General features: G+C 38.9%; 52 protein-coding genes, 3 tRNA genes and 2 pseudogenes. 31 read left to right on the top strand and 26 right to left on the bottom strand.

Features of this window, described 5'->3' with window-relative positions; all coding sequences use genetic code 11:
- Nucleotide 1: 1 nt before the first annotated feature.
- The 23 genes and pseudogenes from J1E28_RS01245 to J1E28_RS01135 all read left to right on the top strand — a co-directional run bounded on the left by J1E28_RS01245 (nt 2) and on the right by J1E28_RS01135 (nt 22,793).
- On the top strand, nt 2–796 hold the full coding sequence (locus J1E28_RS01245) for an ATP-binding protein (RefSeq protein WP_291026120.1): 795 nt from the start codon (nt 2–4) through the stop codon (nt 794–796).
- Nucleotides 797–866: 70 nt separating this feature from the next.
- Entirely contained in the window at nt 867–1,133 is a 267-nt protein-coding gene (locus J1E28_RS01240) for a hypothetical protein (protein WP_291026119.1), read from the top strand.
- Nucleotides 1,115–1,435, top strand: coding sequence for a hypothetical protein (locus tag J1E28_RS01235; RefSeq protein ID WP_291026118.1), 321 nt, complete (start codon nt 1,115–1,117; stop codon nt 1,433–1,435). The genes J1E28_RS01240 and J1E28_RS01235 overlap by 19 nt, the downstream gene beginning before the upstream one ends.
- A 360-nt stretch (nt 1,436–1,795) precedes the next feature.
- On the top strand, nt 1,796–2,476 hold the full coding sequence (locus J1E28_RS01230) for a response regulator transcription factor (protein ID WP_291026117.1): 681 nt from the start codon (nt 1,796–1,798) through the stop codon (nt 2,474–2,476).
- Nucleotides 2,477–2,493: 17 nt separating this feature from the next.
- Entirely contained in the window at nt 2,494–3,762 is a 1,269-nt protein-coding gene (locus J1E28_RS01225; RefSeq protein WP_291026116.1) for an ArsS family sensor histidine kinase, read from the top strand.
- 9 nt (nt 3,763–3,771) lie between these two features.
- On the top strand, nt 3,772–4,740 hold the full coding sequence (gene hemB / locus J1E28_RS01220) for a porphobilinogen synthase (protein WP_291026115.1): 969 nt from the start codon (nt 3,772–3,774) through the stop codon (nt 4,738–4,740).
- Nucleotides 4,741–4,873: 133 nt separating this feature from the next.
- On the top strand, nt 4,874–5,590 hold the full coding sequence (locus J1E28_RS01215) for a YebC/PmpR family DNA-binding transcriptional regulator (RefSeq protein WP_291026114.1): 717 nt from the start codon (nt 4,874–4,876) through the stop codon (nt 5,588–5,590).
- Between the two features lie 135 nt (nt 5,591–5,725).
- Nucleotides 5,726–6,129, top strand: a pseudogene (locus tag J1E28_RS01210) (NAD(P)H-quinone oxidoreductase subunit 3).
- Nucleotides 6,111–6,620, top strand: a complete 510-nt coding sequence (locus J1E28_RS01205; RefSeq protein ID WP_291026113.1) for an NADH-quinone oxidoreductase subunit B — start codon at nt 6,111–6,113, stop codon at nt 6,618–6,620. The pseudogene J1E28_RS01210 and the gene J1E28_RS01205 overlap by 19 nt, the downstream one beginning before the upstream one ends.
- A gap of 17 nt (nt 6,621–6,637) precedes the next feature.
- Nucleotides 6,638–7,381 (top strand): NADH-quinone oxidoreductase subunit C, encoded by a 744-nt coding sequence (locus J1E28_RS01200; protein WP_291026112.1) that lies wholly within the window; start codon nt 6,638–6,640, stop codon nt 7,379–7,381.
- Nucleotides 7,378–8,607 carry an NADH dehydrogenase (quinone) subunit D gene (gene nuoD / locus J1E28_RS01195; RefSeq protein ID WP_291026111.1) on the top strand — a complete coding sequence of 410 codons (1,230 nt, stop codon included), beginning with the start codon at nt 7,378–7,380 and terminating at the stop codon, nt 8,605–8,607. The genes J1E28_RS01200 and nuoD overlap by 4 nt, the downstream gene beginning before the upstream one ends.
- Nucleotides 8,608–8,616: 9 nt before the next feature.
- On the top strand, nt 8,617–8,844 hold the full coding sequence (locus J1E28_RS01190; protein ID WP_291026110.1) for an NADH-ubiquinone oxidoreductase subunit E family protein: 228 nt from the start codon (nt 8,617–8,619) through the stop codon (nt 8,842–8,844).
- Nucleotides 8,844–9,650: a hypothetical protein gene (locus J1E28_RS01185; RefSeq protein WP_291026109.1), complete on the top strand. Its 807-nt coding sequence runs from the start codon at nt 8,844–8,846 to the stop codon at nt 9,648–9,650. The genes J1E28_RS01190 and J1E28_RS01185 overlap by 1 nt, the downstream gene beginning before the upstream one ends.
- Nucleotides 9,647–12,175 (top strand): NADH-quinone oxidoreductase subunit G, encoded by a 2,529-nt coding sequence (locus J1E28_RS01180; protein ID WP_291026108.1) that lies wholly within the window; start codon nt 9,647–9,649, stop codon nt 12,173–12,175. Before J1E28_RS01185 ends, J1E28_RS01180 begins: the two co-directional genes overlap by 4 nt.
- Nucleotides 12,172–13,170, top strand: coding sequence for an NADH-quinone oxidoreductase subunit NuoH (gene nuoH / locus J1E28_RS01175; RefSeq protein WP_291026107.1), 999 nt, complete (start codon nt 12,172–12,174; stop codon nt 13,168–13,170). The genes J1E28_RS01180 and nuoH overlap by 4 nt, the downstream gene beginning before the upstream one ends.
- Nucleotides 13,171–13,179: 9 nt before the next feature.
- Nucleotides 13,180–13,863: an NADH-quinone oxidoreductase subunit NuoI gene (nuoI, locus tag J1E28_RS01170; RefSeq protein WP_291026106.1), complete on the top strand. Its 684-nt coding sequence runs from the start codon at nt 13,180–13,182 to the stop codon at nt 13,861–13,863.
- On the top strand, nt 13,856–14,386 hold the full coding sequence (locus J1E28_RS01165) for an NADH-quinone oxidoreductase subunit J (protein WP_291026105.1): 531 nt from the start codon (nt 13,856–13,858) through the stop codon (nt 14,384–14,386). The genes nuoI and J1E28_RS01165 overlap by 8 nt, the downstream gene beginning before the upstream one ends.
- A complete protein-coding gene (nuoK, locus tag J1E28_RS01160; RefSeq protein WP_291026104.1) occupies nt 14,373–14,675 on the top strand; it encodes an NADH-quinone oxidoreductase subunit NuoK in 303 nt (100 codons plus the stop codon). The genes J1E28_RS01165 and nuoK overlap by 14 nt, the downstream gene beginning before the upstream one ends.
- Nucleotides 14,676–14,678: 3 nt before the next feature.
- Nucleotides 14,679–16,556 carry an NADH-quinone oxidoreductase subunit L gene (gene nuoL / locus J1E28_RS01155; protein ID WP_291026103.1) on the top strand — a complete coding sequence of 626 codons (1,878 nt, stop codon included), beginning with the start codon at nt 14,679–14,681 and terminating at the stop codon, nt 16,554–16,556.
- Nucleotides 16,553–18,115 (top strand): NADH-quinone oxidoreductase subunit M, encoded by a 1,563-nt coding sequence (locus J1E28_RS01150; RefSeq protein WP_291026102.1) that lies wholly within the window; start codon nt 16,553–16,555, stop codon nt 18,113–18,115. Before nuoL ends, J1E28_RS01150 begins: the two co-directional genes overlap by 4 nt.
- Nucleotide 18,116: 1 nt before the next feature.
- The gene (gene nuoN / locus J1E28_RS01145) at nt 18,117–19,586 is read left to right on the top strand and encodes an NADH-quinone oxidoreductase subunit NuoN (protein ID WP_291026101.1); all 1,470 of its coding nucleotides are present in this window, start codon (nt 18,117–18,119) and stop codon (nt 19,584–19,586) included.
- A 31-nt stretch (nt 19,587–19,617) separates the two neighbouring features.
- A complete protein-coding gene (locus tag J1E28_RS01140; RefSeq protein ID WP_291026100.1) occupies nt 19,618–21,990 on the top strand; it encodes a tetratricopeptide repeat protein in 2,373 nt (790 codons plus the stop codon).
- Entirely contained in the window at nt 21,990–22,793 is an 804-nt protein-coding gene (locus J1E28_RS01135) for a HesA/MoeB/ThiF family protein (RefSeq protein WP_291026122.1), read from the top strand. The genes J1E28_RS01140 and J1E28_RS01135 overlap by 1 nt, the downstream gene beginning before the upstream one ends.
- Before the next feature lie 87 nt (nt 22,794–22,880).
- Here J1E28_RS01135 and J1E28_RS01130 read toward each other — a convergent pair whose 3' ends face one another.
- Nucleotides 22,881–23,936, bottom strand: a complete 1,056-nt coding sequence (locus J1E28_RS01130) for a bifunctional 3,4-dihydroxy-2-butanone 4-phosphate synthase/GTP cyclohydrolase II (RefSeq protein WP_291026099.1) — start codon at nt 23,934–23,936, stop codon at nt 22,881–22,883.
- A gap of 216 nt (nt 23,937–24,152) precedes the next feature.
- Complete coding sequence (locus tag J1E28_RS01125) at nt 24,153–24,590, bottom strand: DNA starvation/stationary phase protection protein (protein WP_291026098.1); 438 nt, start codon at nt 24,588–24,590, stop codon at nt 24,153–24,155.
- 197 nt (nt 24,591–24,787) lie between these two features.
- On the opposite strand from J1E28_RS01125, the gene J1E28_RS01120 reads away from it, so the two are divergent.
- From J1E28_RS01120 to J1E28_RS01110, 3 genes are all read left to right on the top strand, one after another.
- Nucleotides 24,788–24,862: transfer RNA gene (locus tag J1E28_RS01120), tRNA-Gln, on the top strand.
- A 72-nt stretch (nt 24,863–24,934) separates the two neighbouring features.
- Nucleotides 24,935–25,011: transfer RNA gene (locus J1E28_RS01115), tRNA-Met, on the top strand.
- 39 nt (nt 25,012–25,050) lie between these two features.
- Nucleotides 25,051–25,127, top strand: a tRNA-Arg gene (locus tag J1E28_RS01110).
- 177 nt (nt 25,128–25,304) lie between these two features.
- On the opposite strand, the gene J1E28_RS01105 is transcribed toward J1E28_RS01110, so the two are convergent.
- On the bottom strand, nt 25,305–26,129 hold the full coding sequence (locus tag J1E28_RS01105; protein ID WP_291026097.1) for a polyphenol oxidase family protein: 825 nt from the start codon (nt 26,127–26,129) through the stop codon (nt 25,305–25,307).
- Between the two features lie 120 nt (nt 26,130–26,249).
- Between J1E28_RS01105 and nrfH the strand changes: the two genes are divergently transcribed.
- The 4 genes from nrfH (at nt 26,250) to J1E28_RS01085 (ending at nt 30,194) form a co-directional block, all read left to right on the top strand.
- Nucleotides 26,250–26,759 carry a cytochrome c nitrite reductase small subunit gene (gene nrfH / locus J1E28_RS01100; RefSeq protein WP_291026096.1) on the top strand — a complete coding sequence of 170 codons (510 nt, stop codon included), beginning with the start codon at nt 26,250–26,252 and terminating at the stop codon, nt 26,757–26,759.
- Nucleotides 26,760–26,789: 30 nt separating this feature from the next.
- A complete protein-coding gene (locus J1E28_RS01095) occupies nt 26,790–28,640 on the top strand; it encodes an ammonia-forming cytochrome c nitrite reductase subunit c552 (RefSeq protein ID WP_291026095.1) in 1,851 nt (616 codons plus the stop codon).
- Between the two features lie 142 nt (nt 28,641–28,782).
- A complete protein-coding gene (locus J1E28_RS01090; RefSeq protein WP_291026094.1) occupies nt 28,783–29,781 on the top strand; it encodes a hypothetical protein in 999 nt (332 codons plus the stop codon).
- A gap of 17 nt (nt 29,782–29,798) precedes the next feature.
- Nucleotides 29,799–30,194 (top strand): diacylglycerol kinase, encoded by a 396-nt coding sequence (locus J1E28_RS01085; RefSeq protein WP_291026093.1) that lies wholly within the window; start codon nt 29,799–29,801, stop codon nt 30,192–30,194.
- A gap of 202 nt (nt 30,195–30,396) precedes the next feature.
- Here the strand turns inward: J1E28_RS01085 and J1E28_RS01080 are convergent, their stop codons facing one another.
- From J1E28_RS01080 to J1E28_RS01015, 14 genes are all read right to left on the bottom strand, one after another.
- Nucleotides 30,397–31,167, bottom strand: a complete 771-nt coding sequence (locus J1E28_RS01080; RefSeq protein WP_291026092.1) for a M15 family metallopeptidase — start codon at nt 31,165–31,167, stop codon at nt 30,397–30,399.
- 71 nt (nt 31,168–31,238) lie between these two features.
- Nucleotides 31,239–34,307: an efflux RND transporter permease subunit gene (locus tag J1E28_RS01075; protein ID WP_291026091.1), complete on the bottom strand. Its 3,069-nt coding sequence runs from the start codon at nt 34,305–34,307 to the stop codon at nt 31,239–31,241.
- Nucleotides 34,307–35,002 (bottom strand): efflux RND transporter periplasmic adaptor subunit, encoded by a 696-nt coding sequence (locus J1E28_RS01070; RefSeq protein ID WP_291026090.1) that lies wholly within the window; start codon nt 35,000–35,002, stop codon nt 34,307–34,309. Before J1E28_RS01070 ends, J1E28_RS01075 begins: the two co-directional genes overlap by 1 nt.
- A 15-nt stretch (nt 35,003–35,017) precedes the next feature.
- On the bottom strand, nt 35,018–36,409 hold the full coding sequence (locus J1E28_RS01065; RefSeq protein WP_291026089.1) for a TolC family protein: 1,392 nt from the start codon (nt 36,407–36,409) through the stop codon (nt 35,018–35,020).
- A 103-nt stretch (nt 36,410–36,512) separates the two neighbouring features.
- Complete coding sequence (fdhD, locus tag J1E28_RS01060) at nt 36,513–37,292, bottom strand: formate dehydrogenase accessory sulfurtransferase FdhD (protein WP_291026088.1); 780 nt, start codon at nt 37,290–37,292, stop codon at nt 36,513–36,515.
- A 14-nt stretch (nt 37,293–37,306) separates the two neighbouring features.
- Complete coding sequence (locus J1E28_RS01055) at nt 37,307–38,281, bottom strand: formate dehydrogenase subunit gamma (RefSeq protein ID WP_291026121.1); 975 nt, start codon at nt 38,279–38,281, stop codon at nt 37,307–37,309.
- Between the two features lie 12 nt (nt 38,282–38,293).
- Nucleotides 38,294–38,923 carry a formate dehydrogenase FDH3 subunit beta gene (fdh3B, locus tag J1E28_RS01050; protein ID WP_291026087.1) on the bottom strand — a complete coding sequence of 210 codons (630 nt, stop codon included), beginning with the start codon at nt 38,921–38,923 and terminating at the stop codon, nt 38,294–38,296.
- A gap of 10 nt (nt 38,924–38,933) precedes the next feature.
- Nucleotides 38,934–41,768, bottom strand: a complete 2,835-nt coding sequence (locus J1E28_RS01045; protein WP_291026086.1) for a molybdopterin-dependent oxidoreductase — start codon at nt 41,766–41,768, stop codon at nt 38,934–38,936.
- Nucleotides 41,769–41,786: 18 nt separating this feature from the next.
- Complete coding sequence (locus tag J1E28_RS01040) at nt 41,787–42,002, bottom strand: twin-arginine translocation signal domain-containing protein (RefSeq protein WP_291026085.1); 216 nt, start codon at nt 42,000–42,002, stop codon at nt 41,787–41,789.
- 78 nt (nt 42,003–42,080) lie between these two features.
- Complete coding sequence (locus J1E28_RS01035) at nt 42,081–42,746, bottom strand: molecular chaperone TorD family protein (RefSeq protein ID WP_291026084.1); 666 nt, start codon at nt 42,744–42,746, stop codon at nt 42,081–42,083.
- Nucleotides 42,747–44,273, bottom strand: coding sequence for a 4Fe-4S binding protein (locus tag J1E28_RS01030; protein WP_291026083.1), 1,527 nt, complete (start codon nt 44,271–44,273; stop codon nt 42,747–42,749).
- Between the two features lie 268 nt (nt 44,274–44,541).
- On the bottom strand, nt 44,542–45,111 hold the full coding sequence (locus J1E28_RS01025; RefSeq protein WP_291026082.1) for a hypothetical protein: 570 nt from the start codon (nt 45,109–45,111) through the stop codon (nt 44,542–44,544).
- A 19-nt stretch (nt 45,112–45,130) separates the two neighbouring features.
- The gene (locus J1E28_RS01020; RefSeq protein ID WP_291026081.1) at nt 45,131–45,481 is read right to left on the bottom strand and encodes a TM2 domain-containing protein; all 351 of its coding nucleotides are present in this window, start codon (nt 45,479–45,481) and stop codon (nt 45,131–45,133) included.
- Between the two features lie 14 nt (nt 45,482–45,495).
- A complete protein-coding gene (locus J1E28_RS01015; protein ID WP_291026080.1) occupies nt 45,496–45,927 on the bottom strand; it encodes a hypothetical protein in 432 nt (143 codons plus the stop codon).
- Between the two features lie 155 nt (nt 45,928–46,082).
- On the opposite strand from J1E28_RS01015, the gene J1E28_RS01010 reads away from it, so the two are divergent.
- Nucleotides 46,083–46,292, top strand: a complete 210-nt coding sequence (locus J1E28_RS01010; protein ID WP_291026079.1) for a hypothetical protein — start codon at nt 46,083–46,085, stop codon at nt 46,290–46,292.
- Nucleotides 46,293–46,922: 630 nt separating this feature from the next.
- On the opposite strand, the gene rplQ is transcribed toward J1E28_RS01010, so the two are convergent.
- The 9 genes and pseudogenes from rplQ to J1E28_RS00965 all read right to left on the bottom strand — a co-directional run.
- The gene (gene rplQ, locus J1E28_RS01005; RefSeq protein WP_291026078.1) at nt 46,923–47,273 is read right to left on the bottom strand and encodes a 50S ribosomal protein L17; all 351 of its coding nucleotides are present in this window, start codon (nt 47,271–47,273) and stop codon (nt 46,923–46,925) included.
- Nucleotides 47,274–47,288: 15 nt separating this feature from the next.
- On the bottom strand, nt 47,289–48,293 hold the full coding sequence (locus tag J1E28_RS01000) for a DNA-directed RNA polymerase subunit alpha (protein WP_291026077.1): 1,005 nt from the start codon (nt 48,291–48,293) through the stop codon (nt 47,289–47,291).
- 16 nt (nt 48,294–48,309) lie between these two features.
- Complete coding sequence (gene rpsD, locus J1E28_RS00995) at nt 48,310–48,936, bottom strand: 30S ribosomal protein S4 (protein ID WP_291026076.1); 627 nt, start codon at nt 48,934–48,936, stop codon at nt 48,310–48,312.
- A gap of 11 nt (nt 48,937–48,947) precedes the next feature.
- Nucleotides 48,948–49,340, bottom strand: coding sequence for a 30S ribosomal protein S11 (rpsK, locus tag J1E28_RS00990; RefSeq protein WP_291026075.1), 393 nt, complete (start codon nt 49,338–49,340; stop codon nt 48,948–48,950).
- A 12-nt stretch (nt 49,341–49,352) separates the two neighbouring features.
- Complete coding sequence (gene rpsM / locus J1E28_RS00985) at nt 49,353–49,715, bottom strand: 30S ribosomal protein S13 (protein WP_002956267.1); 363 nt, start codon at nt 49,713–49,715, stop codon at nt 49,353–49,355.
- A 3-nt stretch (nt 49,716–49,718) separates the two neighbouring features.
- Complete coding sequence (rpmJ, locus tag J1E28_RS00980) at nt 49,719–49,832, bottom strand: 50S ribosomal protein L36 (protein WP_002956266.1); 114 nt, start codon at nt 49,830–49,832, stop codon at nt 49,719–49,721.
- 85 nt (nt 49,833–49,917) lie between these two features.
- Nucleotides 49,918–50,136: a translation initiation factor IF-1 gene (infA, locus tag J1E28_RS00975; RefSeq protein ID WP_291026074.1), complete on the bottom strand. Its 219-nt coding sequence runs from the start codon at nt 50,134–50,136 to the stop codon at nt 49,918–49,920.
- Nucleotides 50,137–50,898 (bottom strand): type I methionyl aminopeptidase, encoded by a 762-nt coding sequence (map, locus tag J1E28_RS00970; protein ID WP_291026073.1) that lies wholly within the window; start codon nt 50,896–50,898, stop codon nt 50,137–50,139.
- A 1-nt stretch (nt 50,899) separates the two neighbouring features.
- Nucleotides 50,900–51,048: pseudogene (locus J1E28_RS00965) on the bottom strand (preprotein translocase subunit SecY); the annotation flags it as partial.

Here is a 51,048-nt window from a genome sequence, read left to right as displayed (position 1 = left end):
TATGCAAAATGCTCATACCCCCTCCTCGCATACAAAAGAACCTACAATAAGCAAAAAAATCCTGCGCCTTGTGGGAAAAACAAATGCCCAATATGGGCTTATTACAGAGGGAGATAGAATCTTGCTTGGCTTAAGCGGAGGTAAAGATTCTATACTCTTAGCAACAATTCTTGCTTATATGCACAAACACGCCCCTTTTAAGTTTGATTTTAAAGCCATTACGATTGATTATGGCAGAGGTGGGGAATATGAATATATTTTTGAATATTGTGAGAATCTTGGCATTACCTATGAGCTTTATCGCACAGATATTTATGAGATTTTAGAGCAACATAAGCGTGAAGGCACGATATATTGTAGTTTTTGTTCGCGTATGAGGCGAGGGGCGTTGTATAGCAAGGCATTAGAGGGAGGGTTTAATAAACTTGCCCTCGCCCATCATCTTGATGATGCGGCAGAGAGTTTTTTTATGAATCTCACCTATAATGGCGCTATGCGCTCTATGCCACCTATTTATCGTGCAGAAAATGGCTTAGAAGTTATTCGCCCATTGATTTTTGTGCGTGAGCGACAAATTATTGACTTCATCGCGCATAATCACATCTATATCGCACCTGATTGTAATTGCCCCATAAACTGGCTAGATTCTGATAAAAGACCCTATGCGCGTGAGGCAACAAAGCAATTTCTTAAAAATATAGAGGAGCAAAATCCTCTCTTTTTTAAATCACTTAAAAATGCTTTTGGCAATATTCACGCGGAGAGTTTTTGTGATTCGCGTTATTTCAAGCATTAATGATACTTTAAAGTATTTACAAACAAAAACATTATAGAATCTATTCTCTTTAAGTATAAAGGACACATATATGGCACAGAGCATTAAAACACTTGCCCTTGCGCAAATTTATGAAATGCAAGGATTAAAAGAAGATGCGCTTAAGATTTATCGCGAAATTCTTTTAGAATCCCCTGAAAGCAAAGAAGCACAAAGGGCAATTAAACGTCTAATGCTTGTGCAAAAAACATTTCCACCGCTCAATCAAGAGCAAAAAGAACTTTTTGTTAATCCAAAATCCCCAGAGGATTTAATCCAATTTCAAAGGTGGCTACTCCAATGGAAATCAAAGATTTAATACTTCAAACACTTGATGAGTTCTCCCAACCTAGCGAAGATACCCAACCCACACATCAAAATATCTCTATACAAACAACTCCTACTCCTGCTTTAACAAATCCTTTTGGGCAAGGACAAAGTGAGCGTTTGCGCGAAGAATGTGAATTTTTAGAAATGCTCCAAGAACGACTTTTGGTGCTTTTTGAGGGCTTAAATGCAGAGCATAATCAAGAGCTACAAACAAGGCTTAATCTCACTATAAACTTCCTTGAATATGAATTAAGCGTGATTGCTGAACGATTAAACGACATAAAAAGATAGCCTCTGTTAAATTTACATTTAACAATCCTCCCTACAATTCTCCCTAGCCTTTGACCTGAATGAGATAGGGCGAGGTAATGGATTGACCCATATGTGAGTATCATCTCAAAAAGGGAGGTTATCCCCCTCCAACTTCCTCCTTTAGCTAAGATACTCGCACTATATAATTAAACCTGTATTGAGCCGTCTAAGACCCCACTTGGGCGGCATCTTTTACTTTTCTTAAATCCCTTTTTAAATTATAGAATCAAAAAAGCTTTCTTTTATTCCTCCACGCAATAAAGCGCATTACTTAAGCTACACAAAAAGTATTTTATTATACAATCGCACACTTTTATTTACACAAAAAAAGGTTTGGAAATGTTAGAAGTGTTAATGATTGAAGATGATGTGGAGTTAGCAGAGATTATTACAAGCTATCTCAAGCAATATGATATGAATGTTACAAATTATGATGAGCCATATACCGGTATGAGTGCTGTAAATGCGAAACATTTTGATGTTTTATTGCTTGATTTGACATTACCTAATCTTGATGGTTTAGAAGTATGCAAGAGAGTGGCAAAGCAAAATAGTGTGCCTATTATTGTCTCATCTGCAAGAAGTGCGGTTGATGATAAAGTTGAAGCTCTTAAATCCGGCGCTGATGATTATATCTCAAAGCCCTATGACCCTAAAGAGCTTGTAGCGAGAATCCAATCTCTCCTTAGGCGCTACCATAAAAAAAGTGTAAAAGAACAAGATAAAGAAAAAGATAGTGTATTTAGAATCGACAAATATAGTCGCCAAGTATTTTTTAAAGACAAAAAACTCGAACTCACTCGTGCAGAGTATGAGATTCTCACTTTACTCATTAGCAAAAAGGGGCACGTCTTCTCACGCGAAGCCATTGCTATTGAATCTGAATCTATTAACCCTGAAAGCTCAAATAAAAGTATTGATGTGATTATTGGGCGATTGCGCTCCAAAATTGAAGAAAATCCAAAAAACCCACAATACATTATTTCTGTGCGTGGCGTGGGCTACAAACTCGAGACATAAAAATGCAAAGATAGTGTATGTTTAGCTTTCGACACTCTATTTTTTTTAAGATTGTCATCTTATTTTTGTGTGCCTTATTTGGTTTCTTTGCGCTCTCTTATTATTTTATTCAAGATCATATCAAAAATGAGGACTCTCTCTCTCAACTGCGCTATGAGCAATTCACAACTACGATTAATGAAATTATGCAGTTTGGGGGGAATCTCCCCACAATCAAACAATACCTTAAAAACATACAATTTGCCCCTGTGGAAGAAGAGGAAATTAAGCGCGTGCTGCAAGAGACAAACAAAATCCCCCATAATTTTGATGGCATATTTGCTAAGGCAATTAATACGCAAAATGGTATTTATATCCTCCTTGAAACAAGCGATGAAACAACGCTCTATAAAGATAATTCTCGCAAATCCTATGAAAATTTTTACATCATCACGCTTATTGGGTTTATGCTCTTTACTTTTGTCTTTTTTATTGTGATACGAAGCCTTATGCCTATAAAGATTCTTAAAAAACAAATCAAACAATTTGCAGAGGGCAATTTTGGCGCATATCATAATCAAAATGCAAAAGATGAAATTGCTGAGCTTTATAACGAATTTTACAAAGCCTCCAATAAAATCAAATCCCTCAATGAATCACGAAGTTTGCTCTTACGCTCAATTATGCACGAGCTTAAAACACCTATTACCAAAGGGCGTATTGTCGCTGAAATGGTGCAAGATTCCACCCAAAAGCAACAACTTTGCTCAAGTTTTACACGCTTAAATGAGCTTATTAATGAATTTGCAAAGCTTGAGCAAATCAACTCCCAAAACTATCATATCAATAAACAAGAATTCCTTCTTGTGGATTTAATGAGTCATACCGAAGATATGCTTCTTATTGATAAATCAAATGAATCTAGCCCTATCACATTTTCATCGCCCAATGCCCTCATCAAAGCAGATTTTGATTTATTTGTGATTGCGCTTAAAAATTTACTTGATAATGCCATCAAATATAGCACTGATGGCAAAGTGAGCGTATATGTAAAAAATGATCGTCTCTGCACAAGCTCTAAGGGTGAGCCTTTAGCCTATCCTTTAGAAGATTATTTTAAGCCCTATTTTAAAAATGCCAAAAATCCCTCCTCTCAAGGATTTGGACTTGGTATGTATATCATCAAAAACACACTTGATAATCAAGGTTTTGATTTAAGCTATAAACACGAGAATGGTTGCAATATTTTTATTATTCATCACTGCGTGGTAGAGGACTACTGCCCTCTTGATGATAAACCAACATAAAGGAATATGATGTTTAGACGATTAAAACGCACACGTCTCAAAGCTCCTATGAGAGCATTAGTGAAAGAAACACGCCTGAACAAGGAAGATTTTATCTATCCACTTTTTGTGATAGAAGGAGAAGGAATAAAAAATGAAATTCCCTCAATGCCTCAAGTGTATCAATTAAGCATTGATAATGTCCTCAAAGAATGCGAGGAGCTTTTAAAACTTGGCATCTATCATATTATTCTTTTTGGCTTGCCAACACATAAAGATGCTTGTGGAAGCGAGGCTTTAAGCGATAGAAGCATTGTAGCCCAAGCCACAAAAGCGATTAAAAAGCATTTCCCTCAAATGATTGTTACGCTTGATTTATGCTTTTGTGAATACACAGACCACGGGCATTGTGGCATACTTGATGAAAAACTTAATAGCGTAGATAATGATGCCACCCTTGAGATTCTAGGGCAACAAGCAGTAGTGCTTGCAAGTTGCGGGGGAGATATGATAGCTCCAAGTGCAATGATGGACGGAATGGTAAGTGTGATTCGTCAATATTTAGACAAGAGCGGATTCTCGCATATACCTATTATGAGTTATTCAACAAAGTTTGCAAGTGCATATTATGGACCTTTTCGCGATGCGGCAAATTCTGCTCCAAGCTTTGGCGATAGACACTCCTATCAGCAAGATTGCGCTAATCGCAGAGAAGCGATACTAGAAAGCCTTACTGATGAGGCAGAAGGGGCAGATATTCTTATGGTAAAACCTGCTCTTGCCTATTTAGATATTGTGCGCGATATACGCGAACACACCTTACTCCCTTTGGCAGTTTATAATGTCAGTGGCGAGTATGCAATGCTTAAAATGGCACAAAAGGCTAAACTTATTGATTATGAACGCGTATTGCTTGAGACATTAACAAGCTTTAAACGCGCAGGAGCAGATATTATCATTAGTTATCACACAAAAGAAGTAGCTACACTTTTAAAATAATCCAATAAAGGCATCTGTGCCTTGATAGAGAGTAAGTTTTGCAATCAGTGATTCTAAAGATTGTCTTAGAATCTTTGGGTTATAATGTGCTCCTTTAAAAGACAAGCTACATCTTAGATTCTAAAGGAACACTATGGGACGAGCATTTGAATACCGCCGCGCCGCCAAAGAGAAGCGTTGGGATAAAATGAGCAAAATTTTCCCAAAACTTGCAAAAGCCATTACTTATGCTGCCAAAGAAGGCGGGAGCGACCCAACAATGAATGCAAAACTCCGCACCGCTATTGCAAATGCTAAGGCACAAAATATGCCAAAAGATAATATTGACGCTGCCATAAAACGCGCAAGTGGCAAAGATGGTATTTTTAGCGAAATCACTTATGAGGGTAAAGCGGCTTATGGAGTGCTTATATTTATCGAATGCACCACTGATAATCCCACGCGCACTATTGCAAATATCAAAAGCTACTTTAACAAAACGCCAAATGCAAGTATTCTTACAAATGGTTCAGTTGATTTTATGTTTGCACGCAAGAGTGTGTTTGAGTTTCGCACACAAGAAAATATCGCCGATTTAGAATTAGCCCTTATTGATTATGGACTAGAGGAGCTAGAGAGTATCGAAGATGAGGAGGGAAGCTATTACATCGCCTATGGAGATTATAAAGACTTTGGCACACTCAATGAAGGCTTTGAATCTCTACAGATTCCTATCCTTAAAGCGACATTGCAGAGAATCCCAACCTCACCTATTACCCTTAATGAAAGCCAAATGCAAGAGATTGAAAAACTCTTAGATAAAATTGAGGAAGATGATGATGTGCAAGCAGTTTATACAAATATTCAATAAAATAGAATAAGAGAGGACAGAAAGCAAAAAAGTAACTTAATTTTTTGTATTTGTAAAGTATTTTTTTACTCAATAAGCTTTTTATTAGAATCAGCACATTACAATCATACAATCCAAACAACACAAAGGAATACAATGAATCATTCTACCTTTGAGCACCCCTATTTTGGTGTATTTATACTATTTGTGCTAACTTGTGTTGCTTTTACTCTTACACTTGCTTTGCAGCGCAGAATCTCAAGAAAACTTGCTAAAAAAGACAGAGAGAAACTTAAAGTCTCTATTTATGAATGTGGGCTTACGCCAATAAAACAGCAAAATAGAATCTCTACGCATTTTTTTATCCTCGCATTACTCTTTATCCTTTTTGATATTGAAGTGATTTTTATGCTCCCTTGGGCGATTGATTTTAAAATATTCACCTATATGGGGCTTGGCAACTTTGTGTTTTTTGAAATGTTAAGCTTTATTATCCTTTTGGTAATAGGCTTTATTTATGCGTGGAAAAAGGAGCATTATCGTGGCAAGACATCAAGTAAATTACACTCAAAGTGCGGGATTACCCATTGCCCTTACTAGCGTAGATAAGCTCATAAATTGGGGACGTAGCAATTCATTATGGGGGCTGACTTATGGTTTGGCGTGCTGTGCTATTGAGATGATGGCAGCAGCTGATAGTCGCTTTGACCTTGACCGATTTGGCTCAATCGTTCGTGCCTCTCCCCGACAATCAGACTTAATGATTATATCTGGCACGCTTACTAAAAAACACGCCGAGTTTGCCCGCAGGCTTTATGACCAAATGCCAGAACCAAGATGGGTGATTTCTATGGGCAGTTGTGCAAATACAGGCGGAATGTTTAATACCTACTCCACCGTGCAAGGCGTAGATAGAGTCATACCTGTGGATATTTATTTGCCCGGTTGCGCTCCTCGCCCAGAGACTTTACAATATGCCATTATGGTTTTGCAACAAAAGATTCGCAAGCAAAAAGCTGCGCCACAAATCACGCCAAAGCGGCTTGTGTAGAATCATAAGGAGACAAGATGATACGACGAAATCCCCCTAAGGCAAACGCGCAAAAGTCAGTGTATTACACACATCGCTTTGATATTGCTCCTACATCGCCTAGACTCCCGCTTGTTGGTTTTGATTCTGAACTCAAAGCCATTTGCACTCCCTTTATAGAAAGCTACATAGAAAATGATCTTGCAACTTTTTGGGTAGAATCTACACATCTTTTTGCACTTATTTCCGAACTTCATACTTTAGGCTATCACACACTTACTGAAATGAGTGCTATTGATAAAATCGAAGAGAGTAATGAATTTGAGTTATTTTATCTCCTTTTGCGCTTCGGGGATAGCTCATCAAAACGTTTAAAAATTAAAACCAAAATCAAAAAAGGAGAGCATATCGCCTCACTCACCCCACTCTTTAAAAGCGCAAATTGGAGTGAGCGTGAATGCTATGATATGTTTGGTATTATCTTTGAAGGACACCCTTGTTTGCAACGTTTACTTATGCCGCTTGATTGGGTGGGACACCCATTGCTTAAATCTTATCCCTTGCAAGGCGATGAATATGCCGCGTGGTATGAGATAGATAGGATTTTTGGCAAGGAATATCGTGAGGTTGTCGGTGCAGAGCAACGCGATAGCGCAAGGATTGATAGAGAAAATAGCAAAGACTTTGCAGAAATTAATTTTAATCTCACTTTCCAAGAAGAAAAAACACCTTTTCTTATTAAATCCCTCAAAAAAAGCACAAAGCTAAAGGCGAGACGATGAAGCAAAACTACACAAGACTAAAGCCTAATTTTGAAAATATCTTTTTTGAGCAAGAAAATGACAAAATGGTGCTTAATTTTGGACCACAGCACCCCTCTGCACACGGGCAATTACGGCTTATTTTAGAGCTTGATAATGAAAAGATTGTCAAGGCAACCCCTGATATTGGCTATTTGCATCGAGGCATTGAAAAAATGGCTGAAAATATGATTTATAACGAGTTTATGCCTACAACCGATAGGCTTGATTATATCGCTGCTACGAGCAATAACCACGCCTTTGCATTGAGTGTAGAAAAACTCATCGGTGTAGAAGTGCCACTTAGAGCGCAAGTTATACGCACAATGCTTGCAGAGATTAATCGCATTATTTCTCATATTTTCTTCCTTGGCATACAGGGAATGGATGTGGGCGCACTCTCTATCTTTTTGTATTGTTTTATTGAGCGTGAGTATGGCTTAGATTTGATGGAGGATTATTGTGGAGCAAGACTTACTCACAATGCCATTCGTATCGGTGGTGTGCCACTTGATTTGCCTCATAATTTTTTAGAAAATGTGCAAAAATGGATACAAAGCGTATCAAAAACGCTTGATTTAGTGCGTGGCTTACTTGATAAAAACAGAATCTGGCGCATACGATTAGAAAATGTCGGTGTTGTCTCACAAGATTTTGTGAAGCAATGGAATTTAAGCGGTATTATGGCGCGAGGAAGCGGAATCAAATGGGATATTCGCAAACATAACCCCTATGAGCTTTATCCGCAGCTTGACTTTGAAGTGCCTGTGGCAAATGAAGGGGATTGCTATGCAAGATATCAGCTCTATATCGAAGAAGTATATCAATCACTCAAGATTCTTAAACAGCTCATTACTCTCTACCCTAGTACTCCACCAGAGCTTAAGGCAAAAGATGCGCGTTATATCTCTGCACCTAAAGAGGATATTATGAGCCAAAATTACTCTTTGATGCAGCACTTTGTGCTTGTAACTCAAGGTATGCGCCCACCTGTAGGTGAAGTATATGTGCCTACTGAATCGCCTAAGGGTGAGCTTGGATTCTTTATTCATTCTCTTGGTGCACCCTCTCCTCATCGTCTCAAAATCCGTACTCCAAGCTTTCATCATACAGGTGCATTGCAAGAGCTTTTAGTAGGGCATTATCTTGCCGATGTGCCAACAATTCTTGCCTCGACAAATGTTGTCTTTGGTGAAGTCGATAGGTAAAGGATTTTTATGAAACGATATGACTTGCGACATTTGGCAAATAATTTTGAAAAGCGCTTAGATGAGCTATGCGAGAGCTTAGAAAATGGTGAGGTTGGGATTTTTCTCTTTGAAGTGCGTGATTTTGCAAATGTGCAAAAAGCTATTGATTGTGTGCTACATCGAGGCGATGAACTTTTAAATAGTCTGCGCTTTAATGAAGTGGATTGGAGCATTGTTGTGAGGAGAAAAAAGTGATGAAAGCCTTTGCCACCCTCATTGAACATATTTCCCAAAAGCCTATTAAAAGGGATTTTACGCCCTATGATACACTCCTTAGCTTTGGCTATTTTTGGCATACTCTCCCCTCTTGTGAGCGACTTTTTATCTTGCATCCGCTTTTTGTAAATGAGAATAAAACTCTGCAATCGTTGCGATATGAGGTTGGCACAGAATTTGGTGTTGCTTGGCTTTTAGCCCATACGCTTTCGCATTTGCTTAATGCCCAAACTCCGCTTACTCAAGAACTTCAGGCAAAATTACAGCATATTGATGTAGGCTACCTCTCTTCAGAATCTAATCTTGCCGAAGAGGAATTAGAATCTATTACACAATATACTAAAAGTATAAAAAAACCTTTGGGTATCGTGCTTGGCAGCGAGTTAGCCCTCCACCAAAATGCTCAAGATATTGCATTAATATGTGGCATACTTGCAAGGAGTAGCCAAATTGATGTGATTATGCCTGAATTAGCAGATTCTATTCATTCTTATGCAGAGTGTGAGCCTCATTTGCAAATATGTGAGGACTTACCTGAATCTAATGGGCATTTTGTATATATTTTACCCACTCACACTCCTACAAATACACTTAAGATTCCACCGCTTTTTGCTCCTATGCTTGGGCTAAAAGATAAGCAACACATCACACTTTGCTTTGAATCTCAACGCATTGAAGCCATTTGTGAGCGCGATAGCACCAAAAAAGGCACCATCGCTTTGCTGTGCCTCCCTACAACAAACGACATAGGCTATCCTTATAAAAAAGTCGAGGTGATATTATGAGTAAAATTACTATCACAATCAATGGACAAACAATTTCTTGCACTGAAGGCGAAAGTATTTTACAAATCGCGCGCAAAGAGGGTATAGAAATCCCTACGATTTGCTATCTCTCTGGCTGCTCCCCTACAATGGCTTGTAAGCTCTGTATGGTAGATATTGATGGCAAACGCAACTATTCTTGTAACAGCAAAGCAAAAGATGGTATGAATATCCAAACACATACTCCCGAAATTAATAAAGAGCGCAATGCCATTATGCAAAGCTATGATATCAATCACCCCTTGCAATGCGGTGTATGCGATAAAAGTGGAGAATGTGAATTGCAAAACTTCACATTGAAGATGAATGTAACCACACAAGAATATCATATTAAAGAAAGTGATAAACCTCATAAATCGTGGGCAAAAGCAGTCTATGATCCAAATTTATGTATTATGTGCGAACGTTGCGCAACAACCTGCAAAGATAATCTTGGCGAAGCCAAACTCAAAGCTCAAAAAGCTGATTTAGAGCCACTTGATATGGCACTTTGGAAAGATTCTATGCCAAAAGACGCATTGAGCGTATGGGCGCGCAAACAAAAGGCATTGATTGATTTTGTAAGTGATACACCTTGTTTTGATTGCGGGGAATGTATTAGTGTATGTCCTGTGGGAGCTTTAAGCACAAATGACTTTAAGTATAAAGCCAACGCGTGGGAGCTTAAAAAAATAGAATCTACTTGTATCCACTGCCCTATGGGTTGCAAGATTATCTATGAAGTGCGCCACAATGATACGCTTGGCACTCCACATATTTATCGCATAAAAAATGATTTTTATTTTAACCCCATTTGCGGCGCAGGGCGATATGGCTATGATATAAGCTCAAGTGTGAATCCACCTCAAAATCTTCAGGTAGCCATTGATGCTTTCAAAAAAGCTACAAGCATTAATGTAGGCAATCAAACTACCAACGAAGAGGCTTTTGTACTCAATCATCTCGCTAAAATTCATAACTGCTCTTTACATAATGAGGAAGCTTTAAATTTCAAGTATTTTATTAATGCTTTCCTCACTTATGCGCACAAAACAGCTCTCAATCATCTCTCCTACTTTAAAGAATCCCAAAATGTGATTTTGCTTGGGAGTGCAATCAATTACGAAGTGCCAACATTACGTTATATGCTAAACAATAAACTTAAGCTTATGAAAGGCTCACAAGCAGTCTATATGCACCCGCTTAATGAAAATCTCATACCAAGCCTAAGCAAGAATCTTACAAGCATACATTACCACCCAGATGCGCTTAGCGTAGCGCTAGGGAGCTTAGCCCTTGCATATATTCATACAAATCCAAGTGAAGATGCACAGATTCAAACGCTCAAAGAGCTTATTAAACCTCTCCTTGAGAGCAAAACTACCATAAAAGTGCCCGTGCAAAAAGAAGTGAAAAAAACAATCACTTCAACCAATGAAAATGGCGAGGAAGTAAGCACAGAAGTAACTGAAAGTATTGAAGAAATACAAGAAGAAGCAGTCTATCAAGCTTTACTTGATGCGCAAATAAGCAAAGAAGATTTTGTAACTCTTAGCACGATATGCCAAAATAAACCTATCCTTGTGCTTGGCGCTGATGTGTATGCCAATCCTCAAGCACAGCTCCTTGCTCAACTACTTGGAATCCTAGAGCATAAAGAAATTCTCCAAGTCATTCTCGTGCCTCCATTTGCAAATGCGCTAGGACTTGCGATGATTTGTGATTTAAGCCCCATAGAACAAAACCAAAAAAAGGAGAATAGCTTTAGCATTGGTTATCGCACTCGGGGAGATTTTGTATGTGAATCTAATTTTATCAGCATAGATTGCGCAGATTTTGCCAATAAAGATTCTCAAGCTACTCAAAATACTACAATAGGATTAGCACACCATACGCCAGATTTTATCCTCCCTGCTATCAATCAACTTGAAGGACCTTACACAAGTATTGATTGTAGAATCTTACCTCTTAAACCCGCCCTACCTTTTGAGGGCTATGATTTGAGTGATATTGCCAAAGCCTTTGATATGAAAGGCGATTATCTTATTGATTACACAAGTCTTATCTGTGGCTGTGATTTTGATGATTTTGACAATAGATTCTTAAATGATGGCACAGATATGCGTGGCTATCGCTTTAAAAATCTGCCTCTTGCACCTCTTGCGCCTCTTGAATCACAAAACCTCACATTACCTTCTTATCAACAATATAATGCGTATATGCTCAATTCTCCCTCACAATTTAATGCCTACACAGCAAGAAGTGTGCATTTACAAAATAAAGTTGGCATTTATGTCAGTGCAGCATTTTTAGAGGAGCTTGGACTAAAAGAGGGCAATTATATTACTCTTGCAAATGCCACACATCAAGTCAAAGGGGCAGTGTTTATTGATTATCATCTTAATATGCCCTGCTTTCTTGTTAGTCCTTTGCTTGAAGGTGCAGAGCATATTTTTGCTTCAAATGCTTGGGCAAATTTGCATATCTCACACAAGGAATCAGTATGAGTGATTTAACAGGCGGCATTATTGAAACCATATTAAAAATCATCGTTGTATTGCTTATTTTTTCTGCACTTGCGGGTTTTGGCACATATTTAGAACGCAAAATGCTAGGCTTTTTTCAAAAACGCATAGGTCCAAATTATGTAGGACCTTATGGTTTATTGCAAGTGCTTGCTGATGGTATTAAGCTCTTTGCAAAAGAGGATATTATCCCTCAAAATGCGATTAAGCCTATTTTTATTCTTGCACCCTCACTTGCTACTATCACTGCATTTATCGCGATGGCACCTATACCCTTTTTTCCTCAATTTGAGCTTTTTGGATACACCATTACGCCTATTATTTCTGATATTAATGTAGGGATTCTCTTTGTCTTAGCCGTGAGTTCTTGTGGTATTTACGCACCACTCCTTGCAGGATTAAGCTCGGGGAATAAATGGTCGCTCATTGGTGGGGCAAGAGCGGCTTTGCAATTTTTGAGCTTTGAAGTTATTACTTTTCTCTCACTCCTTGCACCCCTAATGCTCGTTGGCTCTCTCTCACTTGTGGATATTAATAGCTATCAGCAAGGAAGTATGCTAGATTGGCTCATTTTTAAGCAACCTCTTGCTTTTATACTCTTTATCATTGCTGCCTATGTTGAGCTTAACCGCACTCCCTTTGATTTACTTGAACACGAATCCGAAATTGTTGCAGGATTTGCGAGTGAATATAGCGGTTTAAAATGGGGAATGTTCTTTGTTGGCGAATATGCAAATATGTTTGCTACCGCTTTTATCCTAAGCCTTATATTTTGCGGTGGATTCAATGATTGGGGCTTTATACCCGGTGGTATTGCTATTTTGCTTAAAGTGTGCTTCTTTATCTTTTTGTTTATGTGGGTAAGGGCAACTTTTCCACACGTTCGCCCGGATCAACTTATGCGTATGTGTTGGAAGATTTTGCTTCCTCTTGGATTACTCAATGTGCTTATTACAGGTAGTATTTTATTATTGTAGGAGGATTGAATGAAAACAGATTATTATGTCTTAACACCTCGCAAAAAGCGTGAAAATCAAGCCTTTCTCACACGCGTAGGAATGAGCATTAAAACAAGCATAAGCCTTGATTTGTTTGCGGGATTAAAGAAATCTTTAGGAGCATTTTTTGCACCAAAAGTAACGATTCACTATCCCCTAGAAATAGCCCCATTAAGCCCAAGATACCGCGCCATACATAAGCTCCAACGACTTTTAGAATCCGAAAATGAGCGATGTATTGGTTGCGGGCTATGTGAAAAAATCTGCACAAGCAATTGCATACGCATCATTACCGATAGAGGCGAAGATGGGCGCAAAAAGATTCTCGATTATAGTATTAATTTTGGACGCTGTATTTATTGTGGCTTATGTGCTGAAGTCTGCCCAGAGCTTGCTATCGTGCATAGCGCTCAATTTGAAAGTGCAAGCACGCAGCGATCACTTTTTGGTTTTAAAAGCATACTTTTAGAATCTGCCTCCTCACTATTAGAATTTGATGGCTATGGCTCGGTTTCACCCAATGCTGATGCGCGTATGAAGCAAACTCCGCTTAGTTACATCATACAAAAACAAGCAGAAAGCACAGAAACAACACAATCCAATGAGGCAAATATAGAATCAAATGCGCAAAAAGACACACAATCTCCCGCGCAGGAGGGTAAAAATGTTTGAAAGCATTGCTTTTTATCTCTTTAGCACATTGTGCATTGTGAGCTTTCTTATTGTTATCAGCACATCACAGATTCTCTATGCAATGACAGCCCTTGCAAGCGGAATGATTTTTATCTCGGGCATCTTTTTTGTGCTTGATGCGGAGTTCTTGGGTGCGGTGCAAATTGTTGTTTATGGAGGTTCTGTGGTTGCACTCTATGCCTTTGCGATGATGTTTTTTGATACTTCAAAGCAAGTGATAGAATCTCAAAAAAACGAATGGGTAGTCTGTGTGCTTTGCGTTGGCATTGCTATCGTGCTTGTAGGAGCATTTGGTATGCCGCTTGTGGGAGACAATCTTGAGATTATTGCAGATTCTCAAAAACTTATTGATATTGCTGAAATGAATAATATCCAAATGATTGGCTATGTGCTTTTTACAAAATATCTCATTCCCTTTGAAATTGCTGCCTTTATGCTCCTTGTGGCTATGGTGGCAGGTATTGTATTAAGCGTGAAAAGGAGAGAAAATGGTCAGTCTTAATCATTATTTAGCTTTAGCTGCTATATGCTTTTGCATAGGGCTTTTTGGCGTATTAAGAAGACGTAATATCCTTATGTTGTTTTTTTCAACTGAAATCTTGCTCAATAGCATTAATATCGGCTTTGTCGCTATCGCCTCATATCTTAATGACTTACAGGGAGAGATTTTCGCGCTTTTTATTATCGCTATCGCTGCTGCAGAAATCGCTGTGGGCTTAGGACTTGTAGTGATTTGGTATAGAAAACATCGCACACTTGATGTGAGCTCATTAGAGAATCTGAAAGGATAATATATGATACCCACAAGTGAAACACTCGTTCAAATGGTATATATCGCGCTTTTTGCCCCACTTGTTGGTGCAATTTTTGCCGCCTTTTTTGGACATAAACAAAAATGTATCATCGCAGGTATTGTCCCCACAATCTTGCTGTGCGCCTCTTTTATCGCTTCAGCTTTGCTCTTTATTGCCATATACGAAATCGATATGGTGATATATATTGATTTTTTGGATTGGATTGAAGCGGGGGGCTTTTATAGCTCATTTGGTTTTATGGTGGATAGTGTAAGTGTAAGTATGATGCTTGTAGTGAGCTTTATTTCCACAATGGTGCATATCTATTCTATTGGCTATATGAAGCACGATAAGGGATTTAACCGCTATTTTAGCTATCTAAGTGCATTTGTTTTTTCTATGATGTTGCTTGTAATGAGTGATAATTTATTGGGACTTTTTGCAGGTTGGGAAGGCGTGGGGTTATGCTCTTATTTACTTGTTGGCTTTTGGTATGAAAGAGCAAGTGCGAATTTTGCCTCAATCGAAGCTTTTGTAATGAATCGAATTGCAGATTTGGCTCTTATTATGGGCATTTTTCTTATTGTGTATCATTGCGGAAGCCTTAAATATGAAGAAATCTTTGCCTCATTGTTAGTAGAACAATTTGACACAAGTTTGCTGATGTGGATTGGCGCATTGCTTTTTATAGGAGCTATGGGTAAATCCGCGCAATTTCCTTTCCACACTTGGCTTGCTGATGCAATGGAGGGTCCTACTCCCGTATCTGCGCTTATCCACGCAGCAACTATGGTAACTGCGGGTGTATATTTACTTGTGCGCACTTATCCACTCTATCAAATGATTCCTGATGTGGGCTTTTTTATTGCCTCACTCGGCGCATTTGTGGCAATTTTTGGAGCAAGTATGGCACTTGTGAATAAAGACTTAAAACGTATTATTGCTTATTCTACACTCTCGCAGCTTGGTTATATGTTTGTTGCTGCAGGATTTGGAGCATATTGGATAGCGCTCTTTCACCTCATTACCCACGCATTCTTCAAATCTCTCCTTTTCTTAGGCGCAGGGAATGTAATGCACGCAATGGACGATAAGCTTGATATTAGTAAAATGGGTGGTTTGCATAAGCCATTACGCTATACAATGATTATGATGTGTATTGCTTCTGTGGCTCTTGCTGGAATCTATCCTTTTGCTGGATTTTTCTCCAAAGATCTAATTTTAGAAGTTGCCTTTTCTCAACATATTATCATTTGGGCTATTTTATTGCTTACTGCCATCTTTACTGCATTTTATAGCTTTAGATTGCTGATGCTTGTCTTTTTTGTGCCAAAATCCCACGCTCAACACCCACACGAAGCGTATCCATATATGCTTCTTGCAATGCTACCTTTGGCTATTCTCTCTATCATTGCTGGACTTGGAGAGATACTCGAAGACTTCTTAAGTGCGCACTTGCCATATACTCTCCCTGAATTGCCCTCACAAACGCACCTACTTCTTATTGGTGCTACACTCACGCTTGTGTGCCTCACTGCCCTCTTTAGTATCATAAAATACGCCAAGGGTGGCTTTGGAAGCTTTTGGGAACATACCTTTATCTATAAGATTCTAAGCAATCATTATTATATTCCTAAGCTTTATGAGAATCTTTTCATAAAACCCTATCAAAAATGCGCCTACTTCCTTTGGCAAAAGGTAGAGTTAGGCGGTATTGATTGCTTTGTGGATTCGCTCGCACACTATACAAAAGCGCTAGGTGGCAAACTCTCACGCGTGCAAAATGGCTCACTCGCGCGTATGCTCACACTTATGATTGCAGGCTTATGTATTTTACTCTGTGCGTGTGTGTGTTATTTTATGTGGAGGCAATTATGAATTATCTTTTAAATATTATTATCTTTTTCCCAGCATTTGCCGCAGTAGTTTTGTATGTGCTAAGGGGCGAAAAAAGTCGCATATTTGCAATTATCGTTGCTGCACTTGAGCTACTTTTTGTATTGCTTTTATGGAGTGAATTTAATGTCAATTATGGGGGGATTCAGTTTTATAGCCACACAGATATTATCCATTCTTATGGTGTGGGCTATTCTGTGGGGATTGATGGCATATCGCTTTTTCTTATCGCGCTCAATGCACTTGTAACGCTTCTTGCGCTCTCCCTCTTTAAATACATCAAAACCTCCACAGTCATTGCTATTTTATTCCTTGAAAGCATTATTATGGGCGTATTTAGCGCACTTGATGTAATGCTTTTTTACATTTTTTGGGAATTTTCACTCTTACCTGTGCTATATATACTCGGTATATGCGGGGGAGAGAGAAGAATCTATGCTGCCATTAAATACTTTATCTATACCTTTAGTGGCTCAATCATTATGCTTGTGGGTATTTTATATTTTGCCTATCAATACAAGCTCATTAGCGGGGCTTGGAGTTTTAATCTCCTTGATTGGTATCAAATCTCCCTTGACTCGCAAGTCCAAAAATGGCTCTTTATTGCATTTTTTATCGGTATGGCGGTGAAGATTCCACTTTTTCCACTGCATTCGTGGCAACCTTATGCTTATACACAAGCCCCCTTTATCGGCTCTGCGCTTCTATCAGGTGTAGTTAGCAAAATGGGGACTTATGGGCTTTTGCGCTTTGTCTTGCCACTTTTCCCTGAAACAAGTAGCCTTGCCACTCTTATCATTAGCATTATCTGTGTGTTTATGGTTATTTATGGCGCAATGTTGAGCCTCGTGCAAAAAGACATTAAAACGCTCCTTGCTTATGGCTCTCTCTCACATATGGGTATCATTGTGCTAGGTATTTTCTCACTCAATGCAGAGGGATTAAGCGGAGCTGTATTTTTTATGGTATCACACGGACTCGTAGTAGCTGCCCTCTTTTTTCTTGTAGGCTCTATATATGAGCGGATACAAACCCAGCAAATAGCGCAGATTCAGGGCTTGGCTCATAGTATGCCAAACTTGAGTAGCACCTTTGGCATAGTAATGATGTGTTCTCTTGGACTACCTCTTACTATGGGCTTTGTAGGCGAAGTGCTTTGTTTGTATGGATTCTTCAAAATTAACCCCATTATGGCATTTTTAGCCGGAAGTAGCTTTTTTGTTGGGGCAATTTATATGCTTGTTTTATTTAAAAGGGTTTTCTTAGGCACAATATCCCCCCAACATAGCACTCTTAAAGATTTTAATTTAAGGGAAAAAATCGTATTTGCGCCTATTTTGGCGATTATTATTTATTTTGGTATATATCCTAAACCTTTGCTTAATCCTATCAACACAAGCGTCCAAACACTCGCCGAAATCATTGAGGTAAAAGGTTTGAATAATAAGATAGAGACGGAAAATCCAATCTATCCTCTTGCGCCTATACCTAATGATTTTGATGATGAAGGGGTGCTTATTATCCCAAACATAGGAGATTGATATGCCAGAATCTATGAATTTTTCATTTGCACAGCTTAATGTAACGCTCCTTATTCCTATGTGTATTTCACTGCTTGGTGGCATTATCTTACTCGGTGTGGGGATATTTAATAAAACCAAATCACGCGAACTTTACATCGCTATTAGCATACTTTTTGTGATTTTGAATCTTGGCTTTTTGCTCCTTGAGGGGAATCCTACGCGTCAATTTGGGTTTTTTAATCTTCTGCTTGTTGATGGCATTTCGCTTCTTGCGCAGATTCTTATCCTCATTTCTACTTTTGTGATTTTGCTCTTTTTGATGCACAAAAATACAAAAGAAGAAACGCAAGGGGCAGAATTTTATGCACTCATCTTGTTTGCTATTGCTGGTTTTGGCTTTATGGTATCAAGCAAGAATCTCATTCTTATTCTTTTAGGCTTAGAATGCGCCTCTTTAAGCATTTACACACTCATTGCACTTCATAATAAAACACAAGCCTTTGAGGCAGCTATTAAGTATTTTGTAATGGGTGCATTAGCTACGGCTTTGTATGCCTTTGGCGCATTGCTTTTATATGCAGCCACAGGCAGTATAGATATTTATCATATCGCAGATTTTTTGTATGAGTATTCTTATGAACCCTCTCTTTTAGCTTTGGCAGGTTTTGTATTTTTTCTCTGTGCATTGGGCTTTAAAATCTCCGCTGTGCCTTTTCATACTTGGGTGCCTGATGTATATGAAGGTTCAAATGCGCTTGTTGCAGCATTTATTGCTATTGTGCCAAAGATTGCAGCACTTGGAGTGATTATTCGAATCTTTGGCGTTTTTATCCACTCTCATAACCCATTTATAGAATACACACTCTATGCGCTTGTGATACTCACAATGACAATACCAAATCTTATTGCCCTTGTGCAAAAAGATGTTAAGCGTATGCTTGCATATAGCTCTATCTCGCATTCTGGCTTTGTGCTTGGCGCGGTGCTTATCGATGCTCCTGCAATTGTATTTTTGTATTGGTTTTTATTCCTTTTTGCCAATTTAGGCGCATTTGGTATTTTATGGTTAAGCATAGATTGCAAGGGAAGAGGGGATTCTCATCACAGCCTTGAGGCAATTAGTGGTATGATAAAAACAAACCCATCTCTTGCTATTTTGCTCTCACTCTTTATGCTTGCACTTGGAGGCATTCCACCTTTTAGCGTATTTTGGGGCAAGATGTATCTTATGCAAAGTGTGCTGAATGTCGATTATATTGCCCTTGCACTCATTATGGCATTTAATAGCACACTTGCCGCGTTTTATTATCTCAAAGTCGTTATTTATGCCTTAGCAAAAGAGCCTAAAGTCGCACCTCATCACACTACCCTTGAAACTTCAAGCATCTTTGCTCTTGCTATTACTGCCATTATGAGCTTAGGCTGTATATTTATGGTCCAAGATTTGCTTAATATTGTTGCAACTTACATTGGAAGTGGTGGTTTTTAAGTTTTACTTTTAAGCCACCTTAGGAGTATATGTGCAAAAATTCGTGGTGGCTTTTATATGCCTTTTACCTTTCTATGCCTATGGACTTGATGTAACAATCAACTATGGCAAGGAATCAAAAGAGCATTTTTCTGTGCTCAATATCGCTCATAGCGAGGCATTAGAATGCGTAGAAAATCGTAATACCCAAGATGAAGTAACATATATTGTCTGCACCCTTGATCGCACGCCTCTTGCTAGTTTCTCTCCTACTCAAACACTCTTTTTTCGCTTTTGGAGTCGTGTAGTTGATGGGAGATTTTATTTTTATGTCGAACCAAAGCATAAAATGAAGCTTTTTGCAACTCCAAAAGATTTAAAAAACTCCCACACCCTTATCACCAAAGAACAGCCACGCAAAAGTCAATCGTGGCAAATTATTGGCTATAAAGATGAGATTCCTTTTCTTAATGACTATGCACATCAAGATAAACCAAGTGGGCTTAATTTTCCTATCAAAATTATTCGCAATAATGAATTATTTTTTAATGATCTTGATATTAATAGAGGACCCCTGCATTATGATGAAAGCGCGGACTTTGCCACATATAGCCAAATCAAAACCCTAATGAATAATCACGCCCACATAGAAGCTGTAAAACTTATTGATGAAACGCTCATTGCCTATCCTAAAACGATTTTTGCAAAAGACTTACTCCTCTTTCGTTTGCGTGCATTAGAGCATTTTGATTCTGTGGAAAATAGCGATATGATTGCTGATATGGGAACAAAATGGATTAAAAAATACCCCACAGATGCAGCTATCCCCGAAGTGCTCTACTACCTTGGCAATGCCTATGCCGAAATGAAGATTCCAGATGAAGCAAAATATTATCTTGAGCGCATCATTAGTGAATATCCACAATCATCTTATATGCCACTTGCCAAAATGGCTCTTGCGAAGTATTTTCACGATGGACCTGATGCAAATGCTGCAGCCAAGCTTTTTTCTCAAGCCTATCAAGAGGCAAAAGATTTGGATAGCGCAAGTGCAATAGCTATTGAGTGGAGTAAATTTTATCTTATCAACAAGGACAAAGCCCAAGCACAAAAACTCCTTGAAACAATGCTCAAAGTCAATCCTAGCTATATTACCAAATATCCTGTGAAAAATTATGAATTTTTAAAACTCCTTGCCGAAGAAGAGCTTTATCCTATTGCTGCAAAGCTTGGCGAATACCTTTATGAGCATCTTGTAGGCGATGATGTGGATAAGGAAGATTTACTCAATAATGTAAGCTTATGGTATCAAGCCGCTAATGAGGTGCAAGATGCGCATAGAATCAATAAAATTTTTATACAAGAATTTGGGGATCGCCCTTTAGTAGAAGAAGTCAAAGATAGGGACGATAAGCTTCTTTTTGATCTTGTTGCTAACGAAAGTGCGGATGAAAAAATCAAAAATTATGACTATATTATCGAGCATTATGCAGATTCACCCGAGCAAGAAAAAGCCTTTATGCTTAAAGCCCAAACGCTTTTTGATGAGGGCAAATATACAGAAGTGCTTGCTCTTAAAGAACATATCAAAAATAGTCCGCTCATAGAGCAAAGCTATGCTGCCTTACTTAATCTCGCCATTGATGATAAAGACTGCAGGAGGGCGGCTGATATTTACTTAGAATATCCAAATGTGAGCTTAAGTGAAAGTGAAAAAATGCCTCTTTTTGACTGCCTCTATGCTCTAGCACTCAATAAAGAAGCAGCAAAAGTATCGCTTGATATGGCGGCAAACGCTCAAACTCTCTCTCAAAAGCTCGAATGGCTCTACCGCGATACTCTTAATTTCTCCAAACTTGGCGATAGCAAAAGCACCGCTAGGGCAGGAAGAGACGCGCTAGAGCTTGCTAGAAGTCTGCAAAGGACGCAGTATTATGATGTAGGATTCGTGCTTTTTGACGCCCTCACACAGCTTAATGACAAAGAGGGCGCATTGCAAACCTATGATTTCTTAAAACAAACTCAAGCAGACAATCCCCAAATGCTTCGCGTAAATCTTGCGCTCCTTAAAGACGCAGAGAATCAAAAAGATGAAATGGGGATTGAGATTTATGCCAAAGATATTTTGCGTTTGCAAGATGTAATTAATGATAGGGCAGATTCTCCATATGTGGATTTTGCCCTCGCGCAAAGCTATATTCGCACACAGCGCACAGATGATGCGATTAGCACACTTGATATGCTTCTTAATAAAGACATAAGTGATGATGATAAGCAAAAGGCACTTTATCTTAAGGGTTCGCTCCTTAAAACGCAGGGCAAAAACGCACAGGCAACCTTTGAGCAATGCAATCTCATCAAACATAATGGCGCGTGGAAAAGTCTCTGCGGACAAGCCCTAGATATTCTTAAAGGCAATCAATGATATACAATTTTAGCGATGAGCAACTCCGCCGATACGCGCGGCATTTTCGTTTAAAAGAATGCGGATTCAAAGGACAGGGTAAGATTTTAGAATCAAGTGTGCTTATTGTCGGTGCAGGCGGACTTGGCTCACCTGTGGCGCTCTATCTTGCCGCGGCAGGAGTGGGACATATAGGTATTATCGATGAGGACAATGTGGATTTAAGCAATCTGCAGCGACAGATTCTCCATACTACCGTAGAAATAGGCACACCCAAGATAGAATCTGCCAAATCAAAACTTCTTGCGCTCAATCCGCATATTGATGTAACAACTTACCCTTTTATGCTTAATACCCAAAATGCGCTTGAGGTTTTTGCACCCTATGATGTAATTGTCGATGGAAGCGATAATTTTGCAACAAAATTTTTGATTAATGATACGTGTGTGCTACTTGATAAACCTTATTCTTATGGAGGAATCTTGCGCTTTAGTGGGCAAAGTATGAGTATCAAACCAAAGCAAAGCGCGTGCTATGCGTGTATTTTTGATAGCCCACCAAGTGAGGGGAGTGTGCCAAATTGCGCGAGTGCTGGTGTCTTTGGGAGTATCGCTGGAATCTTAGGTAGCATTCAAGCCACTGAAGTGCTAAAAATCATCACGCATATCGGTGAACCTCTCTATAATCAACTCCTTAGCCTTGATGCCCTCACGATGAATTTTCGCAAAATTAAACTTAAACGTAATCCACAATGCCGAGTCTGTGGTAAAAAGGGCATCACACATTTGCAAGAATATGCCAATACACAATGCGAGATTCACTAAGCTAAGTTTATATTTTAAATTTCACTTGCATCACAAAGATTCACTTTATATGCTACACAAGAATTTTTAGCTTAAAAACTGATATATTTAAACCTCAATTGTCTCTACCAGATGCAAATTAAAGCCACTTAGGGCATTATACTCGCCCCTATTTGTTCCACAGGAACTAAGAAGTGAAAAATCCTCAACCCCTAGCCTTTTAAGAATCTGCGCACCAATGCCAAAATCTTTCATATCACCACAAATCCTAGCCGCACTAGCAGATAAAGCCTGTGTATTTAAAACAATCAAATATCCACCCTTTTGTGTTAAATATTCCACGCTCCTAGAAAGCGCGTTCCATTCCTCTGCATTTTGCAGTAATTCCACATCGCTACGCACATTATGAAAACGAACAAGCGGTTTGTTTTGGGAGGAGACAGTAAAGCTAAAAGCAGTATGCTCACGTTCCAAATGGTCGATAAAAGTAATCTTCTCGCACTTTTTCCCCATAAACACCGCTTTTTCACGCGAACGCTCGCTTAAAAGATTCTCAAAATTCAAACGATATTGGATAATATCTGACACATACAGAATCTTCATATCGTGCGCCTTAGCAAAATCAAGCAAAAACTTATCGCCCCGACCCGCCATTGTGCCATCTTTTTTCATAATCTCACAAATCACACTAATAGGAGCCACGCCGGCTAGCTTGCATATATCCACGCTCGCTTCAGTATGCCCTGTGCGCACAAGCACCCCACCCTCTTTAGCAATGAGTGGAAAAATATGTCCGGGGCGCACAAAATCACTCGGCTTTGTATTACTATCACACATTAGACGAATTGTCAAATCACGCTCATAGGCTGAAATGCCTGTTTTTGCCTCTTTTGCGTCAATAGAAATCGTAAAAGCTGTCTCGTGATTGCTGTCATTTTTTTGCACCATTGGGGGCAAATCAAGCTTTTTAGCAATATCTTGGGTGATAGAGACGCAGATAAGCCCACGCGCTTCTTGCGCCATAAAATTGATTTTTTGTGGGCTAGAGAAGATTCCAGCCATTACCAAATCGCCCTCATTCTCCCTATCCTCATCGTCCATTATGATAATCATTTCACCCTTTTTGATTGCCTCTATGGCTTCTTTTACGCGTTGTTGATACATTACAAACCTTTTAAAATAAATAGAATCTAGCAATCCCTTAAAACCGCGCCATTATATAGAAATAAAATAAATTAGAAATCCCTAGCCTAAGAGTGCCAAGTTTTCTGTAGCAATGACAAAAAGAATAAATAAACATAAAGGCGGTAAGATAAAAGAAGTTAAAGAAGAAAGCTAGAGAATCTAAAAGTATGGATTCCCTAGCATCAAGGTTAAAGATTAAGCAAGTTGAGCCTTAACCATCCAAACAGCTTTTTGCAAATGCGCTATTTGCTCATCAGCATACGCTGCACTTACCTTATCTCCTGCTTTGTCTGCCTCATTTGAGAGTTTTTCAAAGAGTTTGATGAAATACTCATAATCTTTTAAAACAGCGTTTAAAACATCTTTTGAGCGAAAATCGCTTTTACTCTCTTCTTTAATTTTTGCAACCTTAAGCATTCCAGCTAAAGTTACATAAGGCACACCACCAAGTTGCAATATGCGCTCTGCTACATCATCAAATACATCTGCAAATTCTTCATAGATTTCCTCTGTGGCTTTATGGACAGCGTGAAAATCTAATCCTTTTACATTCCAGTGAAAATTATGTGTTTTGACAAAAAACACTGCCGCATCAGCCTGAATCTGCTTCAAAGTTTCTACGACTTTACTCATAAGTTATCCTTTATATGGTATTTTCCTTAAGCTACCCTTAATCATAGTAATTATGGCACACTTTGTAGGAATAAGTGCATTGTAAAATATGCAAGTAACTTCTAAGCAAATAAGCCTTTATTTCCCTCACACATTTGCCTCCCTTGACAAACACGCACAAACTCACTATAATCACATCTTTAAATTTTTTTGGTTATTGGGGTATCGCCAAGCGGTAAGGCACCTGGTTTTGGTCCAGGCATTCAGAGGTTCGAATCCTTTTACCCCAGCCACTTCTTTAAGTCTTTAAGGTTCTTTCTTACATCTAATGCTCTCTATAAGTTGCATACAAGTTTTAAGCATATCGCGGGATAGAGCAGTCCGGTAGCTCATTGGGCTCATAACCCAAAGGTCGGGGGTTCAAATCCCTCTCCCGCAACCAACCCTAAAGTAAATCTTTTGATTCTTTATTTTTTTAAATGCGCTCATAGCTCAGCTGGATAGAGCAACGGCCTTCTAAGCCGTAGGTCAGAGGTTCAAATCCTCTTGGGCGTACCATAACCAACAACTTACATAAAAGAACATTATCAAATAAAGCGGGGATTTTGGGTAAACATTGCATAAAGATTCCGCCAAATGCTTTTGGGCACACAGCGGTGGCTATTTATACGCTCGCATAATCGCATCAATAGCACCTACAAAATCTTGTAGAATCTTTAAATAGAATCTAGCAATTCACACAAGCATAGCTAAAAGCCCAAATCTCCCCGTAACGCCCTCTCTTCGGTAAGAATAAAGCTCATTGTTACAACAAGAGCAATGAGGGTTCACCTCAATACACTCTTTTTTGATGCCTAGATTCTCACATTGTGCGTAAATGCAATGGAGCATATCAAGTTTGCTGCCTTTCATTGCCCTATCACCAAAACCAAGTGCAAGAAGCTCCTTATATACCTCTTGCCCTACTTCATAGCAGCACGAGCGAATAGAAGCCCCCACATAGAGCAAACAATCCTGTGCCTGTGTGCCGTAGAGGGTATTCATTTGCATAAAAGTATGTGGCAATATACCATAAAATACGCCCTTGCGCCCCGCGTGTATGACTGCCATTGCACGATTTTTTGTATCATAGAGCAAAAGTGGATTGCAGTCTGCCACAAGAGCAAGGCAGATTCTCAAAGGAAGCTGCGTAATGATTGCATCAGCTTTGCCAAGACAAATCGAGTGAGGCTTATCTATCGCATCTTCTCCTTTTAAAGACGACTCTAAAGCCAAATGGGATTCTAGGTTTTCATTTAAAATAATGCTTTGTGTGCTATGAATCTGCTCCATATAATAAAGCGGTTTTCTGCGATGCTCTGCAATATGAAATTCATCATAAAATCGTATCGTTACGCTTTGATGATTATGTGCTACATTTTCTAGCTCATCACCCACTAAATAGCCAAGATTAAGCGCATCAAATGCTCCATTGCTTACCCCACCAAAGCGATGAGTAAGAGCAAAGCGCACATTTTGCGTTTTAAAAAGCTGACTTTGCAAACTTGTGTGTAAAAACATTTTTCTTTTTCTCCTTAATATTTTGAGATAGGTTAAACCATTTTTATGGCAATAATAATAATATTCCGCCAAGCGTTTCTTTAGAGATTCTGCTCGACAACACACATTAAGGAGGGTTTATTGAGACAAGGCACACAGAAAAAGTCGTCCTCTCTCATATCGAGTGTTTTTATCATTCTTCTTGTCGTTGTTGTAATCCTTGCGTGTTATACCTTTTATAATGCCAAAGGATTCTCATATTTTAGCAACGACTCTGAAGCGTGCAATAATTGCCACATTATGAATGAGGTTTTTAACGACTATCTTAGTGCTCCTCACTCCCAAAAAACCGCAGGACAGCCTAGAGCAACTTGTAATGACTGCCACTTGCCGCACGATTTCGTCTCAAAATGGATTGCAAAAGCACAAAGCGGGGTAGGACACGCTTATGCTTTTACATTTAAGCTTGATGATTTGCCTACGAATCTAAGCGCGAATAAATCAAGCAAACAAATGGTGCAGGATAATTGTGTGCGCTGCCATATTGAGTATGCTCAAAACGCAGTCAATGCGACAACCATACCCGGACATAATGACGCTTTAAACTGCGTTTCCTGCCACGAGAGTGTAGGACACAAAAGAGGATTTTAAACCAAAAGTAAAGATTGAAGGAGGAAAGAAATGCAAAAAAATAGAGGAATGCTACCCATACTTATTGTTGTAGCTGTTGTCGTTGTTGTTGGGCTTTTATGGCTCAATTCAGATATTTCATCAAAACAAGCAGGAAATACAGGTGTTGTCTCAAAACAGCTCGTAGAGCTCACTGATGAGAATCCAACTTTTGATTTTTGGGGTAAAAATTTCCCTGAATACCTTGATATGTATCTCAAGGTGGAAACTGAAGCGCCAAAATATACAAACTTTGGTGGAAACTTGTCATATTCAAAACTTATCCGCTATCCACAACTCACAATTTTGTGGGCAGGATATCCATTTAGCATTGATGCGAATGAAGAAAGAGGACACTTTTGGATACAAGTAGATCAAATGGAAACAGCCCGAAATAATAAAGACTTCCTTAACGCACACGGATTTGCGAAATTTGGCGGACAACCTGCAGCGTGTATGAACTGCCATAGCGGTTGGACTCCTTGGCTCATTAAAAATGTAGCAAATAACGATTTTGTTGCATTTAATAGCACAAAATATTGGACAATGATTAAAAATGTTCCTGCTCGTAATGGTATCCAAGAAGGCTCTGAAGAACACGGAGGACCACACGGAGGCAAAAGAATGGGTGTAACTTGTGCAGACTGCCACAATCCTGATGATATGAGTTTAAGAATCGTGCGCCCTGCTCTTATTAATGCACTTGTTGATAGAGGTTACCAAAAAGATGCTACACAAGGCGTCAAGGCAGATAGAAAAGAAATGCGAACACTTGTGTGCGCTCAATGCCACGTTGAATACTACTTTAAGCCTACAGGCGAGAAAGTCAAAGTAATGGGCGAATCTATCGCTACTGATGAAAGCAAAAAATGGTGGAACGGCACACAAAAGACTTATGATGAGTATGAGCACTGGAGAGATGGCAATAAGGCGACTGAAATTGAAGTTGATGGTATCAACCTCACATTCCCTTGGAGTGCTTGGAAAAAAGGTGAAAAATTTAGAATCGAAATGTTTGATGCGCATTATGATGCAGTGCGCCCAATCTTCAAAGAAGACTGGACACATAAAGAGACTAAGGCTCCTATGATTAAGATTCAGCACCCTGAAACCGAGCTTTTTAGCGGTGGTGTTCACGCAGCAAATGGTGTGAGCTGTGCAGATTGCCATATGCCTTATATTAAGGGTGCAGGTGGTAAGAAAATTACACAACACAATATTACTTCACCACTCTTTGATGTGAATTCTGCGTGTAAAACTTGCCATACACAGCCAGAAGAATATCTTAAAAATCAAATCGCAGATATTCAAAAATCTGTGGCATACGATTTAAGAAGTGCAGAATATGCAACTGTGAGCCTTATCTTTGATATTAAGAAATTGCGTGCAGAGCTTGGCAAACTCCCTACATATCAAACTGATGGTCAGCCTGATGATGCAAAAATCTCTAAAGCGCTCCAAGAGCCACTTGAGCTTCACCGCAAGGGACAAATGAGAGGTGATTTCGTGGGTGCTGAAAACTCAACAGGATTCCATAATCCACGCGAAGCAAGCCGTATGCTCCTTCAAGCTGTAGAAATGGCGAGAATGGGACAAGCTAAACTTGTTGAAATTGCAAGTGCAAATGGCATTAAGGATTTCAAAACCTCAGATCTTGGATTTGATGAGATTCAGAAGTTTAATCCCGGCGAAATTGTGTATAAGATTGATATGAATGGACACACTGCAGGCGAACGTTACTACAAAGACCCTGAAGTAAATGGTGAAGCACCACAAGAACTTTTAGACCTTGATAAAAACACTAGACCTTACAATTTTAGTGTGGTTGATCAAATTTCTGCAAGTGCAACAACCACAAAATAATGCTTCTTAATCCCCCTGCCTCCTTTGGGGGATTTTTTCTTTAAACTTTTTTCTTATTAGTAAAAATAGATGAGCGCCCATTATTCGCTTTTTTATTGTGATTATGCTACAATCCCACAATTACACCTTAAGGGAGATAATTATGAATAAAAAGTTGATTGGCGCTGTTTTAATTCTTGGTGCAGTTATTGCCATAGGTTTAGGCGTGATGCTCTCATTTAAAACAAAAGAGCTTAAAGCACATTTGCAACAAACCCTCAATGAAAAATTTGAATCCTTTACTCAAGGGAGTGATTTAATCTCTAGCTGGGAATCTTTTTCTTGTAGTGGATTCACAAGTGTAAGCTGTTATAGTCCAAAAATCGTAGTAGGCGATGAATATACAAAATTTATTTTTAAAAATGTAGGTTTTGATGTTGATTCTGTAGATGAATCTTCGCTTCGGGCATCGTTTAATATCAAAGAGATTAAAATGGAAGTTGAGCTTGATGAGGCTAATTATGAGCAAGAAAAAGAAAATCTTGTGCTTTTTTCGCGCTTTCTCCCTCATAAAACAAAATGCGATATTTTACTTAAACGCAATGAAGACAAGCTCTCCGAAAGCCTCCAATGCGCAATCAATGCAGATAATGCAACCTACACTTTGCAAGTTGATGATATATATCAATACGAGGACTTCAAAACACAAAATATTGCACAAATCCTTGAAAGTTTTTACTCCAATATCTTTGTTGAAGAAGAAGATTTTTCTACTTTAGATAAATATAAATACGCACTCAATAATCTTTTATTCAAAGTCAAGGAAAATGGTTTTAGCAAAGATATATATAAATATTATGAACTACAAAGTAAGGAGCAAGGTGGAAGCGCGAGCGAAGAGGGATTCACACAATATGCAAGTAATGTCAATATGATTATAACAATTGCTTTGGGACTTGTAATGGGAGATGCTTATAGCGATGGGATTATGTCCCTTAGTAATGCTGCCCAATCTTTTATACTTGGACAGAATAAGGAGTTTGGCTTTACTTTTAAACTTAAAGATGGCAAACAAGAGGAATTTATCCCTCTTGGGGAATTTTCACAAGATCCTTTCTTGTTTCTTGCAGAAAATTTCACTTTTGAAGCGCTCTCCAAATAAACGCACAGGTAGGCACAATGGATAATACAGAGCACCAACGCAACGACAAAAAAGGCAAAACAGGCATAAAAAGGCTTTATAATGCTTTCTTTTTCTCGCTTGATGGCATTAAAGCTGCGTGGAAAGACGAAGAGGGCTTTAGGCAAGTATTTTGCATAGGCATTATTCTAAGTATCATAGCTTGTTTTATCGCGCAGAGTTGGCAAGAGCTAGTGCTACTCATACTCCCTTGTGTCCTTTCTATCATCGTTGAGCTCATTAACTCTGCAATTGAAAACGCTATTGACTTTACAAGCCTTGAGATTCACCCACTTGCTAAAAAAGCTAAAGATATGGGAAGCGCAATACAGCTTATTGCTTGTCTTTTTGTTGCTTTTGTATGGGTAAGCTATCTCTTTATGCGCTTTGCGTAGAACTAAGCTTCTTGCTTAATTCTACACTTATAAATCTAATCATATTTGTAAATAAATGCCCTATATTTTGCCTCTTTTGCAAAGTCAAACCTAAAATACTTGCAACTTTAATTTTAAAGAATCTTGTGCAAAAACTTGCCGCAAGATAAAGATTTTCATTGCCCTAGAATCTCATTGTAAGGAATTGTCTTTTTATGAGGCTTTATTGAAATTGCTGTATATTCTTTGCATAACAAATAATTTCAGGGCGATATTCAAAATGCATTGTATCATAATGCCACCACCGCCCGCCCCATATAAATCCCTCTTCCTCAAATGCACGAACAATCTCTAGGGGGATTTGATTTTCATAATTATACTCGCGCTCTTTAATATCCCAAAGCCAATATTGCGAAAATTGTGTATTAATATCAAGGGCTATACCAAGGCTATGGGGGCTAAGATTTGGAGAATCTGCAATATTACGCCAATAGAACGCATCTTGATCGCTTAAAAATTGATAGTAGGCTTGGGGAAGATCTTGGAGTCTTTGCATTACGCGCTCAAATGCTTTATCTACGCCATTTCTAGTAGTTACCAAGATAAAGCTTTTACGAAAACGTTGCTTAAACCAAGGGAGTTTTATAAGATGTGTATGCACTTCCTCCTTTGTATGCCCATAAATTGCTTTATAAAATCCCAAATGTCGTACCCGCGATGTATCTTCGTTGGGATTAAGGACTTTGCCAATAAAAATATAAGGATAAGTGAAAGCATCATTCATATCAGGCTCTAAAAGCATCTCTTCATAGCTTTTCTCTCGCCCATCGTCCCATATAAAGCTAGTCCCATTTTCAAGCAATACTTGATTATCGCTTATACTTACCACTTGCGGATAGTATCGCTTTATGCACTCTTGGGCTATCATATCGGCTATTTCATTTGCCAAAAGACACGCGCAAGATATGCCTAGACACATTATAATCTTTCTCAATCTCTCTCCAAGTTTTTAATTGAGAGATTATAACGCGTTTTGAGCGTATTTTGTTAGCATAAATCAAATCGTTAAAACTTATCCTCTGCTTTGGGTTTATAGAATTTTTGCAACCAATCATCTATGGGTGCAATAAGTCGATAAATAGCAGGAACAATAAGCAAACTTAAAAACATCGAAAAAAGTAGCCCACCAATAATACAAATCCCCATAGGCGATTTCATACCTGCGCCAGAGCCAGAAGAAATAGCAAGGGGTATCATACCAAATACCATAGCAATAGTTGTCATAAGAATTGGACGCAGACGTGATTCTCCTGCAAGAATAAGAGCCTCATCCGTGCTATACCCCTCTTTGCGTTTTTCATTTGCCACATCAATGAGTAAGGTAGCATTTTTCCCCACCAATCCCATAAGAATCATAAGCCCCATTAATGAAAACATACTAAAGGGTTGCTGCACAACAAAAAGTGCAATAAATGCTCCAGAGAAACTAAAAGGTAAAGTCATCATAATCACAACAGGCTGCAAGAAGCTCTCATAAAGAGCAGCAAGAATCAAATAAATAAGCACAATCGCTGTTAAAACAGCCACAAGAAAAGAAATCATCATCTCTTGCGCATTTTCAGCTTCGCCTTGAAGCCTAAAGGTTGCACCCGGCTCAAGCCACTCATTTTGTTTTTGTGCCGTTACGCTCATCATATCGCCAAGAGAAATGCCAGAATGCTTGATAGGATGAGCATACACGGTGAGGGAACGTTGCCTATCAAAACGCGTAATCACCGAAGGTGCAGTGGTAGATTCTATATCTACAAGTCCCTCGACAAACATCAAATCCCCATTTCCATTTCGCACTTGCAACTTTTTAATATCATTAAGAGAAATTCTGTCATTATCAGGCACACGAATAGTAATGTCATATTCCTTGCCACGTTCCTTATAATACCCAATCGCCGCTTCACCAGAGAATGCCCCACGCACGACATTCCCAATCTCTTGCGCACTCACACCATAGCGACTTGCATTTTGTTTTAACACTTTCAAACGATATTCGGGCAAATCATCAGAAGCATTGAGGTGGATATTATCAACCTTTCCTGCAAGCTTTGGGTCATTATTAAGCAAATGTATCAAATTATCTTTAGTCTTTTTGAGCACCTCATCGCTTGGAGCAAGCAGTGCAACCTGATAGGGAGAGTTATCCCCTCCGCCAAAATCTGATACTTCAGAGAGAGAAAGCACAAAATCCTTACCCACTTCACTACTTTTAAGCCTATCGCCCACTTGCGCCATAATCTCAAATTGAGAAAGTTTGCGCTCTTTAATGGGTTTTAGACGCGCATAAATTTGGGCTTTAAAAATATTTTTTTGTGTATCATAACCAATTTGTAGCGAGGTAAATTCAACATTCTCATCAGCCATTACAATATCTTGGAGCTTTGCAGTTTTTGCTTTCATAGATTCCATACTAATGCCCGGTGTAGTCTCCATAAAAACCTGAAATTCACTCTTATCATCAGGGATAATAAACTCCATACCAAGCTTTGCTAAAAGCGTAAGAGAGAGAAAAAATACCCCCACTATACCAACAATCACCTTTGTTCGATTGCGCAATACAAAGGCTAAAGTTTTGACATAATACGCATCAAGCCTCTTAAAAAATGGCTCTGTGCGATGATAAAACTTAGAGTGCTGGGGATTAACCACGATTGAAGAAATCATTGGGATAATGCTAATAACAACAATATATGAAATACCAATCGCCGCAGCTACTGTTATCCCAAAGCTTTGGAAAAATCGTCCTACAATCCCGCTCATACTTCCCACAGGAATAAATACCGATAAAAGCATAGCTGAAATCGCAATAAGCGCAAAACCTATCTCACGCACCCCTTCATAAGCCGCCTCACGCTTACGCATTCCGTGTTCAAGCTTTTTATGGATATTTTCAATCACCACAATCGCATCATCAATAATAATCCCAATGGCAAGAGCCACCGCGAGAAGCGTGAGCATATTTAAAGAGAATCCAAAGAAATTCATTAACGCAAAGGTGCCAAAAATTGAGATAGGAATACTTACGGCTGATACGAGAGTAATAGTCGCACTTCTTAAAAAAGCAAAAACTACAAAAACTGCCAAAAATACACCAAGAAGCACATCAAATTCTACCGATGAAATCGCCTTGCGCACATTCTGTGTTGTATCCTTAAAAGGTCTAATATCATATCCGGGGCTAATTGCTTCAATCTGCGGTAATACTGCCATTACTGCATTAGCAATTGCAATATCATTTGCACCAGAAATCTTTTGCACTTCAAAAATCACGCCGGGCGTTCTATTAAGTGAAGCAAAAGTCTTATTTTCTTCAATGCCATCTTCAATTGTGGCAATATCTTCAAGCCGAATCCCCTCTGCTACGCGTATATTACCCACATCGCTTAAATCTGTACTTTGTGCATCTGTGGTAACTGACCACTCTTGGAGTTTGCCAATGAGGCGTCCGCCATCAACCTCAAGATTTTCTAGTCCAATTTTATTGGCTATATCTGTATAGGTTAAGCCATATTTATTGAGCATCGTAGGACTTGCAAAGATACGAATCTGCCGCTCTCTATGCCCCCTCATCTCCACGCCACCCACGCCGGAGATTTTTTGCAATAATGGCTTAACATTGTCTTTTGCGTGTCTCATCATTTCAGATATAGGCACATTATCACTTGTGAGAAAAAGAGAAATAATAGGGGCTGAAGAGCTATCAAATTTATTAATACTTGGTGTTTTGATACCAGAATCAAGCTGCACCGAACCCACTTTATCACGCACATCATTCACAGCAACATCAAGGGGTTTTTCAAGCTCAAATTGCACTACCACTACACTTGCATTACGAGCTGAACTTGAAGTTACCTTTTTAATGCCATCAATCCCCATAACTGCTTCTTCAATTTTATCAGTTACTTTTGTTTCTACAATCTCCGCACTTGCTCCCGGATAGCTTGTGATTACCACCACCACAGGAAAATCAATATCAGGAAAAAGCGAAGTTGGCATTTTTAATACGCCCAAAAATCCAAAAAACAAGATTGCAAAAGCAAACATTAGTGTTGATATTGGGCGAGTGATAGCAAACTTATACATTATTTTGTCCTTATATAGCCATCACCAAATGTGCCCACTATTACCCCTTGCACAGGCGCTTCAGCCTTTACTTTGCGTGTGCTTGTACTTGCAGTTGGATAAATTTTGCTAATTTTAGTCGTAAAATTTTCCTTATGTCCATCAATACGAAATTCAAAAACATCGCCTACTTTCACTTTATTTGCATATTTAAAATCAAACTCGAGCACAAGCTTTACATCTTTGCTAATCATTCTAAATAAGCTTGTGTTATTAGCATTTACCCCATCACCAAGTTCTATATCCTTAGAGGCAATAATACCATCAAAAGGTGCTTGTAGCTGTGTTTTACTCAACATCGCCTTTTGATAGCTATAATCAGCTTCAAGCTTTTTATACTCTGAATGATACCTATCAAGCGTATTTCTATCCACTGCCCCGCCGGAGCGCTGATAACGTTCCCATTGCTTTTTAGCAAAGATATATTGCTGCTCTGTGGAGCGCACTTGAGATTCTATATCTTGATTAAAAAGCGTAAGAAGCAAATCGCCTTTTTTGACTTCAGAATCCACATCAACAAAAATATCTGATACTATCCCACTTGTAGCAAGAGTGAGATTAGCGTCCTTAATCGCCTCTGCATTGAATATCGCATATACATCTTCGCCCCATAGACAGCTCCACATTAACGCACTTGCGAATATCAATCTTTTCATCTTTCCTCCTTTGTGCTATTGCTCGATATGTTCTTGCAAATCTTGCCCACTATAATAAATGTAATATGCCTTTTGCATCTCATAATCATTGAGTGCTTGATTAAAGGTTGATTCAGCCTCAAACTTTTTTGTGAGAGATTGGAGATAATCAACAAAATTAAGAATCTGTGCGTCATATTTTTTTGCTACATTTTCAAATGCAATATTTGCCGAGCGCAATGCTGCTTCAGAAGCTTTAATTTTTGCTACGGCAATCTCAAGGCTTTTACGATACATTCTTTCATCTTTTTTTTGTTCCTCTTTTTTATAAGCAAGCTCTTTGAGAGAGCGCAAATATCCAAGTCTTGCGGCTTCATACTGCCGATAAGTTGTAAGCGCATCAAGATGAATGGTTGCATTAATCATAATTTGATTTTGATTGAGTGGAAATTGTCTTTGCAACATAGGGAGTATGTTAGCAAGTCCCCCCATTCCAGTTAAATCCCCTTTAAGCGTCAATGCTCCAGATTTAGTAATATCACTATTAGCGACATAGGTATCGCTGATGCTCAAAGTAGGCAAATAATTAATTTGTCTTGCCTGAAACTTCGCACTCATCGCCTGATAGTTAAGCATATTTAAATCGTGGCGGCTATCAAGTTTAAAAAGTGGAGTTTTAATCTTTTTGCGCTCAAGCTCCTGCACCTCTGTATTTGCAAGAAGAGAAAGCATAAGCTTATTTTTTTCAATCTCCATTTTAATATTTGCTATCTCGTGTTCAGTCGCTAACATTTCCGCGCGCAAAGATTCGACATCATCGATGGTTGTAAGTCCAGAGCGATAAAGTCTCTCTACGCGTTCGATATTTGATTGTAATTGAATGCGCTTTTGATCAAGGCTTGCAAGATGTGCGCGATTAGTAAAATAGCTATAATACTGCTCAATCACGCTCAAAAAAAGCTGATCTTTTGTGTTTTCTCTATCCTCAATACTTGCGCGATAAAGTGAGCCTTTCTCACGCACCTTGTTGTAGGTTTTAAAGCCACTAAAAACCTCCCATTTACCTTGAATGCTGCCTGTATAGGTTTTCATACGCATACTTGGATTGTCAGTATCTTGGTATTGATATGCTCCATCGATTGTAGGTAAATACTCGCCATATGCTGCTCTACTTGTTGCTTGAGCTTGCAAAATCGCCAAATCTTTAGCTTCAAGATTATAGTTTTTCTTTGCCCCTTCAATTAAATCTGTGAGCGTAAAAACCCTCCCCACAGATTCAGGTTCAGATTGCGCCTCTGTTTCTTGTATTTGAATGTATTGTTCTTGTTGCACAGAATCTTGCGCTGAAGAGCTAGAAGATTGTTGTAAGGAATCTTCTTGTGCATTCAAAAGAGAGAAAAATCCTAGTATAAGGACTATTCTTTTCATAAGCTATACTCCTAATCGATAATAAATCAACATTTTGGGGCAAGATTCTAACTCATTTTTGTAAATGTTGCATATGCAACTATTAAATGATTAAAACAAAAAATCAATGAATAATACGCGAAGGGTGAGTATAAATATTAAAGCCATCATTTCGTGCAAAAGCCACAAGTGTAACACCTAGAATCTGCGCAGAATGAATACCTAAATGCGTGGTGGCTGAACGCGAAATCACAAGAGGTATATCACTCATTGCAGCTTTAATAACCATCTCCATAGAAAGCCTCCCGCTCACAATAAGGATTGCTTCGCTCATATCCGCCCTTTTAAGCCTTGCTTGACCAATAACCTTATCAATGGCATTATGTCGCCCCACATCTTCGCTCACAAATGTATCACTGCACACAAGCATTGCTTTATGCACACAGCCTGTTTGCATAAACAGCGCACTTGGGATATTAAACTCATCAAGGAGGGCAAAAATATCTCGGGAGTGAATCCTAAGAGAGGAAGTAACAAATTTTTGTGTAATTTCGCCATCAAAATTCGCACTCACCCCTACACAACAACCCGTAGTAAGCGTTTTTTCTTTATGGAGATGAGAGAGTTTATCTTCTCTAATATGAGCTTGCATATACACACTTAAGCCATCTTGGGCAATATCAAGGGAGATAATATCATCAACGCTCTCTAGCACCCCCTCATTCATCAAAAAGCCTACAAAATGCGCATCTTGTGCATAAGGTAAGCTCATCACTGAAAGGAGTTTAGAGCCATTAAGATAAAAGGCTATACGTTGCTCCTCAATAATATCATCTTGAAGTGTCTTTATTGGAGCGTCTTTATGCACTTTTACCATACGCATTTTATGCACAAATTCGCCCATTTTACCTCTAAAAATCAATGATTAAGGCGCATAGCATCTAATTTACCTTCAGCCTTCAAATCTTGGTAATATAAGCTATGGAGCATAGAGACTTCCTCTTCGCCCATTTTACCATTGAGAATGGATTCTATTGCTCCCTCGATTGCAAAAACTGCCATATAAATATGCGTAATCAAAAGCGCAATGATTAAAAATCCTACAAAATTATGCACAATCGCCATAGCACGCAAAGCATCAATACCCACACATTGGAAAAACATTATTGCGCCACTACATACCATTACCGCTCCACCAAGTGTGGCTACCCAAAACCACATCTTTTGCCCTGCATTGAACTTATGGGCTGGAATCTCACGATTAACTTTATCAAGGTAGCCCCCAAGCATCATCATCCATTTCACATCATAGGATTTAAAAAGGCAATCTTTTACCCACATCAAAAACATTAATGTGCCAAATACAGCAAAAAAGAGTGTTGCAATGCCGTGTAAATCACGCGCAAAACGCACAAGAGCACCGCCACCAAGCTTATCACCAAAAACCATCATAAGCCCGCTTAAGCACAGCATCACAAAAGGCACAGCTGCACACCAATGCACAATAATATTATATTTACTAAAAACGAGCAGGAAGTTATTATGCGAATAATGCCTCTTGCCTATAATTTTATAATGCCCATAAAATGCCATAGGCACAAAAATTACAATAAGCAAGAAAATGAGCGCAAAATAATGTCCTTGCAAAAGTGTAAAAATCTCGCCTAAACCCAAAGAATGCGGCGAATTGATACCCCAAGTTTTAATCGCTGCAACTTCTGGACCGCCATAGAGCTTAGGATTTGCCTTATCTTGAGGCGTAAAAAGCGTATTATTGCCCTCTATGACTTCAGCATACTGCTTACCTCCCTCTTGAGGCACACTTGGATTTGCACCAAAAGCAAGACTTGCTCCAAAAAGCATAAGTGCAAGGATTCTAAAAAATATTTGCATCATAGAATCCTCCTAATCATCATAGGCTGTCTTCCACACATTTGGCACAGCATTAGGGATATTTTCACCCCTTGTTTGCGCACGATGTGTGATGATTTTTGAGACTTCCTCACTGCTGCCTGCTAATAATGCTTTGGTTGAGCACATACTCGCGCACATTGGCACTTTACCTTCGGCAATTCTATTTTGCCCATAAAGATGATATTCTTCCTCGCTATTTGTCTCTTCAGGTCCGCCTGCACAAAATGTGCATTTATCCATTGCTCCGCGAGAACCAAAAACACCATTTTTGGGGAATTGTGGCGCACCAAATGGACAAGCATACAAACAATAGCCACAACCTATACAAGTTTTCTTATCGTGCAAAACAATACCATCAGCGCGGATATAGAAACAATCCACCGGGCACACTTGCGCGCAAGGCGCATCAGAGCAGTGCATACACGCGATAGAAACAGCGCTTTCCTTGCCCACTTGCCCCTCATTTAAAATAACAACCCTTCGGCGATTTACTCCCACAGGCAAATGATGAGCCTCTTTACACGCGACATCACAGCCGTGGCATTCGATGCAACGATTAGTATCGCAATAGAATTTGATTCTTGAAAAATGCTCAAGATTTGTAGGAACTGCAGCCCTCATCTCTCACTCCTTATGCTTTTTCAATGCGACATAAGCCACATTTTGTTTCTGGACAAGCAGAGTTATAATCAAACCCATAACTTGAAATCATATTTGCCGATTCTCCAATCACATAAGGTTTTGTCCCCTCTGGATATTGCTCAAGCCTTGAAACTCCTTGATCCATACCTGAAAAGTTTTGTGGCAACCAAATGCTGTTGTAATCTACGCGTGTTGAAAGTTTAGCCGGAACAAGAATCTTCGTATTCATCGTGCCATACACCCACACCATATCGCCATTTTTGATATGAAGCTCTGCGGCTTTATCAGGGTGAATCTCCACAAACATTTCGCCCTCAACCTCTGCTAGGTATTTTGCGCTTCTTGTCTCTGCACCTGTCCCCATATGTGCCACAAGTCGCCCTGAAAGCATATTAATAGGGAATTCATCAACCCAATTTTTATTTTCGCCAAGCTCTTTTTGACGACTGCGGTATTTGATATTAGCACGGAAATGATTTGGCTTATCTGGGAAATTTGGATATTTATCAACCAAATCCCCACGCACAGAATGCAAAGGCTCTCTATGGAGTGGAATCTTATCATACCAATTCCACACATTTGCCCTTGCCTTACCATTTCCATAAGGGCAAAGTCCTGCTTCAAGTGCTTTTTCCACCAAAATATTATTGCCGATTCCAAGCGCAAAGGTAAAGCCCTCAACAGCCTGCTTTTGGCTCTCTGTGAGCTGAATACCCAAAGATTCTGCATTTGCTGCTGTTATTGGAGCGTGTCCGCCGATATATTTCGCATTTGGCAGACTTCTTGGGCTAAGCATACTCTGTCCATCAGGATTTGTAACACCCCAATTCACTCTAAATCCCATTCCTCCACGCATAACGGGAATCTCATCATTATACATCACAGGTGTTCCCGGGTGCTTATCACTCCAACAAGGCCAAGGCAAACCATAATAATCCCCTTTTAGCGCCCCTGTCCCCTCAAGCGTTACTTTATCAAACAAATGCCAATTCTCTTGATGAGCTTTCAATCTCTCTGGACTCATTCCCTGCAAACCAATACTACGAATGCTTTGAGTAAGCTCGATTGTTGCATCATCAGGCCAAATGAATTCTTCACGTCCCTTAGATTTTGCTATGTCATACAATCGCCATTGATACTCTTTAAGGAATCCTAATCTTTCAGCCAAGCCAAAAAGAAATTCCTCATCAGGACGACATTCAAAGAGTGGCTCCATTACTTTACTTCGCCATTGATAGCTACGATTTGTTGCTGCCACGCTGCCACTTGTTTCCATTTGAGAAGCGGCTGGAAGCATAAAAATACTATCACTCCTATCACTATAAATAGCCAAATCATTGACATAAGGATCGACAAAAACAACCAAATCAAGGCTATCCATTGCTTTACGTTGCAAATCAAGCAAGGAAACGGTTGTCATACCCGAGCCAATCACAATCAAAGCACGAAGTTTTGTGCCTCCATTATTTGCTGCATTTTCGTCATCAAGCACGCCAAATTTCCAAGTAGAATGCGCAAAGCCGATTTTTTCCATCATTTCCTTGTCTTTAAAACGTGAAAGCATATATTCATACTCTACGCCCCAATGCTTACAGAAATGCCTCCAAGCAGGTTCGCCAAGTCCATAGTAGCCGGGTAAGGAATCTGCGAGATTATTCATATCACTCGCTCCTTGCACATTATCGTGTCCTCTTAAGATATTCACACCTCCGCCATTTTTACCAATATTACCCAAAAACATTTGCAAAATCGGCATAATGCGCGTATTGCTTGTGCCCACTGTGTGCTGGGTAAGCCCTTGATTCCATATTAAACTTGCAGGTTTTGCTGCTGCCATTTCTTCGGCAATATGGCGAATCGCATCTGCAGGAATCCCACATACATCTGCAGCCACTTCTGGCGGGAATTTTTTGGCTTCTTCCATAATCTTTTCATAGCCATCAACCCGCTCTTTAAGATATTGTTCATCATAAAGCTTTTTGGCAATAATATGATGAAGCAATCCATACGCAAAGGCAATATCTGTCCCACTGCGGATTCTATGGAATTCATCACATTTTGCAGCGGTTTTTGTAAATCGCGGATCGACACACACAAGTTTGGCGCCTTTTTCTTTAGCACGCAAAATATGCACCATCGAAACAGGGTGATTCACTGCGGGATTTGCCCCAATGACTAAGATGTATTTTGAAAACATCATATCACCTAAATGGTTTGTCATACCACCATATCCAAATGTATTCGCCACACCGGCGACTGTTGGTGAATGTCAAACACGAGCGCAGTGATCGATATTATTTGTCCCAAAAAATGCTGCAAACTTACGAATATAGTAACTTTGCTCATTAGAGCATTTCGCACTCCCTAAGAACATTACTGCATCAGGACCGCTTTCTTCACGGATTTGCTTGAGCTTTGATGCGATTTTATCCATCATTTCATCATATTTATAGCGCACCCATTTGCCACCCTCCTTAGCAAGAGGATAACGCAAACGTGTCTCACTCCTTGCCCTGTCAATGAGGTCAGCTCCCTTACAGCAATGCCCACCTTGTGAAATAGGGTGGTCTTGGGCGACTTCTTGACGCACCCACACACCATCGACAACTTCAGCGATGATTCCACAACCTACCGAACAATGGGTGCAAATGGTTTTAATCTTTTTTGATTGTGGATATCTTTCTTTAAGCTCTTGCTCACTTGCCTTTTTCACAACACTTTGCCCATCATCTCCAAAAGCACCACTCACACCAGCCATAGAAGCCAATGCAGAAAGCTTAAGGAATGAGCGTCTTTGGTTGCGTCTTTTTGCTATTTCGCTCATTTTTGCTCCTTATGTGTATTATTTGGCAACAGAAAAATAAGTTTGCCAATACTGCGTATCATCACGATACAAAATCTCTTGCTTTTTGCTCTTGCCCTTAATGACTTCTTTTTGTGTGTGTTCTCCAGAACAGCTATTCAAACTAAGGGAGCCTATAGCAACCACAACACCACCAACCCCAGCAGTCTTTAAAAACTGACGGCGAGATTGATTGTCTTCTTGTGTTTTAGACATACAGCCTCCTTTTGTTTTTGCTTTGGGATAAACCCATTTTGACTTTTTAGATTCAACAAAAAGCCAAAATCGATTTATCTATAATCCGCGTTCTACATTTAAAAAACTCTGCAAAAGTGAAGCAATATGTGTATAATACACTAATCCCTCCCTTTTGAGCAATGCTTCCACTACAAAATCCCCCAATGGTATTACAAATTCTCTCAAAAATTGCATACTAAGGATTCTATCTCCGCTATCCTCTGAACATATAAGATAGCGCATCAATAAAAGCAAAAAGCCCAAATGCTCCTCGCTTTCTTTGAAGCTTTGAGTATTAAGCCTAAAAGTGCTTTGTTTTAGAAGTGTGCGCACGGCAAGCAAGGCTTTGCCATTAAGGCATCCCTCCAAATAATGCGAGAGATAGAGCATCACTTGAGGATTATGATAAAAAACTTCACCTTTTCCTCTGCGTTTGGGAGCTATCTCATCGTCTTTTGGCACGCTAAAAGGCAAAATAAAAGTTTGCGTATATTCATCAATAATATGTTGCAAACCATTTGTTTGAATCTCTTTTTCTAAAAAATCAAAATGTGCGCTATCGCGTTCATCTAATACTTGCTCTTTTAAAATTACAATTTGGTTTAAAAGCACATTTTCACGCTCACATAGCAATTCATACAAAAATAGCCCTGCAAAAAAATCATAATACAATGCCCTTGCATTGGCAATAGATTCTAAAGTATGACTTGTTGTATTTTGCACCTACACTCCTCCAAACATCACTTTTACTTTACAATCCGCACAGCACTCCAAACTTCGTAGTTTAGAACTATCGGCAGAAAATGCAGGAGCAAGAATCTGCTTAATTTTTTCAATGCTTTTTTGTGTCGCAAAAATCTTATTGCACTCCACACATCTAAAAGGCTCATCACTTGCAATGACATTATATTCAAAGCTTTGGGCTGCAAGATTAAAAGTATGTGATTGCAGATGAAGCACATTTTCTGCACAACTTGCCACACAATACCCGCAATCTGTGCAAAGAGAGGGCTTGTATAAAAGCTCAAAAGAGGCATTATTATTCATAAGCGCATTAGTATTACACGCCTCAACGCAACTTAAACACAAAGTGCAATGTTTGGAATCTATCTTAAGCGTTGCACAATTACGAAGAGCTACCTCGCCATAGGATTCTTGCTTTACCCAAAAATGTAAGCGTTCGGAAAAAATATTCTTGCTACTCTCATTTTCAGTGGGTGTGTAAATATAATGTGTATGTGCAATGGGCTGCAATGTATTTGGAGCTTGCAAGGTTGCAAAATCATAAATAGCAACTTTGGCAAAAATGCGCTCATAAATGGTATTTAAAGATTCTATGTCCTTAAATATATGCTCGCCTAATGGACTATAAAGTATAATAGGTGCGCTACATTCTTGTAAAAGGCTAAGCAAATAGGTGATATTAAGCATATTTGGCCCTTGCAAGATAAAGGGCAAAATCAAAGGATTGTGTTTTCTAAGCTGTTGAAAATCATTTACAAAATCTATTTTTTCAATGTCTTTTTGAGCTACAATAAGCGGAATGAATCCCTTATAAAGCCTTGCTCTTTCAGTAAAAGAAATAAAGCCATCTCCCTCACGCTCTAGGCTACCTGTGGGGCATACGCTCACACATTTACCACAGGCAATACAATCAATGGCAGATAGCTCTAAAAGTGTGCTCTTAGCATTGCTACTTATGCCCATTGTAGGGCAAATATCCACACAATGCCCACATACACACTCGCCATTGCTCAATGGACGCCTTCCTTGGTATTGGCAGTATTGCGGATTGAGTATAATGTGGTGGCTATAAGTATGCTCTCCACACAAAGAAAGCAAGGCTTCGAGCATAGAATCTGCGCTTTCATACATATCTGGCGTATGCACACCTTTATAGTTAGAGAGATGCTCTAAGGGCGCAAAAGAGACAACTTGCGAGGTTTTAAGAGATTCTGCATTGCCTTGAGTATTTTTGAAAGTCAGGGTGAAATCACCCAAATGTCCGCGAAGAGAAATAAAATCTTGGGGGAGGAGATGAGCCATTTCAAGCTTTAACCTATGCTCTTTTTGAATACACAAAGCTAAAAAATCATCGGTAAGCTCTCCATAACCTATCACAACACAATGAGGATTCACAAATACAATCGACTCTGTATGAAGCGATGTGAAATCAAGCATAATTTCATTACATTCATTTAAAATCGCTCTTTCTTTCTCATTAAGCAATGCCCATATACCTTCTTGCATTAACCCGCCTTTAAGCCCATAAGAATAGCATATCATAGCACAATATGAATGATATTAGACTTATAGTTTCTCATTTTTGCATACTTTTTGATTGCAATCTTTATTCCAAAAAATGATTTTATGAATCTCCCCCATAAGCTCTTTATGGCATTTTGGGGATTCTTTGTAGATTCTTATTGTCGCTATATCGCAAAATAGAATCTACTCAAAGCAAAATCTATAAAAGTCAAAAATGATTATTTGAGGCATACAAGTAAAATAAGCATTCCTATTTGGCAAAATCAGCTTCTATCATCAAATCGCCATTACCATTATCATAAGTCCTATATGCCAAGCCGTGCGCGTGTAATTTCAATGCGACAAACCCCACGCCTAAAAGCTCTACTAAAGTCTCTTGCGTCATCTCTTCTTTAGGAATATTAAGATTTTTTAAAAGTTCTCCACCTATCACTCCGCCAAGCATTCCATCTACTCCCTTACTAGAAAAGCCTAAGTTAGCGAGTGCTTCCGTTGTTTCATCAAAATGTGGCTTTTCCCCACTTTTGCGGGATTCTTTAAAAAGTGCTATGGCTTTTTCGGCATTCTTATTGATGATGTTTGCCTTACAAATACTTGAATTTTTATCTTTATCAAGCTCCATTAACGTAATCTCGCTCACATCAAAACCCAAACTTTTTAATGTAATTTTTTTATCATTACTCCCCTTTGCATCTCCAAATAGTAAAATATTCAAAGCCTGCTCTGCATAATCCTTATTGTCGCATTTAAAATTATTTCCGCAACCACTCAATAAACCTATTAGCACTACACTTCCTACCAAAATAATTATTTTGCGCATTTTTTATCCTTTCTCTTTTTTACACACCAAACATCATAAGCTGATGAGAAATCTTATTAAGATTATCCTGTTTAATGCCTTTCCATACCAAAAACAAATCCACTATTGCCCAGATTCCAAAGGTAAGCCAACACAAAAGAAACTTTACTACTCCCAAGACTATATCTCCCTTATAGAATCTATCCGCTCCTACAATGCCCAAACATACTCCAAGAACAAGTCCAACAATAGGGTCTTTAAGCTGAATAAGACTAAGGTGGGAGAGCTTGTCTTCGGGGAGTTTTTGAAGCCTCTCTTGCAGCAGTAATGGCGCAGATTCTGGTAATTTATCTCCCCAAGTAGAAACTATTACCATTACTTTATCATTCATAATCACCCCCATTCTTATTGAGGCAAAGCCAAAAGTAATGTATTGAGATTTGTTTTTCTTAGCTTTTTGCCTACCAAAAATAAATCCGCAATCCACCAAATCCACATTACCAAAACACATAAGCCACCTATTACACTTGCAGTCGATGAGCCACCCTCTTGCGCAATAGCAGAAAAAATCAGCGCAAGAAGTGTAATTGCTAGTCTCGCGCCACCCAAAACCATATCACCAATCATAAAGCGACCAACACCAAAATTCCCAAACAAAAAACTACCTACCCAAAAGACCAATAAAGGACTTTTGAGCTTCAAAAGTGGAATTTTTGCCATAAACTCATCACGCGCTTTTTCATCAAGCCTATCAAGTCGTTCCTTAAATCCTTGCAGCTCGAAACTATCTTTGGGCAATTTATCTTGCACACTCATCAATAGGGTATTTGAATCCATTCTTTCTCCTTCAATTTAAAATTAAGTATCGTCATAATACGACATATTTTCTTAAAAATAAATATATATATGAAATATTATCGTAATTTGAAATAAAGATAAAGTTTTATTTAATTCACACAATTTTTAAGGCAAATAAAAAACGAGGAAAATGTATGAAATACACGCAACAGGATAAGGCGAGAATCTTGCGTATCACTACACGCACTTTGCAGAGATGGAAATACACGAAGCCTGAACTTTTTGCGATTATTGAGGCAGGATTTAAAATGCGTGAGCGAATCTATACCCAAGAAATGTATAACGAAGAAATACAATCATTGATAAAAACCATTGACTCACACACCCTCCCCTCCTCTCGCTAATTTTTGATTATTAAAGCAACATTGCACCTTGAAGTTTTTGCCGATAAAATAAATTTGCATTGTTGAAATTTAAAAGAAGCAAATTAAGATTTTTAAATGTTATAACAAAATGGGCGAGATTTTAGAATCTTTTGCAAACTATGCGTAGATTCAGCAATAAAGTATATCTTTATTGCAATACAAATAAAATCGCGTGAGAGGCAAACCTTAAAGGCGTCGTAGGGGGCGAGGTGTATATCACCGAGCGCGACTTCGCATTTGTGCAAAGCACCAATCCATACTTGTAAATTTAAGCCCCTCCCCCTTATAGAAAAATCTAATAAATGTAAAATAAAGGATTCTAGAATCTTTTAAACTTTTCATATTTTTTATTATTAAAGTTTTGAATCCTATTGCAAAAATAATCTTTTTTTTAGAATCTAGATTCTATTTCACATTTTTGTCTTTGAAGTTTTAAGATTCCTTATTTTTTTAGATTTCTAAGATTCCAAAAAGCATTTCATATATAAAGTTTAGAGTGTGATTCAAGTAATTTTTGCTAATGAAGTCTATATTAAAGGGAGGGTGCTATATTAAAAAAGCAATATAGAATCTAGGAGATTTTATATTGCTACAAAATGGTTTGGGGTTTTACACAAACTCAATGATTGCCATTTGTGAGGCATCACCTCTGCGGAGACGTGTGCGCTGAATCCTCGTATAACCGCCATTGCGTCCATTATATTTAGGAGCTATTTCAGTAATAAGTTTCTTGGTGGCTTTCTTATCCTGCAAATAGGCAAAAATATAGCGATGCGTATTAAAATCAGCGTTTCGAGCAACACTCACAAGCTTTTCAATATAGCTTTGCAATTCTTTTGCCTTAAACACGCCTGTTTCAATTTTATTATGCTCAATAAGAGCAATCGCTAGATTCTTAAGCAATGCCTTTCGATGAGCGCAAGTGCGCCCCAATTTTCTATAACCATGTCTATGTCTCATCTTGCTTCTCCCTCACTAATTATTTTTGATACGAGCTAATTTACGATTAAGAAGCTGCAAAACATCTTCGGCAATTTCTCCACCCACAGGGTAGCCAAGCTCCTCTAGTTTCTCTGCAATCTCATCATAGGATTTTTTACCCATATTTTTAATATTTTTAAGCTCATTTTCACTCATAATCACAAGCTCACCTACATATTTTAATCCTGATCTATCGAGGCAATTAAAGCAACGTGCGCTCAAATTCAGCATATCAATCTTAATCATCAAGGTTTTAAGCTCTCCGGAATTTTCAGCGACATTTTTTGCGTTGCTAGAAGCTGCGCTCAAATCCACTCCAAAAATACTCATTTGCTTGTGCATTACCGCAATAGCTTCCTTAAAAGCAGCAAGAGGTTCAATCTGCCCATCTGTCTCAATATCAAAAATGATTTTTTCATAATTTGGATTGTCTTCTACAAGCACATTTTCAATCTCATACACTGCCTTTTTTACAGGCGTAAAATACGCATCAAGAGGAATATAATCCTCTGCAATCTTACCTCGAATACTCTCGCTTGGCACATATCCTATGCCTTTTTGCACAATAAGAGAAAAACTAATGCTCGCATTTTCATTAATTGTCGCCAAATAAGCATCAGTATTTACAACCCCTACCGCATCATTAGCAAGCTCTCCTGCATTAAGCACCATTGGACCCTTTAAATCATAATGGAGTTGCACACTATCAAGCTCTTTGTCTTTAATGAAAAAACGAATATTTTTGAGATTGCTAATAAAATGCGATACATCTTCTACGATGCCCCGAATAGAATCAAATTCGTGTGAAACACCTTGAATCTTTAAAGCAGTAGGTGCATATCCTACAGAGCTTGAGAGGAGTAAGCGACGAATGGGGTGAGCTAATGTAATAGCATAGCCAGATTCAAAAGGGTAGGCACTAATTTTGATTCTATTGGCTGAAATTTCTTCAGTACTTATATCTGTGGGAATATAAGGTTCAATTTTAATCATATTCATTGCGTAATCCTTATTTTTACTTAGAATAAAGCTCGACTATTAATCTTTCCTCAATAGGTATTACTACCTCTTCTCTTTGCGGGAAGCGAGTAAAGATGCCAAATTTCTTCTCCTTATCTACATCAACCCAAGGCACAATGCCTGTTTGTGCAGTCAAATCAATTGCGCGTAATACTTGAGGATTATTTTTGCTTTTTTCTTTCAATTCAATTTTTTGCCCGGGTTTTACAATATATGAGGGAATATCTACGCGTTTGCCATTAACAAGAATATGTCCGTGTGTAACAAGCTGTCTTGCAAATCTTCTTGTTGTAGCAAATCCCATACGATACACTACATTATCCAAACGTTGCTCTATGATACGCACAAGATTCTCCCCTGTATTGCCCTCTTGACGATTTGCTTCTCTAAAAAGGGCGCGGAATTGCTTTTCACTCACACCATACATAATCTTCGCTTTTTGCTTTTCACGCAACTGCAAGCCATATTCTGAAATCTTGCCACGTTTTTGCCCGTGCTGTCCTGGTCCATAAGGTCGCTTATCAAGTGCGCTTTTACCCGCTAATCTCCTCTCGCCTTTTAGTGCAAGAGATACACCAAAGCGCCTTTCTAATTTTTCAACTGGTCCTCTATATCGTGCCATATATCACTCCCTTACACTCTTCTTCTCTTTGGTGGTCTGCAACCATTATGGGGCAATGGTGTAATATCCTTTAACCAAAGCACCTTAATGCCCTCGATTGCTCCTACGCTTTTTACTGCGGTTTCTCTTCCGCTCCCTGGTCCTTGCACTTTGATACCTACTTCTTTAATACCGTGCTCTTTAGCCTTTTCCATTGCCGCTTCTACAGCTTGTTGGGCAGCATAAGGAGTAGATTTTTTACTTCCTTTAAATCCCAATCCACCAGCAGTCGCCCAACACAACACATTGCCCATTTCATCAGTAACGGTTACATTGGTATTATTAAACGATGCGGAAATGCACACTATGCCTCGTGCAATATTCTTTTTTGCATTTTTTTTCTTGGTTACACCTTTTTTTGCCATTCCACTTACTCCTTACTTGCTACCCACAGTTTTTTTCTTACCCTTGCGTGTGCGAGCATTATTTTTTGTCGTTTGTCCTCGAACAGGCAAGCCTTTTCTATGGCGCAAACCACGATAGCTCCCCAAATCCATTAATGCCTTAATATCCATTGTTACTTTTTTCCTAAGATCACCTTCAACCATATAGCTTTCTTGAATCTTTTTTGCAATAGATGAAACTTCATCTTCGCTGAGATCAAAAACTCGCTTATCAAAAGAAATATTTACGGCTTTAAGAATATCTCTTGAGCTTTTAAGCCCAATACCATAAATATAAGTAAGAGCATATTCCACTCTCTTCTTTTTTGGCAAATCTACACCAGCAATTCTAGCCATCTTTTATCCTTGTCTTTGTTTATGTTTAGGGGTTGAGCAAATCACTCGAACCACACCTTTACGCTTGATAACCTTACATTTATCGCACATCTTTTTGACCGAAGGTCGAACTTTCATACCTGCTCCTTTGTATTTTCTAACTTTTTGGAGTTAAAACTGAAGATTTTACAAAAAAAATATTTAAAAACTACTTACAAAAACCCTATTTATGCCTATAAGTAATCCTCCCCTTATCAAGACTATAAGGAGTAAGCTCAATTTTAACCATATCACCGGGCAAAATTTTAATATAGTGCATACGCATCTTTCCTGCTATATGGCAAAGCACGATATGCCCATTTTCAAGCTGCACACGAAAGGTTGCATTTGGCAAAGCCTCAACAACCTTGCCATCAACTTCAATCACATCATCTTTTGCCATCTATTCTACCTCCGTTAAAATCTCTGCCTTGCCATCAACAATGGCTATTGTATGCTCATAATGACTGCCATTCAAGCCATCTTTAGCAACGACTGACCAATTATCCTGAAGAATAGTCGGCTCTCCATCACGTTGAGCAATCATTGGCTCGAGGCAAAATACCATACCCTCTTGAATCTTTGGACCTTGCTTTGGATTGGGAGATTCTAAATAATTTGGAATCTCTGGCTCCTCGTGTGGAGCGCGTCCTATCCCGTGTCCGCAGAATCCACGCAAAGGCTCATATCCGCGCTTTGTAATTGCCTCTTCTAATACTAAACTTAGCTCCTTAAAACGCATACCCACGCGCACCTGTGAAATTGCCTCATATAGAGAATCCTTGGCGCAATTAATCAAATCCTCATCACTCTTTTTAATTTGCCCAATCCCAAGTGTAATCGCCCCATCACCATACCAACCACCATATTCCACACCAATATCAATACCTAAAATATCGCCATTTTTAAGCTTATAATCTGTGGGAATGCCGTGAATAATTACCTCATTTACAGAGGTGCAAATAGATTTTGGAAAGCCATAGAGTTGATAAAAAGCAGCCCTTCCGCCTTGAGAGATAATAAAATCATTTGCTAAAGTATCAAGCTCAAGGAGAGAGACACCCTCTTTTGCGTGTTGGGCGAGAAGTTTGAGAGTTTGAGCAACGATTTTATTTGGTATGCGTAAAGATTCTATGTCTTTCTTGCTTTTGATACTAATTGCCATCTTAAAGCCCTACGGCACTAAGGGTTTGGTATTTGCTCATATAAATTTGAGCTTCAATGCGCCTCATCGTATCAATAGCCACCTGCACTACAATCAGTACTGCTGTCCCGCCAAAGTAAAAAGGCACTCCGGTAAATTTCACAAGCACCC

Origin of the sequence: Helicobacter sp. (genome assembly GCF_022511165.1) — a bacterium.
GTDB lineage: Bacteria > Campylobacterota > Campylobacteria > Campylobacterales > Helicobacteraceae > Helicobacter_C.
Note: the sequence above shows the minus strand (reverse complement) of the source record. Positions and strands in the feature narration are given on the sequence as shown.

Excerpts from the sequence above, each read along its gene's own strand:
- J1E28_RS01245 (WP_291026120.1), top strand. The coding sequence starts at position 2 with ATGCAAAATGCTCATACCCCCTCCTCGCATACAAAAGAACCTACAATA.
- J1E28_RS01240 (WP_291026119.1), top strand. The coding sequence starts at position 867 with ATGGCACAGAGCATTAAAACACTTGCCCTTGCGCAAATTTATGAAATG.
- J1E28_RS01235 (WP_291026118.1), top strand. The coding sequence starts at position 1,115 with ATGGAAATCAAAGATTTAATACTTCAAACACTTGATGAGTTCTCCCAA.
- J1E28_RS01230 (WP_291026117.1), top strand. The coding sequence starts at position 1,796 with ATGTTAGAAGTGTTAATGATTGAAGATGATGTGGAGTTAGCAGAGATT.
- J1E28_RS01225 (WP_291026116.1), top strand. The coding sequence starts at position 2,494 with ATGTTTAGCTTTCGACACTCTATTTTTTTTAAGATTGTCATCTTATTT.
- hemB (WP_291026115.1), top strand. The coding sequence starts at position 3,772 with ATGTTTAGACGATTAAAACGCACACGTCTCAAAGCTCCTATGAGAGCA.
- J1E28_RS01215 (WP_291026114.1), top strand. The coding sequence starts at position 4,874 with ATGGGACGAGCATTTGAATACCGCCGCGCCGCCAAAGAGAAGCGTTGG.
- J1E28_RS01200 (WP_291026112.1), top strand. The coding sequence starts at position 6,638 with ATGATACGACGAAATCCCCCTAAGGCAAACGCGCAAAAGTCAGTGTAT.
- nuoD (WP_291026111.1), top strand. The coding sequence starts at position 7,378 with ATGAAGCAAAACTACACAAGACTAAAGCCTAATTTTGAAAATATCTTT.
- J1E28_RS01190 (WP_291026110.1), top strand. The coding sequence starts at position 8,617 with ATGAAACGATATGACTTGCGACATTTGGCAAATAATTTTGAAAAGCGC.
- J1E28_RS01185 (WP_291026109.1), top strand. The coding sequence starts at position 8,844 with ATGAAAGCCTTTGCCACCCTCATTGAACATATTTCCCAAAAGCCTATT.
- J1E28_RS01180 (WP_291026108.1), top strand. The coding sequence starts at position 9,647 with ATGAGTAAAATTACTATCACAATCAATGGACAAACAATTTCTTGCACT.
- nuoH (WP_291026107.1), top strand. The coding sequence starts at position 12,172 with ATGAGTGATTTAACAGGCGGCATTATTGAAACCATATTAAAAATCATC.
- nuoI (WP_291026106.1), top strand. The coding sequence starts at position 13,180 with ATGAAAACAGATTATTATGTCTTAACACCTCGCAAAAAGCGTGAAAAT.
- J1E28_RS01165 (WP_291026105.1), top strand. The coding sequence starts at position 13,856 with ATGTTTGAAAGCATTGCTTTTTATCTCTTTAGCACATTGTGCATTGTG.
- nuoK (WP_291026104.1), top strand. The coding sequence starts at position 14,373 with ATGGTCAGTCTTAATCATTATTTAGCTTTAGCTGCTATATGCTTTTGC.
- nuoL (WP_291026103.1), top strand. The coding sequence starts at position 14,679 with ATGATACCCACAAGTGAAACACTCGTTCAAATGGTATATATCGCGCTT.
- J1E28_RS01150 (WP_291026102.1), top strand. The coding sequence starts at position 16,553 with ATGAATTATCTTTTAAATATTATTATCTTTTTCCCAGCATTTGCCGCA.
- nuoN (WP_291026101.1), top strand. The coding sequence starts at position 18,117 with ATGCCAGAATCTATGAATTTTTCATTTGCACAGCTTAATGTAACGCTC.
- J1E28_RS01130 (WP_291026099.1), bottom strand. The coding sequence starts at position 23,936 with ATGTATCAACAACGCGTAAAAGAAGCCATAGAGGCAATCAAAAAGGGT.
- J1E28_RS01125 (WP_291026098.1), bottom strand. The coding sequence starts at position 24,590 with ATGAGTAAAGTCGTAGAAACTTTGAAGCAGATTCAGGCTGATGCGGCA.
- J1E28_RS01105 (WP_291026097.1), bottom strand. The coding sequence starts at position 26,129 with ATGTTTTTACACACAAGTTTGCAAAGTCAGCTTTTTAAAACGCAAAAT.
- J1E28_RS01095 (WP_291026095.1), top strand. The coding sequence starts at position 26,790 with ATGCAAAAAAATAGAGGAATGCTACCCATACTTATTGTTGTAGCTGTT.
- J1E28_RS01090 (WP_291026094.1), top strand. The coding sequence starts at position 28,783 with ATGAATAAAAAGTTGATTGGCGCTGTTTTAATTCTTGGTGCAGTTATT.
- J1E28_RS01085 (WP_291026093.1), top strand. The coding sequence starts at position 29,799 with ATGGATAATACAGAGCACCAACGCAACGACAAAAAAGGCAAAACAGGC.
- J1E28_RS01075 (WP_291026091.1), bottom strand. The coding sequence starts at position 34,307 with ATGTATAAGTTTGCTATCACTCGCCCAATATCAACACTAATGTTTGCT.
- J1E28_RS01070 (WP_291026090.1), bottom strand. The coding sequence starts at position 35,002 with ATGAAAAGATTGATATTCGCAAGTGCGTTAATGTGGAGCTGTCTATGG.
- J1E28_RS01065 (WP_291026089.1), bottom strand. The coding sequence starts at position 36,409 with ATGAAAAGAATAGTCCTTATACTAGGATTTTTCTCTCTTTTGAATGCA.
- fdhD (WP_291026088.1), bottom strand. The coding sequence starts at position 37,292 with ATGGGCGAATTTGTGCATAAAATGCGTATGGTAAAAGTGCATAAAGAC.
- J1E28_RS01055 (WP_291026121.1), bottom strand. The coding sequence starts at position 38,281 with ATGCAAATATTTTTTAGAATCCTTGCACTTATGCTTTTTGGAGCAAGT.
- fdh3B (WP_291026087.1), bottom strand. The coding sequence starts at position 38,923 with ATGAGGGCTGCAGTTCCTACAAATCTTGAGCATTTTTCAAGAATCAAA.
- J1E28_RS01040 (WP_291026085.1), bottom strand. The coding sequence starts at position 42,002 with ATGTCTAAAACACAAGAAGACAATCAATCTCGCCGTCAGTTTTTAAAG.
- J1E28_RS01030 (WP_291026083.1), bottom strand. The coding sequence starts at position 44,273 with ATGCAAGAAGGTATATGGGCATTGCTTAATGAGAAAGAAAGAGCGATT.
- J1E28_RS01025 (WP_291026082.1), bottom strand. The coding sequence starts at position 45,111 with ATGCGCAAAATAATTATTTTGGTAGGAAGTGTAGTGCTAATAGGTTTA.
- J1E28_RS01020 (WP_291026081.1), bottom strand. The coding sequence starts at position 45,481 with ATGAATGATAAAGTAATGGTAATAGTTTCTACTTGGGGAGATAAATTA.
- J1E28_RS01015 (WP_291026080.1), bottom strand. The coding sequence starts at position 45,927 with ATGGATTCAAATACCCTATTGATGAGTGTGCAAGATAAATTGCCCAAA.
- J1E28_RS01010 (WP_291026079.1), top strand. The coding sequence starts at position 46,083 with ATGAAATACACGCAACAGGATAAGGCGAGAATCTTGCGTATCACTACA.
- rplQ (WP_291026078.1), bottom strand. The coding sequence starts at position 47,273 with ATGAGACATAGACATGGTTATAGAAAATTGGGGCGCACTTGCGCTCAT.
- J1E28_RS01000 (WP_291026077.1), bottom strand. The coding sequence starts at position 48,293 with ATGAATATGATTAAAATTGAACCTTATATTCCCACAGATATAAGTACT.
- rpsD (WP_291026076.1), bottom strand. The coding sequence starts at position 48,936 with ATGGCACGATATAGAGGACCAGTTGAAAAATTAGAAAGGCGCTTTGGT.
- rpsK (WP_291026075.1), bottom strand. The coding sequence starts at position 49,340 with ATGGCAAAAAAAGGTGTAACCAAGAAAAAAAATGCAAAAAAGAATATT.
- rpsM (WP_002956267.1), bottom strand. The coding sequence starts at position 49,715 with ATGGCTAGAATTGCTGGTGTAGATTTGCCAAAAAAGAAGAGAGTGGAA.
- rpmJ (WP_002956266.1), bottom strand. The coding sequence starts at position 49,832 with ATGAAAGTTCGACCTTCGGTCAAAAAGATGTGCGATAAATGTAAGGTT.
- infA (WP_291026074.1), bottom strand. The coding sequence starts at position 50,136 with ATGGCAAAAGATGATGTGATTGAAGTTGATGGCAAGGTTGTTGAGGCT.
- map (WP_291026073.1), bottom strand. The coding sequence starts at position 50,898 with ATGGCAATTAGTATCAAAAGCAAGAAAGACATAGAATCTTTACGCATA.